Source organism: Fusobacterium sp. JB019, from assembly GCA_030673965.1.
Taxonomy (GTDB): domain Bacteria; phylum Fusobacteriota; class Fusobacteriia; order Fusobacteriales; family Fusobacteriaceae; genus Fusobacterium_B.
On sequence record JAUTCN010000008.1, the window covers coordinates 57,672 to 115,342 of the forward strand.

At 26.8% G+C, this 57,671-nt stretch carries 55 protein-coding genes and 1 rRNA gene (2 of these 56 cut by a window edge); 43 read left to right on the forward strand and 13 right to left on the reverse strand.

From position 1 onward, the window contains the following. The 13 genes from Q7K47_06540 to Q7K47_06600 all read left to right on the forward strand — a co-directional run. Positions 1–77, forward strand: the end of a protein-coding gene (locus Q7K47_06540) for a histidinol-phosphatase HisJ family protein (GenBank protein ID MDP0506880.1). It extends 733 nt beyond the left edge of the window; the window shows 77 of its 810 coding nt (coding positions 734–810); its start codon lies beyond the left edge, outside the window; it ends in the stop codon at positions 75–77. A gap of 138 nt (positions 78–215) precedes the next feature. Beyond that, a complete protein-coding gene (locus Q7K47_06545; GenBank protein ID MDP0506881.1) occupies positions 216–2,621 on the forward strand; it encodes an ATP-binding protein in 2,406 nt (801 codons plus the stop codon). 21 nt (positions 2,622–2,642) lie between these two features. Then, on the forward strand, positions 2,643–3,467 hold the full coding sequence (gene dapF, locus Q7K47_06550; protein MDP0506882.1) for a diaminopimelate epimerase: 825 nt from the start codon (positions 2,643–2,645) through the stop codon (positions 3,465–3,467). Beyond that, positions 3,467–4,339 (forward strand): DUF1749 domain-containing protein, encoded by an 873-nt coding sequence (locus Q7K47_06555; GenBank protein ID MDP0506883.1) that lies wholly within the window; start codon positions 3,467–3,469, stop codon positions 4,337–4,339. Before dapF ends, Q7K47_06555 begins: the two co-directional genes overlap by 1 nt. Positions 4,340–4,347: 8 nt before the next feature. Further along, positions 4,348–5,001 (forward strand): N-glycosylase/DNA lyase, encoded by a 654-nt coding sequence (locus tag Q7K47_06560; GenBank protein MDP0506884.1) that lies wholly within the window; start codon positions 4,348–4,350, stop codon positions 4,999–5,001. A gap of 73 nt (positions 5,002–5,074) precedes the next feature. Further along, positions 5,075–6,424: a tRNA (N6-isopentenyl adenosine(37)-C2)-methylthiotransferase MiaB gene (gene miaB / locus Q7K47_06565; GenBank protein ID MDP0506885.1), complete on the forward strand. Its 1,350-nt coding sequence runs from the start codon at positions 5,075–5,077 to the stop codon at positions 6,422–6,424. 25 nt (positions 6,425–6,449) lie between these two features. Next, the gene (gene rho, locus Q7K47_06570) at positions 6,450–7,691 is read left to right on the forward strand and encodes a transcription termination factor Rho (GenBank protein MDP0506886.1); all 1,242 of its coding nucleotides are present in this window, start codon (positions 6,450–6,452) and stop codon (positions 7,689–7,691) included. Then, complete coding sequence (locus tag Q7K47_06575) at positions 7,688–8,698, forward strand: M23 family metallopeptidase (protein ID MDP0506887.1); 1,011 nt, start codon at positions 7,688–7,690, stop codon at positions 8,696–8,698. Before rho ends, Q7K47_06575 begins: the two co-directional genes overlap by 4 nt. A gap of 81 nt (positions 8,699–8,779) precedes the next feature. Then, the gene (locus tag Q7K47_06580) at positions 8,780–9,799 is read left to right on the forward strand and encodes a PTS sugar transporter subunit IIC (GenBank protein MDP0506888.1); all 1,020 of its coding nucleotides are present in this window, start codon (positions 8,780–8,782) and stop codon (positions 9,797–9,799) included. A 16-nt stretch (positions 9,800–9,815) separates the two neighbouring features. Further along, positions 9,816–10,856, forward strand: coding sequence for a flavodoxin-dependent (E)-4-hydroxy-3-methylbut-2-enyl-diphosphate synthase (gene ispG / locus Q7K47_06585; GenBank protein MDP0506889.1), 1,041 nt, complete (start codon positions 9,816–9,818; stop codon positions 10,854–10,856). Between the two features lie 71 nt (positions 10,857–10,927). Further along, positions 10,928–11,377, forward strand: a complete 450-nt coding sequence (locus Q7K47_06590) for an RNA polymerase sigma factor (protein ID MDP0506890.1) — start codon at positions 10,928–10,930, stop codon at positions 11,375–11,377. A 1-nt stretch (position 11,378) separates the two neighbouring features. Beyond that, the gene (locus Q7K47_06595; GenBank protein MDP0506891.1) at positions 11,379–11,687 is read left to right on the forward strand and encodes a hypothetical protein; all 309 of its coding nucleotides are present in this window, start codon (positions 11,379–11,381) and stop codon (positions 11,685–11,687) included. 15 nt (positions 11,688–11,702) lie between these two features. Then, complete coding sequence (locus tag Q7K47_06600; protein ID MDP0506892.1) at positions 11,703–12,155, forward strand: hypothetical protein; 453 nt, start codon at positions 11,703–11,705, stop codon at positions 12,153–12,155. A 77-nt stretch (positions 12,156–12,232) separates the two neighbouring features. Here Q7K47_06600 and htpX read toward each other — a convergent pair whose 3' ends face one another. After that, the gene (gene htpX / locus Q7K47_06605) at positions 12,233–13,069 is read right to left on the reverse strand and encodes a zinc metalloprotease HtpX (protein ID MDP0506893.1); all 837 of its coding nucleotides are present in this window, start codon (positions 13,067–13,069) and stop codon (positions 12,233–12,235) included. Between the two features lie 132 nt (positions 13,070–13,201). On the opposite strand from htpX, the gene Q7K47_06610 reads away from it, so the two are divergent. The 11 genes from Q7K47_06610 to Q7K47_06660 all read left to right on the forward strand — a co-directional run bounded on the left by Q7K47_06610 (position 13,202) and on the right by Q7K47_06660 (position 25,672). Further along, on the forward strand, positions 13,202–14,125 hold the full coding sequence (locus Q7K47_06610) for a Ppx/GppA family phosphatase (GenBank protein MDP0506894.1): 924 nt from the start codon (positions 13,202–13,204) through the stop codon (positions 14,123–14,125). Positions 14,126–14,136: 11 nt separating this feature from the next. Then, entirely contained in the window at positions 14,137–16,425 is a 2,289-nt protein-coding gene (locus Q7K47_06615; GenBank protein ID MDP0506895.1) for an ABC transporter substrate binding protein, read from the forward strand. 36 nt (positions 16,426–16,461) lie between these two features. Continuing rightward, a complete protein-coding gene (selD, locus tag Q7K47_06620; protein MDP0506896.1) occupies positions 16,462–17,487 on the forward strand; it encodes a selenide, water dikinase SelD in 1,026 nt (341 codons plus the stop codon). Positions 17,488–17,491: 4 nt separating this feature from the next. Then, positions 17,492–18,880: an L-seryl-tRNA(Sec) selenium transferase gene (gene selA, locus Q7K47_06625; GenBank protein ID MDP0506897.1), complete on the forward strand. Its 1,389-nt coding sequence runs from the start codon at positions 17,492–17,494 to the stop codon at positions 18,878–18,880. Beyond that, the gene (selB, locus tag Q7K47_06630) at positions 18,877–20,625 is read left to right on the forward strand and encodes a selenocysteine-specific translation elongation factor (protein MDP0506898.1); all 1,749 of its coding nucleotides are present in this window, start codon (positions 18,877–18,879) and stop codon (positions 20,623–20,625) included. The genes selA and selB overlap by 4 nt, the downstream gene beginning before the upstream one ends. Positions 20,626–20,635: 10 nt before the next feature. After that, positions 20,636–21,214: a sulfurtransferase-like selenium metabolism protein YedF gene (gene yedF / locus Q7K47_06635; GenBank protein ID MDP0506899.1), complete on the forward strand. Its 579-nt coding sequence runs from the start codon at positions 20,636–20,638 to the stop codon at positions 21,212–21,214. A gap of 16 nt (positions 21,215–21,230) precedes the next feature. Continuing rightward, positions 21,231–21,491 (forward strand): DUF3343 domain-containing protein, encoded by a 261-nt coding sequence (locus Q7K47_06640; GenBank protein MDP0506900.1) that lies wholly within the window; start codon positions 21,231–21,233, stop codon positions 21,489–21,491. Positions 21,492–21,500: 9 nt separating this feature from the next. Further along, positions 21,501–22,667 carry a L,D-transpeptidase gene (locus Q7K47_06645; GenBank protein MDP0506901.1) on the forward strand — a complete coding sequence of 389 codons (1,167 nt, stop codon included), beginning with the start codon at positions 21,501–21,503 and terminating at the stop codon, positions 22,665–22,667. Between the two features lie 14 nt (positions 22,668–22,681). Further along, entirely contained in the window at positions 22,682–23,344 is a 663-nt protein-coding gene (locus Q7K47_06650; protein ID MDP0506902.1) for an SDR family NAD(P)-dependent oxidoreductase, read from the forward strand. 107 nt (positions 23,345–23,451) lie between these two features. Further along, positions 23,452–24,006, forward strand: a complete 555-nt coding sequence (locus tag Q7K47_06655) for a LemA family protein (GenBank protein ID MDP0506903.1) — start codon at positions 23,452–23,454, stop codon at positions 24,004–24,006. Further along, positions 23,987–25,672, forward strand: a complete 1,686-nt coding sequence (locus tag Q7K47_06660) for a DUF2207 domain-containing protein (protein MDP0506904.1) — start codon at positions 23,987–23,989, stop codon at positions 25,670–25,672. Before Q7K47_06655 ends, Q7K47_06660 begins: the two co-directional genes overlap by 20 nt. Positions 25,673–25,717: 45 nt before the next feature. On the opposite strand, the gene Q7K47_06665 is transcribed toward Q7K47_06660, so the two are convergent. Beyond that, on the reverse strand, positions 25,718–26,440 hold the full coding sequence (locus tag Q7K47_06665; protein ID MDP0506905.1) for a helix-turn-helix transcriptional regulator: 723 nt from the start codon (positions 26,438–26,440) through the stop codon (positions 25,718–25,720). A 404-nt stretch (positions 26,441–26,844) separates the two neighbouring features. On the opposite strand from Q7K47_06665, the gene Q7K47_06670 reads away from it, so the two are divergent. Continuing rightward, complete coding sequence (locus Q7K47_06670; GenBank protein MDP0506906.1) at positions 26,845–28,266, forward strand: hypothetical protein; 1,422 nt, start codon at positions 26,845–26,847, stop codon at positions 28,264–28,266. Positions 28,267–28,302: 36 nt separating this feature from the next. Then, entirely contained in the window at positions 28,303–29,301 is a 999-nt protein-coding gene (locus Q7K47_06675; GenBank protein ID MDP0506907.1) for an aminopeptidase, read from the forward strand. Positions 29,302–29,331: 30 nt separating this feature from the next. Here Q7K47_06675 and Q7K47_06680 read toward each other — a convergent pair whose 3' ends face one another. Beyond that, complete coding sequence (locus Q7K47_06680; GenBank protein MDP0506908.1) at positions 29,332–29,889, reverse strand: helix-turn-helix domain-containing protein; 558 nt, start codon at positions 29,887–29,889, stop codon at positions 29,332–29,334. Positions 29,890–30,267: 378 nt separating this feature from the next. Here Q7K47_06680 and Q7K47_06685 point away from each other — a divergent pair, with 378 nt between their 5' ends. Together Q7K47_06685 and dsdA are read left to right on the forward strand one after the other, a co-directional pair. Continuing rightward, complete coding sequence (locus Q7K47_06685; GenBank protein MDP0506909.1) at positions 30,268–31,623, forward strand: GntP family permease; 1,356 nt, start codon at positions 30,268–30,270, stop codon at positions 31,621–31,623. A gap of 34 nt (positions 31,624–31,657) precedes the next feature. After that, on the forward strand, positions 31,658–32,980 hold the full coding sequence (gene dsdA, locus Q7K47_06690; protein MDP0506910.1) for a D-serine ammonia-lyase: 1,323 nt from the start codon (positions 31,658–31,660) through the stop codon (positions 32,978–32,980). 61 nt (positions 32,981–33,041) lie between these two features. On the opposite strand, the gene Q7K47_06695 is transcribed toward dsdA, so the two are convergent. The 9 genes from Q7K47_06695 to Q7K47_06735 form a co-directional block, all read right to left on the reverse strand. Beyond that, positions 33,042–33,260, reverse strand: a complete 219-nt coding sequence (locus Q7K47_06695; GenBank protein MDP0506911.1) for a hypothetical protein — start codon at positions 33,258–33,260, stop codon at positions 33,042–33,044. A 93-nt stretch (positions 33,261–33,353) separates the two neighbouring features. Next, on the reverse strand, positions 33,354–34,790 hold the full coding sequence (gene gatB / locus Q7K47_06700; protein ID MDP0506912.1) for an Asp-tRNA(Asn)/Glu-tRNA(Gln) amidotransferase subunit GatB: 1,437 nt from the start codon (positions 34,788–34,790) through the stop codon (positions 33,354–33,356). After that, complete coding sequence (gatA, locus tag Q7K47_06705; GenBank protein ID MDP0506913.1) at positions 34,790–36,253, reverse strand: Asp-tRNA(Asn)/Glu-tRNA(Gln) amidotransferase subunit GatA; 1,464 nt, start codon at positions 36,251–36,253, stop codon at positions 34,790–34,792. The genes gatB and gatA overlap by 1 nt, the downstream gene beginning before the upstream one ends. A gap of 28 nt (positions 36,254–36,281) precedes the next feature. Beyond that, complete coding sequence (gene gatC / locus Q7K47_06710; protein ID MDP0506914.1) at positions 36,282–36,569, reverse strand: Asp-tRNA(Asn)/Glu-tRNA(Gln) amidotransferase subunit GatC; 288 nt, start codon at positions 36,567–36,569, stop codon at positions 36,282–36,284. Positions 36,570–36,591: 22 nt separating this feature from the next. Beyond that, a complete protein-coding gene (locus Q7K47_06715) occupies positions 36,592–37,305 on the reverse strand; it encodes a pseudouridine synthase (GenBank protein MDP0506915.1) in 714 nt (237 codons plus the stop codon). An 18-nt stretch (positions 37,306–37,323) separates the two neighbouring features. Further along, positions 37,324–37,872: an SMC-Scp complex subunit ScpB gene (gene scpB / locus Q7K47_06720; protein MDP0506916.1), complete on the reverse strand. Its 549-nt coding sequence runs from the start codon at positions 37,870–37,872 to the stop codon at positions 37,324–37,326. A gap of 62 nt (positions 37,873–37,934) precedes the next feature. Continuing rightward, on the reverse strand, positions 37,935–38,981 hold the full coding sequence (locus tag Q7K47_06725; GenBank protein MDP0506917.1) for a rod shape-determining protein: 1,047 nt from the start codon (positions 38,979–38,981) through the stop codon (positions 37,935–37,937). Positions 38,982–38,996: 15 nt separating this feature from the next. Next, positions 38,997–39,575 carry a Maf family protein gene (locus tag Q7K47_06730; protein ID MDP0506918.1) on the reverse strand — a complete coding sequence of 193 codons (579 nt, stop codon included), beginning with the start codon at positions 39,573–39,575 and terminating at the stop codon, positions 38,997–38,999. 2 nt (positions 39,576–39,577) lie between these two features. Then, positions 39,578–40,297: a hypothetical protein gene (locus Q7K47_06735; GenBank protein ID MDP0506919.1), complete on the reverse strand. Its 720-nt coding sequence runs from the start codon at positions 40,295–40,297 to the stop codon at positions 39,578–39,580. A gap of 245 nt (positions 40,298–40,542) precedes the next feature. Here Q7K47_06735 and Q7K47_06740 point away from each other — a divergent pair, with 245 nt between their 5' ends. The 8 genes from Q7K47_06740 (at position 40,543) to Q7K47_06775 (ending at position 50,664) form a co-directional block, all read left to right on the forward strand. Beyond that, on the forward strand, positions 40,543–40,983 hold the full coding sequence (locus tag Q7K47_06740; GenBank protein ID MDP0506920.1) for a SoxR reducing system RseC family protein: 441 nt from the start codon (positions 40,543–40,545) through the stop codon (positions 40,981–40,983). Positions 40,984–40,996: 13 nt separating this feature from the next. Further along, entirely contained in the window at positions 40,997–41,485 is a 489-nt protein-coding gene (locus tag Q7K47_06745; protein MDP0506921.1) for a toxin-antitoxin system YwqK family antitoxin, read from the forward strand. After that, complete coding sequence (locus tag Q7K47_06750) at positions 41,469–41,741, forward strand: cysteine-rich small domain-containing protein (protein MDP0506922.1); 273 nt, start codon at positions 41,469–41,471, stop codon at positions 41,739–41,741. Before Q7K47_06745 ends, Q7K47_06750 begins: the two co-directional genes overlap by 17 nt. A gap of 37 nt (positions 41,742–41,778) precedes the next feature. After that, a 5S ribosomal RNA gene (gene rrf / locus Q7K47_06755) occupies positions 41,779–41,895 on the forward strand. Between the two features lie 129 nt (positions 41,896–42,024). Further along, a complete protein-coding gene (locus Q7K47_06760) occupies positions 42,025–44,682 on the forward strand; it encodes a PD-(D/E)XK nuclease family protein (protein MDP0506923.1) in 2,658 nt (885 codons plus the stop codon). Further along, positions 44,660–47,728: a UvrD-helicase domain-containing protein gene (locus Q7K47_06765; protein MDP0506924.1), complete on the forward strand. Its 3,069-nt coding sequence runs from the start codon at positions 44,660–44,662 to the stop codon at positions 47,726–47,728. Before Q7K47_06760 ends, Q7K47_06765 begins: the two co-directional genes overlap by 23 nt. 9 nt (positions 47,729–47,737) lie before the next feature. After that, positions 47,738–49,168 (forward strand): sigma 54-interacting transcriptional regulator, encoded by a 1,431-nt coding sequence (locus tag Q7K47_06770; protein MDP0506925.1) that lies wholly within the window; start codon positions 47,738–47,740, stop codon positions 49,166–49,168. A 209-nt stretch (positions 49,169–49,377) separates the two neighbouring features. Continuing rightward, entirely contained in the window at positions 49,378–50,664 is a 1,287-nt protein-coding gene (locus Q7K47_06775; protein MDP0506926.1) for an L-serine ammonia-lyase, iron-sulfur-dependent, subunit alpha, read from the forward strand. Between the two features lie 83 nt (positions 50,665–50,747). Here the strand turns inward: Q7K47_06775 and Q7K47_06780 are convergent, their stop codons facing one another. Continuing rightward, on the reverse strand, positions 50,748–51,320 hold the full coding sequence (locus Q7K47_06780) for a nitroreductase family protein (protein ID MDP0506927.1): 573 nt from the start codon (positions 51,318–51,320) through the stop codon (positions 50,748–50,750). 142 nt (positions 51,321–51,462) lie between these two features. Between Q7K47_06780 and Q7K47_06785 the strand changes: the two genes are divergently transcribed. From Q7K47_06785 to proB, 7 genes are all read left to right on the forward strand, one after another. Then, positions 51,463–52,083, forward strand: a complete 621-nt coding sequence (locus Q7K47_06785; GenBank protein ID MDP0506928.1) for a hemolysin III family protein — start codon at positions 51,463–51,465, stop codon at positions 52,081–52,083. A gap of 8 nt (positions 52,084–52,091) precedes the next feature. Continuing rightward, entirely contained in the window at positions 52,092–52,238 is a 147-nt protein-coding gene (locus Q7K47_06790) for a hypothetical protein (GenBank protein ID MDP0506929.1), read from the forward strand. Between the two features lie 23 nt (positions 52,239–52,261). Further along, positions 52,262–54,790 (forward strand): AMP-binding protein, encoded by a 2,529-nt coding sequence (locus Q7K47_06795; protein ID MDP0506930.1) that lies wholly within the window; start codon positions 52,262–52,264, stop codon positions 54,788–54,790. A gap of 148 nt (positions 54,791–54,938) precedes the next feature. Beyond that, positions 54,939–55,139, forward strand: coding sequence for a cold-shock protein (locus Q7K47_06800; GenBank protein ID MDP0506931.1), 201 nt, complete (start codon positions 54,939–54,941; stop codon positions 55,137–55,139). 253 nt (positions 55,140–55,392) lie between these two features. After that, the gene (locus Q7K47_06805) at positions 55,393–55,593 is read left to right on the forward strand and encodes a cold-shock protein (GenBank protein MDP0506932.1); all 201 of its coding nucleotides are present in this window, start codon (positions 55,393–55,395) and stop codon (positions 55,591–55,593) included. Positions 55,594–55,833: 240 nt separating this feature from the next. Then, positions 55,834–57,072, forward strand: a complete 1,239-nt coding sequence (locus Q7K47_06810; GenBank protein MDP0506933.1) for a dicarboxylate/amino acid:cation symporter — start codon at positions 55,834–55,836, stop codon at positions 57,070–57,072. A 127-nt stretch (positions 57,073–57,199) separates the two neighbouring features. After that, positions 57,200–57,671 carry the 5' portion of a glutamate 5-kinase gene (gene proB, locus Q7K47_06815; GenBank protein MDP0506934.1) on the forward strand. The gene runs 650 nt beyond the window's last position, so only the first 472 of its 1,122 coding nucleotides appear in the window; the start codon lies at positions 57,200–57,202; its stop codon lies beyond the right edge, outside the window.

Here is a 57,671-nt window from a genome sequence, read left to right on the forward strand (position 1 = left end):
AAATACTTGAAAAGTTAGGAGTAGATTATATAACAACTTTTGATAAAATGAAGCCTGTATTAAAAAAAATAAATTAAAAGAGAAATTAGTGTTGACAAATCAGCACTAATTTTTATTTTAGGAATATAATCTTTGTTTTTTTTTTAAGAATAGAATATAATATATTATATTCTATTTTTATATGAAAGGCTTATTTAATTTTATTAGGAGGTCCTATGTTTTATAAATTGTTAGATGCAAAAAAAACAGTTAAAGAATTTTTAAGGGATTATTTTGAAAAAAGAAATGCTGAAGAGGCCTTAACTTGGTTTTTTGAAGATTTAAAATATATAGGGAGTAATCCTGATGAAATCTGTGATAACAAGGAATCTTTAATTGAAATTTTTAAAATTGATATTGAATATTTTCCTTTTAATATGGGACTTTATATAAAAGAATTAACTGAAACTAAATTAACTGATAACATAAGCTCATTAGAAATTATTATTATTTTATATAGAAATAATGAAAAATTTAAGGTTAATGTTAGATATTCTATGGTTTGTAAAAATGATGGAAATGGTTATAGAATTTTATCAGCTCATTGTTCTTTTCCTGATGAATCACAAAAATATATGGAAAAAAAATTAGATAAAATATCTAAAGAATTAAGATTAAATGAGATTGTTTTAAAAAGCTCATTAGAACAAAGCAATATTTATTTTTGGGAATATGATATAGAAAAAGATATTTATATACCAGGATATAAATTACGTGAAAGATTTAATTTTCCTGAAAAAATAGAAAATGGATTTGAAAGTTTAATGAAGTTAAATATAGTTCATCCTGATAGTATTGAAAAATTTAAAGAAATGCATGGCAGATTAAGAGCTGGGAAAAAAAGCGTTTCTGAAATTATAAAATTAGTTTATGATGAGGATATTCAATGGAGAGAAATAAGATATCAATTGATAGAAGATAATATAGATAAAAGAATAAAAGCTATAGGAATATCAAAAGATGTAACTAGAGAGAAATCTTTAGAAAATATAATGGAAGGTATTTTATATTCAGAATTTGATTTTATAATTAAAATAAATTCTAAAAATAAAAATTATGAATTTTACACAGATAAAGATTATATAAAAAAATTAGAAATTAAAGATGGTAAAGATATTGAAAAAATATTTCAATATTTTTTAACAAAATATGTTAAAGAAGAGGAAAAAAATAGGTTTAAAGAATATTTCAATTTTGAATATATAGTAAAGAATATAAAAAATAATAGGGATATAATATTTTATTATGAAGGTTATGATAATGATGGAAATATAAGAATAAAAAAAATAAAGGCCTTTTATTTAAATAAATATAGTAATATTTTTTATGTTGTAAGAACAGATGTAACAGATTTTTATGAAAAGCAAAAAAATAATATAGAAGCTTTAGAACTAGCATTAAAATCAGCGGAAGCTTCTAAATTAGCAAAGTCTGAATTTTTGTCAAGAATGAGTCATGAAATTAGAACACCTATGAATGTAATAATAGGAATGTCAGAAATAGCTTTAGATGATATAGAAAATGAAAATAAAAAAGAAATAAAATCATATTTAACAAAGATAAAATCCTCTTCTGATTACTTACTTTCTTTAATTAATAATATACTTAAAATGTCAAAAATAGAAAGTGGTAAATTAATTTTAGATAAGAAAGTAATGAATATGGATGATTTATTTGAAGAAATAAGTTTAATGTCTTTAACTCAAGCTAAAAATAAAAATATTAGATATAGCTTTTATAAAAGTGAAAATTTAAATAGATATTATATTGGAGATGAAATAAGACTAAAGCAAGTTTTAATTAATATAATTTCAAATGGAATAAAATTTACAGATCATTTTGGAAAAGTAACTTTAAGTTGTGAAGAATTATACGAAAAAAATGGCTTAGCAAAATTATTATTTACCATTGAAGATACAGGATGCGGTATAAGCGAAGATTTTATAGAGCATATATTTGAACCATTTTCTCAGGAAGGTTTAGGAACAACTTCTAAATATGGGGGAAGTGGCTTAGGATTAGCAATTTCTAAAAATATAGTTGATTTGATGGATGGTAATATTGAAATAGAAAGTGAAAAGAATAAGGGAACAAAATTTAAGATTAAAGTAACATTAGAAACAAAGGATATAAATAAAGAAATAGAGAAAACTAAGAATAAATCTTTTATAAAAATTAAAAAAAGAGAAGAGGAGATATCTTTTAAAGGAGAAAAAATATTAATAGTTGAAGACCATGAATTAAATATAGAAGTAATGAAAAAATTACTTTCTTATAAAGGGCTAACATTTGAAGTTGCTAGAAATGGTTTAGAAGCTGTTCAAAGATTTCAATTGTTTTCAAGGGAATATGCTGCAATATTAATGGATGTAAGAATGCCTGTTATGGATGGATTAAAGGCTAGTGAACTAATAAGGAAATTAGGTAGATATGAAAGCAAAATAATACCTATTATAGCTGTAACAGCAGGAGCCTTTGAGAGTGAAAAAGAAGAAATTTTAAAATCAGGTATGAACGATGTTTTGACAAAACCAATAAATAAAGATGAATTATATGAAGTACTTTATAAGTACATATATTAAAAATAAAATTGAGGTGATTAGGTGAAATTTACAAAAATGCAAGGGGCAGGAAATGATTTTCTTTTATTTGATGGATTTAAATATAAATTAGAAGAAATAGTGCCTAAAATCAAAAAAATGTGTGACAGAAGATTTGGTGTTGGAGGAGACGGGATAATGGTTGCTCTTCCAAGTGAAATTTCAGATATAAAAATGTATTATTATAATAGCGATGGTTCCCAAGGTGAAATGTGTGGGAATGGTATTAGATGTTTTTCTAAGTTTGTTTATGAAAAGGGCATAATACCTAAGAAAGATAAATTTACAGTTGAGACTTTAGCAGGAGTTCAAAATGTAAGTTTAGAAACAGAAGATGGAAAAGTAAAAAAAATAGAAGTAGAAATAGTTAATCCTAAGTTTAATCCAGAAGAAATTCCTGTTTTAGTTGAAGGAGATAATGCTTTTAATAAAGAAATAGAAATAGATGGAAAGAAAATAGAATTTTCAACAATATATTTAGGAGTTCCTCATACTGTAATTGTTATGAAAAAAGAAGATGAATTTGACATCAATGATATAGGATCAAAAATAGAAGTACATCCAATGTTTCCTAAAAAAACCAATGTAAACTTTATTTATATTGAAAATAATAAGAGATTAAAAATTTATACATGGGAAAGAGGAGCAGGAAGAACTCTTGCATGTGGAACAGGATCTTGTTCTGCTGGTTTAGTTGCAAATAAACTAGGATTAGTTGATAAAGAGGTTGCAGTTATAACAGAGGGAGGAGATTTAAAAGTAACTATATTAGAAAAAAGTGTACTATTACAAGGAGGAGCTGAAATAACTTTTGAGGGGGAATTTTAATGAAGTTAGTACACAAATATACCAAGGACGGATTAAATTTATTAGGAGGTCACTGGGAGCCTTCTAACAAGGAAACTTGTATAGTTTTAATTCATGGTATATATGACAATATAATTGAAAATTGCTTTGCTCAACAAGTAGGAAGAGATTTAGCTGCTGCTGGTTATGGATTTATATTTTGTCACACAAGAGGGTACGGAGTTATAAATAGTATAATTGTAAAAAATCCAGTTACTGGAAAAAGAGAAAATAAAATAATTGGATCAACTTATGAAAAGTTTGCAGAAAGTATTTATGATGTGGAAGCTTGGATAGAAAAAGCAAAAGAATTAGGATATAAGAAAGTTATACTTGCAAGTCACAGTATGGGAGGATGTAAAAATTTACATTATATCTCTACCAAAGGAGATGCAGGAATAGAAAAATTCTTATTTATTTCCATACCAGATGCTGTGGGATATTTTAATAATTATGAAGTAAATAGATTGAAAGAAGCAAAAGATCTTGTGGAAAAAGGAAGAGGGAAAGAACTACTTTCTGAAAAAATAGTAGGTGGAATATTTCCAATCAGTGCAAGAACTATGTGTGGATTTAGAAGAGGAAGCTCAATAGATAGATTTCCTATAATGGATAATCCAGATGATTTTGGAATTCTTTCAAAAATTGAAAAACCAGTTTGTATGATATTAGCAGAACATGATAGTGTTATTGTTAAATCAGCAAAGGAAGATTTAGCTTTAGTAAAAAGTAAAATGAAAAATTGTTCTAATTTTTATACAGATATTGTAGAGGGAGCAACTCATAGATTTATAAATAAAGAAAAACAATTATCTGTAAAGATATTAGCTTGGCTTAAAAGTTTTGAAGGGTAGGAAAATAAATGAAAAATGAATATTTTTATGAAGTATATGATAAATATAAGAAAATAAGACCTAGTATAGAAAAAAGACTTGGAGAATATAGAGAGATTTGGGAAAAAGGAAGCAATGAAGATATTCATGCAGAATTATGTTTTTGTATATTAACTCCTCAATCAAAGGCTAAGAATGCTTGGAAAGCAATAACTAATATGAGGGAAGAAGGAGTATTATTTACAGCTCCTGCAGAAAAGTTAAGTGAATATTTAAATATAGTTAGATTTAAAAATAATAAAGCAAGATATTTAGTTGAACTAAGAGAGAAAATGACTGATGAAAATGGAAATATAATAACTAGAGATTTTTTTGATAGTATTCATACAGTTGAAGAAAAAAGAGAATGGATAGTTAAAAATATAAAAGGAATGGCATATAAGGAAGCAGGACATTTTTTAAGAAACATAGGTTTTGGTGAAAATTTAGCAATATTAGATAGACATATTCTTAAAAATATAGTTAAACTTGGAATCATTGAAGAAGTGCCAAGGACTTTAACAAAGAGATTGTATTTAGAAATAGAAGATAAAATGAGAGATTTTTGTAAAGAAGTAGAAATACCAATGGATCATATAGATCTTTTTTTATGGTATTTAGAAGCTGGGGAGATATTTAAATAAGCTTTTATTTGAAAAATACTAGCTACCGTGATATAATTTTTAAGATAAATTACGTATAAATAATGGAGGAAAAATGTCAAGAAATGCAACTGTAATTACTTATGGATGCCAAATGAATGTAAATGAAAGCGCAAAAATAAGAAAAATAATGGAAGATATAGGTTATAATATAACTGAAAATATAAATGAAAGTGATGTAGTTTTTCTAAACACATGTACAGTTAGAGAAGGAGCTGCAACACAAATATATGGAAAATTAGGAGAGTTAAAACAAGCTAGAGATGCAAGAGGAACTAAAATAATAATAACTGGATGTTTTGCTCAAGAACAAGGAAGAAAATTATTACAAAAATTCCCTTATATTGATATTATAATGGGAAATCAAAATATTACAAAAATACCTGAAGCTATAGAAAAAATAGAAAAAGCTCAAAAACTTAAAGAAGCAGGTAAATTAAGAGATAAGAAGTTAAAACATGTTGTTTTAACTGGATATGATGATGAATTACCTCCTAGAATAGATGCTGATTTTGATAATGATATAACTGCTTCAATGACAATTGGTTATGGATGTAATAATTTCTGTACATATTGTATTGTTCCATATGTTAGAGGAAGAGAAAAATATATTCCAATGGAACAACTAATTAATCAAGCAAAGGAATATGTAAAAAAAGGTTATAAAGAAATAATGTTACTTGCTCAAAATGTAAATTCATATGGGAAAGGTCTTTCAGAAAATGAAACTTTTGCTAATTTACTTCAAGGCTTAGCAGATATAGAAGGAGATTTTCTTATTAGATTTATTTCTCCTCACCCAAGAGACTTTACTGATGATGTAATTGATGTAATTGCAAAAAATCCTAAGATTGCAAGAAGTGTTCACGCACCATTACAATCAGGGTCAACTAAGGTTTTAAAGGATATGAATAGAGGTTACACTAAGGAACAATATCTTGCTTTAGTAAAAAAATTAAAAGATAGAATACCTGATGTTGCAATAACGACAGATATAATTGTTGGATTCCCTGGAGAAACAGATGAAGAATTTGAAGATACTTTAGATGTAGTTAGACAAGCTAAATATGATACAGCATTTATGTTTATGTATTCCATCAGAACAGGAACAAAGGCAGCAGAGATGGAAGGACAAATAGAAGATAAAGTGAAAAAAGAAAGATTACAAAAATTAATTGCTTTACAAACAGAAATTTCAGGAGAAACAAGTCAAGGATATCAAGGGAAAATTGAAAGAGTTTTAGTTGAGGGACCAAGTAGAAAAAATAAAGAAATGCTTTCTAGTAGAACTTCATCAAATAAAGTAGTTTTATTTAAAGGAGATTCTTCTTTAAGAGGAAAATTTGTAAATGTTAAGATTAACGAATGCAGAACATGGACTCTTTACGGAGAAATAATAGATTAATTATAAAATTAGAAAGGAGAATAGATTGGACCTAGAAAAGTTTTTGTTGAAGGAATTAATAGAAATATGTAAACAGTTAGGCATATATGATTCTTCCATAAAGAAAAAAAATGAATTAACAAAAGTATTAAAAGAACATATGGAAAAAAATTCTAATTATGTTATTGCTGAAGGAAAATTAGATGTAATGACAGATGGATATGGATTTTTAAGAGAAACTTCTGTTGGAAAAGATATATATGTTTCAAGTTCTCAAATAAGAAAATTTAAAATGAGAACAGGGGATCAAATAACTGGAGAAGTAAGAAAACCTATTGGGGATGAGAAAAACTATGCTCTAAGAAAGGTTTTATTTGTAGATGGAAGATTTACAAAAGAAGCAGAGTCTAGAGTTCCTTTTGAAGAATTAACTCCTTCTTATCCTACTGAAAAATTAAAATTAGAAACAAGTAGAAAAAATATTTCAGGAAGGATAATAGATATAATAGCTCCCATAGGAAAGGGACAAAGAGGTCTTATCGTAGCTCCTCCAAAGGCAGGGAAAACTGTATTAATAAGTAATATTGCAAACTCATTAATAGAAAATCATAAGGGTATTGAAGTAATAATATTACTTATTGATGAAAGACCAGAAGAAGTTACAGATATAAAAGAAAATGTTTTAGGAGCAAAGGTTTATGCTTCAACCTTCGATGAAGATCCTAAAAACCATATAAAAGTAACAGAGGAAATATTAGAACAAGCTAAAAGAAAAGTTGAAAATGGAAAAGATGTAGTAATTCTTATGGATTCTTTAACAAGACTAGCTAGAGCTTATAATATAGTAATTCCTTCTAGTGGAAAATTAATATCTGGGGGAATAGATCCAAGTGCTCTTTATTATCCTAAAAATTTCTTTGGAGCAGCTAGAAATATAAGAAAAGGCGGTAGTTTAACAATTATAGCTACAGCTCTTATAGATACAGGAAGTAAAATGGACGACATAATTTACGAGGAATTTAAGGGAACTGGAAATATGGAAATCCATTTGGATAGAAGCTTATCTCAATTAAGAATTTATCCTGCCATTGACATTCAAAAATCAGGAACTAGAAAAGAAGAATTATTAATAGATGCAAATAAGTTGCCAGTTATATGGAAATTTAGAAGATATTTATCTAGTTTAGATAAGAATTCAGCAGCTAAATATTTAATTAATCAAATAAAATTAAGTGAAACAAATGAAGAATTAATAAAAAGATATAAAAATATGGAGGAAAGGTCTTGAGTGTATATTTAAACGAATACGAAAATAAAAGCGGCAAACTAAAAAATAAAGACGTTAAGATCCTTGTTTTATTAACTGTAGTAATTAGTTTAGTTATAGGGTTAGTAATGCTTAGACCTTTTAGTAAAGAAGTTGTAAATTTGGATAAATTTGCAGATTATTATACTACTGATGAAGCTTTAGAAGATGGATATTTATTATTGAAAAGCAATTATTATTCAAATAAAATTGTTTATAATATTAAAGATCGTAAAATAGAAATTCCAGAAGTTAGTGATAAAGACAAGTTCCAAATGCCTGTAAAGAAAATATATAAGGTTGTTTCAGGGGATACATTAAGTGGCATTGCTGTAAATCAAGGTATTGCTTTGTCAGTACTTAGAAATAATAATCCTGGAGTAACAAGTAATTTAAGAGTAGGTCAAGAAATAATTATTCCTTCTATAAATGGAATTTATTATAAAGTTAAAAAGGGAGATTCTCTATATAAGATAGCTTATAAGTTTAGAGTTGAACTAGCTGACATCAAACTATATAACGAATTAGATAAAGAAGAATTATCAATAGGGCAAGAATTATTTTTAAAAGATCCTGATACAGATGTGTTAAATAATATTAATTCATTATTTAAAATGCCAGTTAGATATACAGGAATATCAAGTCCTTTTGGAAATAGATTTCATCCTGTTTTAAAAAGATATATTTTACATGCTGGAGTAGATTTAAGAGCAAGATATGTTCCTGTAAGAGCAGCAAGAAGTGGAACAGTTATCTATGCTGGTTATTCTAGAGGTTATGGAAAATTAATAAAAATAAGACATGCAGACGGATATGAAACAAGATATGCTCATTTAAATAAGATTTACGTTAAAAGAGGAACTAGGGTGAGAATTGGGCAGAATATTGCTCAAAGTGGTATGACAGGAAGAGTTACAGGGCCACATCTACATTTTGAAATTAGAAAAAATGGAAAACCTTTAAATCCTATGAGATATTTAGAAAGATAAAATATTATTATAAAATTTTAGAGGGAAGAGATTCCCTCTAAATTTATATATTTTTATAAATTATTAATTATATTGGAGGAAATTGTGGAAATCAGAGCTTTCTTAGAAAAAAAAGATGTAAAAATTAGTGTGGAAAGATACCTTATAAAAGCTATGAGTAATATGGCTATGGGACTTTTTGCATCACTTCTTGTAGGGACGATACTAAAAACTGTAGGACTTAAATTTGGAATAGAATATTTAGTTAAAGATGTTGCACCAATGGCTATGCAGATGACAGGAGCTGCAATTGGTGTTGCAGTAGCTTATGGACTTAACGCTCCACCTCTTGTTTTATTTGCTTCAACTATAACAGGAGCTAGTGGAAATGCTCTAGGTGGTCCAGCTTGTGCTTTTATTGCAACAATTGTTGGAGTAGAAATTGGTAAATTAATCTCTAAGGAAACAAAAATAGATGTAATATTAACTCCTGCTTTTACAATAATTTCAGGAATGCTAATTGGAACTGCAATAGGACCAATAATTTCAAAAGTTATGTGGACATTTGGAGAGGTTATTATGCGAGCTACTGAATTACAACCATTTTATATGGGTATTTTTGTTTCAGTTTTAGTTGGAATAGCTTTGACTTTACCAATCAGTAGTGCAGCAATTTGTATGATGCTTAGTTTAGGAGGGATAGCTGCAGGAGCAGCAACTGTTGGATGTTGTTCTCAAATGATAGGATTTGCAGTAATAAGTTTTAGAGAAAATGGTTGGGGAGGATTTTTTGCTCAAGGGCTAGGAACTTCCATGCTTCAAATGAGTAATATTATAAAAAACTGGAAGATATGGATTCCATCAATTTTAACTTCAGCTATACTTGGACCAGTAGCTACAATTGTTTTTAAAATGGAAAACAGTCCTTTGGGAGCTGGGATGGGGACAAGTGGTCTAGTAGGTCAGGTTACAACAGTTTCAGTTATGGATAAGGGACCGTCAATATATGTAATAATTTTATTTTTACATTTTATATTGCCAGGTGTAATATCATTAATTATAGCTGAATTTATGAGAAAGAAAAATTGGATAAAAGAGGGAGATTTAAGATTACATCTATAAATTTAAGGAGATAAAAATGAAAAAGACAAAGGAAATTAAGATAGGAAATATTTTAGTTGGGGGAGACAATCCTGTTATTATACAGTCAATGACAAATATCAAAACAAGTGATGCTGAAGGGACTATAAAACAAATTTTAGAATTAGAACAAGAAGGTTGCGAATTAGTGAGGGTTACAGTGAATAATGAAGAGGCAGCAAGAGCAATAAAAGAAATAAAAAAAAGAATAAATATTCCTTTAGTTGCAGATATTCATTTTGATTATAGATTAGCTATTATGGCAATAGAAAATGGTATAGATAAATTAAGAATCAATCCTGGAAATATAGGTAGCGATGAAAAAATTAAATTAGTTGTAGAAAAGGCTAAAGAAAATAATATTCCTATTAGAATAGGAGTTAATAGTGGTTCTGTTGAAAAGAAAATTTTAGAAAAATACGGGGAAGTAACAGCAGATGGTATGGTTGAAAGTGCAATGTATCATGTAGGACTTTTAGAAAAATTTGGTTTTAAGGATATAATTATTTCAATAAAAGCAAGTAATGTAAAAATGATGGTAGATGCATATAGAAAAATTAGTGATTTAGTTGACTATCCATTACATTTAGGAGTTACAGAAGCAGGAACAGCTTTCCAAGGAACAATAAAATCTGCAATAGGAATTGGAAGCCTATTAGTTGCTGGAATAGGAGATACTATTAGAGTTTCTTTAACAGAAAATCCAGTGGAAGAAATAAAGGTTGCTAAAGAAATATTAAAAGTTTTAGGTTTAAGAAAGGGTGTTGAAATAGTTTCATGCCCAACTTGTGGAAGAACAGAAATAGATTTAATATCTTTAGCAAAAAAAGTAGAAAAAGAATTTAAAGATTTAAATGAAAATATAAAAATAGCAGTTATGGGTTGTGTAGTTAATGGACCTGGTGAAGCAAAAGAAGCTGATTTTGGAGTGGCTGGTGGAAAAGGTGAAGGAATTATTTTTAAAAAAGGAGTCATTATCAAAAAGGTTAAAGAAGAAGACATTATAACAGAATTGAAAAGAATAATTGAAAAAAAATAATAAAAAATTAACTTTTTTGCAATATTCTATGTCAAATAAGTATGAAAAAATAAAATCAGGGGAGAAAAGAAATGGATTTTGATCAAATATATGATGAGTATTTCGATCGTGTTTATTACAAAATCCTCAGTTCAGTTAAAAATCCAGAAGATGCGGAAGATTTAGCCCAAGAAGTCTTTATAAGCGTATACAAAAATTTACATAAGTTCCGGGCAGATAGTAAAGTTTATACCTGGATATATAGAATTGCAATAAATAAAACTTATGATTTCTTTAGGAAAAAGAAAATAAATTTGGAGTTGAATGAGGAGATACTAAACATTGAAGAATCTGTAGATCTTAATGGATCTATGATTGTGGAAGAAAATCTAAAAAAATTAGATAAAAGAGAACAAGAAGTTGTTATTCTTAAAGATGTTTATGGATACAAGCTTAGGGAAATAGCACAATTAAAAGGTAGAAATATATCAACAATAAAATCAATATATTATAAAGCGTTAAAAAATTTAGAGGAGGATTAAAATGTCGCCAAAGGAAAGAGTTAGGGTTAATATATATAAACAATTACTAAAAGAAGAAAAACAAAAAAATAAAAGAAAATCTTATTTGTCAATTTCGGTTTTTGTAATAGGTATTTTTGCAGGTTCTATATATAATTTTGTTCCAAGTAACAAAATGCCAGGACTTGAGATCAAAACAACTTCTAATAGCGATGGCCATATTTTTCAACAAAATAATTCAATAGATGAATATTTTAATGGAAAATCAATATCAATGGAAAAAGAAGAGATAAAGGCTGACGAATACTTCTTAATGAACATGCAGGCATAATGGAGGCAGAAAGATATGAAAAAAGTTTATTTAATAATATGTAGTTTAATGATAGGAGCCCTATCTTACGGGTCAGATGCTCCTGTAAAAAATGGAAAAGCTCTAGGATTAATTACAGTGGAAGATTTTGCTAAAGTGGGAGTTCCTAAGGAAAAAGTAGTTAAGGCAAATGAAATTATAAAAAAATCGAAAAATAGATATGAATATTTATTGCTAGATAAAAAAAGTAAAGAATTAGAGATAAATAAATGCATATTAGAAGGTGTAGAAAATAATTGGGATAAAATTGATAAATTAATTGATGAAATTGGGGTCATAGAGGCTAAAATATTAAAGGATAGAATAAGAGCTCAGTATGAAGCCCAAGAATGTATAAGTCAAGAACAATATTTAAAAGCAAGAAACATAGCTATAGAAAGAGTAAGACAAGCAAAAATCACAGAAAATAACAAAACTCAAGCCAAATAACATGTAACACGTAATATATAACACACAAAAAAAGAAAGTTGATTTCAACTTTCTTTTTTTATTTATTTCACTTTATATTATTTTCTGGCCATTTCTTCTAATCTAGCAATTCTATCTGAAGTAGCAGGGTGAGTAGAAAATAAGTTAGCCATTTTTTCTCTAGAAGAAAGAGGACTTATAATAAACATATTTTCTGTTGCAGGATTAGCTTTCATTGGGTTTGACTGAACACCAATTTCTAATTTTCTAAGAGCTCTAGCAAGAAATAAAGGATTTCCACTGATTTTAGCACCATATTGATCTGCTTTGTATTCTCTAGTACGAGAGATAGCCATTTGGACTACCATAGCAGCAATAGGAGCAAAGATAGCAACACCAATTAAAGCAATTGGATTTCCACCATCATCATCATCTCTTCCTCCAAAGATTGCAGCCCATTTTGCCATATTAGCAAGAAAGGCAATTGCTCCAGCAAAGGTAGCAGCAACAGTTCCAATTAGTATATCTCTATTGTTAACATGTCCAAGTTCATGACCTATAACTCCTGAAAGTTCATCATCATCAAGGATATTAAGAATACCAGTAGTAACAGCTACAGCTGCATGTTTAGGATTTCTTCCTGTAGCAAAAGCATTTGGTTGAGAAGAATTAATTCTATAAACTTTTGGCATAGGAAGATTTGCTTTTTTAGTAAGTCCTTGTACCAATTTATAAACATCTGAATTTTCAGAAACAGGTGTAGCTCTATACATTTTTAAAACAATTTTATCACTGTACCAATAGGAAATAAAGTTTCCAACTCCAGCGAATAGTAAGGCTATAATAGTTCCTTGTCTACCTCCTAGGGCATTACCAATAGCCATTAAAATAAAAGTCATGACAGCCATTAATAAAAAAGTTTTGATATTTTTCATATTTCCTCCTTGTATTATATAAATAACTTTTTTTAATTTGAATAACCTTTGAAATTTCTGTATAATAGTCTAGTGATATTATAACATAGTATCCAAAAAATAGAAGGTAATATTTGACGAAAAGGTGGAAAAATGGATAATAAAAATTATATAAAAGCAGTTATAGATATAGGGACAAATTCATGTAGATTATTTTTAGCTAAGGTAGAAGAAAAAAATAAAAAGATATCTATTTTAGAAAAATTATATAAAGAAACTAGGATTACAAAATTAGGAAATTTTATAGAAGAAGATTCTTCGATAAACGAAAATGGTATTTTAAAACTAATTGAAATTATAAATTATTATAATGAAAAAATAAAAAATTATAATTGTGAAAAAATAATTGCCTTTGCAACATCTGCAATAAGAGAAGCGAAAAATAAAAATGAAATACAGAAAAAAATATGCAAAGAAACAGGAATTAAAATAAATGTAATAACAGGAGCAAAGGAAGGAGAAATGACTTTTCTTGGAACCAGTAAAGAATTTAAAGAAAAAATTATGCTTATGGATATAGGTGGAGGAAGCACTGAATTTATTTTTGGAGATTCAAATGAAATAGAATATGTAAAAAGTTTTAAATTAGGAGCTGTAAGAGAAACAAGAAAGTATTTTGAAAATGATAATTATGAAAAAATACAAGAATGTAAAGATGATGTTAGAAGAAGAATAGATGAAATAGAAAAATTTAAAGATAGAGATTTTTTATTCGTTGGAGTAGCAGGGACTATTACTACAAATGTTAGCGTTTATGAAAAAATGGAAAATTATGATACAAAGAAAGTGCATAAATATAAGCTAACTAGAAAAAATTTAGAAGATAATTTAAAATTATTTTTAAGTAAACCTTTAGAAGAAAGAAAAAAAATAATAGGACTTCAACCTGAGCGAGGAGAGAATGTTGTAAGTGGAACACTTATTATATTAGAAGTTATGTCAATTTTAAATAAAGAAGAAATTATAGCATCTGAGTGTGATGGATTAGAAGGAGCTATGATAAGCTTACATAAATAGTGGAGGCTAGGATGCTAAAAAAAAGCTTGAAGATATTTAATATAATGATGTTTTTATTTTTATTCACATTATCTTATTCAAATGATTTACCTAAAGAAAAAGTATCGGATAAAATTTTGTTTATAAGTTCTTATTCATATGATTGGATTTCTGTTCCTAGACAACTAAAGGGATTTTCAGAAAACATAGATAATTGTGCAGATATTCATTATATATTTATGGATACAAAAAAATTTAATTATTCAGATATAAAAAAAGATGTAGATTTTCAGGTAGAAAAGCAATTTAAAAAATTTAATGATTATAAAATTATTATAGCAGGGGATGATAATGCTCTAGATTATATTTTGGATAGAAAAAATAAATATTTTAAAGATAAGGGGATAATTTTTTTAGGAATAAATAATATTAACAAAGGAATAAAAGCAAGCAAAGATCCTATGGTAACAGGGATTCTTGAAAAGCTTTATTATGAAGAAACAATAGCTTTAGCAAAAAAAACATATCCCAAAGCAACAAGGGTTGTTGCAGTAATAGATGATACTAAGTCGTCAAATGGATCTAAAAATCAACTTATTAAATCTTTAGAAAATTTTAAAGACTTAAAGATAAACTACATAGAAACATCAAAACTTTCTAGAAAAGAAATAGGGGAAAGATTATCAAGTTTAAATCTAGGGGAAGATATTCTTATTTTTTTAAATTTCTTAGAAGATTTAAATGGAAATAGTTATTGTGTTGAAAAAGCATCTAAGTTTATTTCTGAAAACTCTTCTGTACCTGTATTTAGAACAGATACAGGTATTAAATTTGGGTTATTAGGTGGGCAAATCATAAATTACGAACAAATGGGAGAAAAAGCCTCAAAAATGGCAAATAAAATCTTACAAGGAGAAAATATAAAAAATATACAGGTAGAAATTTGTGATCCTAAATTAGTAATAAATTATGAAGTATATAAAAAATATAATTTGAAATTGCCTCATCATATAAGAAAAGAAGTTAATTTTATAAATAAACCAGAATCATTTTTTAAAAAATACTCAAATTCAATAATATATACTCTTTTATTAATTATAGCTATTTATAGTATTTCTCTAGCTTTAATTTATTATAATAACTTTAAAAAGCAAAGGAAATTAACTAAAAAAGCTAAATTAAAGGCTGAAGCAAAGGGAAATTTTTTAGCAAGTACTAGTCATGAAATAAGGACACCAATGAATTCTATAATAGGAGCAACAGAATTAATAAAATTAGAGTTAAAAGAGAGTAAAAATAAAAAAATTAAAGAGTATTTAAATATAATTGAAAATTCTTCAGAACTTTTATTAAAATTAATAAATAATGTTTTAGATATTGCGGCAATTGAAAAAAATAAATTTAAATTATCACAAGATGAATTTAAAGGAGAAGAAATATCAACTTATATAGAAAACATGTATCTATATCAATGTGAAAAAAAAGGTATAAAACTAAATATTAATTATATAAATGTAATTGATGAAAAGTTAAAAGGGGATATATTTAGGATTAATCAAATTCTTTTAAATTTAGTGGGAAATGCTTATAAATTTACAGAAAAAGGTGGAAGAATAGACTTAATTATAAGTGAAGAAAAACTAGATAATAATAAGGTAAAACTTAAACTAATAGTTAAAGATACAGGATGTGGAATGAGTGAAGAATTAAAAAATAGATTATTTAATAAATTTGAACAAGAAACATCTAGTACAGTTAGAAAATATGGTGGAAGTGGTTTAGGACTTTCTATAACTAAGAGTATAGTTGAACTTATGAATGGAGAAATTAAAGTTGAAAGTAAAAAAAATATAGGTACAAGTTTTACAGTTGAGCTTTTCTTAGATATTTCTGAAAACAAACAAGAAAAATTAGACACAAGTTTTGAGAAGGAGTATAATTTTTCAGGTAAAAAAATACTTCTTGTGGAAGATAATGAAATAAATAAAATGATAATGAAAAAAATATTAGAAAATGTAGGTGTAGAAGTAAAAACAGCTGAAAATGGTAAAGTTGCTTATGAAGAATTTATAGGTGCAGGGGATAATTATTTTGATTTAATCTTAATGGACTTAAAAATGCCAGAAACAGATGGTTATGCCGGAACTAAATTAATTAGAAATTCAAACATAGGTTACTCAAAGAAAATAAAGATTTATGCAATGACAGCAGATGCTTTTTCAGAGACAATAAAAAAATGTTTTGAAACAGGAATGGATGGGCATATTGCAAAGCCAATAAGTCCTAAAGATTTATATGAATTGTTACAAAATATGTTATAATGATATATATATACTTAAAATACAAGGGGGATATACATGAAGTTTTTATTAAATAGATGCTCAATAGGAGGCTGATCAAGTAAGATAGGGCCAGAGGTTCTTTCTAAAGCATTAAAAAATATCCCAGTTAAAGAAGATAAAAATTTAATTGTAGGATATGAAAAGTCTGATGATGCATCAGTTTACAAAATAAATGAAGAAACAGCGATTATTCAAACTTTAGATTTTTTTACTCCAATGGTAGAAGATCCTTATGTTTTTGGACAAATTGCAGCAGCTAATTCTTTAAGTGATGTTTATGCTATGGGTGGTAAACCAGTAACAGCAATGAATATTGTTTGCTATCCTGAAAAAGAGGATATAAAAGGATTGGAAGAAATAATGAAAGGTGGAGCAGAAAAGGTTTTTGAAGCAGGAGCAGTCCTAAGTGGTGGGCACTCTATTCATGATCAAGAAGCAAAGTATGGTCTTTCTGTTACAGGAATTTGTAATCCTGATAAAATTTTAAAAAATTATGGTTCTCAAACTGGTGATGTACTTATATTGACAAAGCCACTTGGAACAGGAATAATAACAACAGCTTCTAAGATAGGGGAAGCAACTGATAAGCAGATGAAAGAAGTCATAAAGAATATGACAACTTTGAATAAATATGCATCAGAAATAATAACTAAATATCCAGTAACAGCTTGTACAGATATAACAGGTTTTGGTTTTTTAGGACATCTCTATGAAATGGCTGAAGCTTCTGAAAAAACATTTATAATAGAAAGTGAATTAATTCCATATTTAGATGGAGCAAAGGAATTTGCTAGTGAATTTTTTATCACAAGTAGTGGTCAAAAAAATAGAAAACATTTAGAAGGGAAAGCCAAGCTTGATAATATTCCATTTTGGTTAGAAGAAGTATTATTTGATCCTCAGACTTCAGGAGGATTGTTATTTTCTGTATCACCTTCTTACTTAAAAGAAATTATGGAAGAATTATCAGCTTTAGAAATAAAATCATCTGTTGTGGGAACTGTTGAAGATGCTGGAGTAAATAATATAATAGTGAGGTAAATGTATGAATAAAGATTTACTAAAAAAATTACCAAAGGTAGATTACTTACAAAATATTAATTTATTAGACTCTTCAAAAAAAAGCATATCTGAATATGTTTTTTTGCAGTGTATAAAAGAAACAATAGAAAAATTTAGACAAGATATTTTAAGTGAAAAAATATCAAGTTTTGAAGAATATGAAGTGATAGAGGAAATAAAATTTAGAATAGAAAAACATAAAGCTAAAGGAATAAGAAAAGTTATAAATGGAACAGGAACAATAATCCACACAAACTTAGGAAGAAGCATATATTCAAAAGAAATTGGTAAAAAAATATATGATGTCTTAACATCTTATAATAATTTAGAATATGATATAGAAACTGGAAGCAGAGGAAGTAGATATTCTAATTTAGAAAAATTAATAATAAAAGTAACAGGGGCCCAAGGGGCCCTTGTTGTGAATAATAATGCTGCAGCTGTTCTTCTTTGTTTAAATGAATTTGCCAGTAATAAAGAAGTTATAGTTTCAAGGGGAGAACTAGTTGAAATAGGTGGATCCTTTAGAATTCCTAAGATAATGGAATTTTCAGGGGCAAAATTAGTTGAAGTTGGTTCAACTAATAAAACTTATATAGAAGATTATTTAGAAAAAATAAATGAGAAAACAAGGGTTTTAATGAAGGTTCATACTTCTAACTATAAGATACAAGGATTTACTCATGAAATAACAAAAGAAGAGATTGCAAATTTAGCAAAGGAAAAGAATATAATTTCTATGGAAGATTTAGGAAGCGGTAATTTTATAAACTTTTCTAAATATGATGTGACAAAGGAACCGACAGTTTATGAAAGTATTAGCTCTGGAATGGATCTAATTACATTTAGCGGAGATAAACTTTTTGGTGGTTGCCAAGCAGGGATAATATTAGGGAAAAAAGAATATATAGATAGACTTAAAAAAAATCAATATCTTAGAACTATAAGAGTTGATAAACTTACAATAGGAATATTAGAATCTGTATTTGAAATCTATTTAAATGAAAAGGAAAGTGTTAAAAGTATTCCAACATTAAAAATGATCACAGAAAAAAAAGAAGAGGTTTTAAATAGAGGAAAGCTAATGAGTGAGAATTTATCTAAATATGGAATTTCTCATAAAATTATAGAAACTAAGGGGAATATTGGGGGAGGTTCAATGCCTCAAGAGGAAATAGATAGTTTTGGAATAGAATTTTATGGAGCTAAGGCTAATTTCTTAGAAAAAATATTTAGAAAAAATAAACTTTCAATTATTGGAATTATTAGAAATGATAAGTTTATATTGGATTTAAAAACAATAGGTGAAGAGGATATAGAATATATTTGTAAAAATATTTTTGAGATTTATAAAAGGGAAGGACTAATATGAAAAATATAATAATAGGAACTTCAGGACATATAGATCACGGGAAAACTACCTTGATAAAAAATATCACAGGGATAGATACAGATAGACTTCCAGAGGAAAAAAAAAGAGGAATGACAATAGATATAGGTTTTTCTTTTTTAGAAGAAGAGGGAAGAAAAATTGGAATTATTGATGTGCCAGGTCATGAAAAATTTATAAAAAATATGGTGGCAGGAGCATCAGGAATTAATTACTTAATATTAGTTATAGCTTTAGATGATGGGATTATGCCTCAAACTAGAGAACATTTTAATATTTCTAAATTGCTAGGAGTAAAAAAAGGAATAATAGTTTTAACAAAAAGAGATTTGGTTTCAAAGGATAGGGTTGAAGAAGTAAAAAAAGAAATACATGAAGAATTTAAAAATTCTTTTTTAGAAAATGCTAAAATATTTGAAACTTCTTTAAATGATAAAAAATCCTATGAAGATGTAAGAAAGTATTTAATAAAAGATACTTTAGATTTATCAATAAACTATGAAGATGAAGAAAAATTTAAAATGTATATAGATAGAAGCTTTTCTGTAAAAGGGTTTGGAACTGTTGTAACAGGAAGTATATATTCAGGTGAAGTAAAGATAGATGATGTATTAAATTTATATCCTGAAAAATTACAAGTGAAGGTAAAGGGGATAGAAACTCATGCTTATAAAGTTAAAAAATTAGAATCAGGGAATAGATGTGCTTTAAATATTAGCAATATAAATGCTAAAGATATTAAGCGAGGAAATTTATTAACAACTTTTTCTAATTTAAAACCTTCTAATAGAATAGATGTGTTTTTTATTTTACTTAAGAATAAGAAAATAAAGAACAATCAAAGAATTAAACTTTATGTTGGAACAAATGAAGTTATAGGAAGGATTAGTTTTTTTAAGGATAAGGATTTTGCTCAAATAAAACTAGAAAAAGAAGTCTATTTTTTAGAAAAAGATATTGGAATAATTAGAAATTTTTCCCCTGAGGATACCTTAGGAGGAATTAAGATAATTAATTTATTTGGTGAAAAAACAAAGAAAGACAATATAGAATATATTGATAAATTAAAGCATAAACTTTTAATGAAAAAAGAAGAGAAAATAATATTAAATGAAAATAAGAATATATATATATTGGAAAAAGATTTAGATTTAAGACTAGAAAAATTAATTGAATTTTTTAAAGAATCTTATGAAAAAAACAATTTACTTAGAGGAATTTCTAAAATCGAAATTAAAAATAAATTTTTCTTTGAATTTGGGATTCTAGAATTTAATAAAATTTTATCAAATGAAAAATTCACAGCAAAGTTTCAAGTTAATTTAAATGAAATAAAATTAAATAATCATAAAGTGAAACTTAATAAATTACAAAAACAAATTAAAGAAAAAATATTTAAAATATATAAAGAAGCTAAATTTTCTCCAGAAAAATATGATATAATGATGAGAAAATTTATAGAAAAAGAAGAATTTAAAAGAGTTCATAAATATATGTTTGAAGAAAATATGCTTGTTATTTTAGATTCAACTACATTCATATTAAAAGGATTTTTTAAAGAAGCTGAAAAATTAATAAAGAATTATATAGAAAAAAATGGTAAAATAGAGCTTAAAGAATGTAGAGAATTATTAGAGACAGATAGGGAAAATGCAATATTAATTTTAGAAAAATTAGATAAGCTAAAAATAACAATTAGAGAAAATAATTTAAGATACATAAAATAGGAGAGATAACATGAAAAAAAAAGTAAATGCAATAGGTCAAGTTTGTCCAATGCCAGTAATAATGACTAAAAAAGCTTTAAAAGAAATGTTAACAGGAGAATTAGAAGTATTAGTAGATAATGAAATTGCAAAGGATAATGTTGAAAAAATGGCAAAGGAAATGGGCCATACTTATGTGGATTTCAAAGAAGAAGAAAATTTTAAAATTGTAATAACAAAATTAGAAGAAGAAAAGAAAGAAGAAAAGAAAGAAGAAAAAATTGTTGTTGTTCTAGCTTCTGATATAATGGGAGAAGGGGATAAAGAGTTAGGAGATGTTTTAATTAAAGGATTTATTTATTCTTTAACTGAAATGGAAATTCTTCCAAAAACAATATTAATGTATAATAAAGGTGTAATGTTATCAACAATTAATGATAATACAGTTGAAGATTTAAAAAAATTAGAAGCTATGGGAGTTGAAATTTTATCTTGTGGAACATGTGTTAATTATTATGGGGTTCAAGATAAACTAAAAGTTGGAAGTTTAACAAACATGTATACTATAGTAGAAAGACAAATGAAGGCAACTAAAATACTTAGAGTATAGGAAAGGAAAGCAAAAAATGGAAGAAAAGTTTATAATAGCTTCAGCAGATTCTACTCATTTAGTTATGAAGCTAGAAAAATTATTTTTGGATAATGATTTAAAATGTAGAATAATACCCTTACCAACAGAAATATCAGCTAACTGTGGTTTAGCTATAAAATTATCTTTAGAAGATAAAAATAAAGTTTTAGAAATATTAAAGGGAAGAGACGAGGAAATAACGGTTTCTTATGTTGAGAAAAAGGGATTTGAAAAATATATAGAGAAAATTTTATAAATTAAGGAGATGAAAGTGAGAATAAAAAAAAGATTATTAACAGGGCTATTTTTACTGATGACTACAGTATCTTTTTCAAACACTATAAAAGCAGTATATGATAACAAGATACCAGCTGCTATAAAAACTAATATTAAATATAAGGGAAGTGACTTACCAAAACTTTTAGATTATGTTTTTATAAAAACAGTTAGAGGAAATATTAGAAAAAAGCCTCACACAGGTTCTCATGTTATATTAAGAGCCCCATTCAATACTAAGTTTAGAGCTTTAGAAAAAATTCAAGTGAGAAAAAGCATTTGGTATAAAGTACAGGTTGGAAATGAAATAGGATATGTTTCAAGTAAAATAGTTCATTTTAAACAATTTAGATTTGAAAAAATGCTTTCAAAAATAGAAGATTTAGAAACTTTTATAAATGTAAACAAGAAAAAAGGTTTAAAGTTAGTATCAACTCATTCTTATAAACCTAATCCATATAATAAAGATATGAATAGGGAGAAAGATAAGTATGGAGTATCCTTAGATCAAAATATAATCGGGAAATATGAACCTGAAAACTTAACATTACATGTCCCAGATAGATCTATAATGGCAGTTTTAAGTGAAGGTAAAAAATATGCAATGGTTGATATAGAAGGAATAAAAGAGTCTCCAATAAAAATAGAAAAAAGTTATATAACAACTCGTCCAAATATAGGGAAAGGATTTAAAAAAGCAATTGCAGTTGATTTAAAAAATCAAAATCTAGGTATTTTTGAAAAAATTAATGGTGAATGGACTTTAATTTCATATATTTACGGGAAAACAGGATTAGAAAGCACATTAGGGTTTGAAACTCCTAGAGGTTCTTTTGTTGTTCCAAATGTAAAATATGAAATGGAATATAGGGATAATTTTGGTAGAGATTCAGGAATGGCAAGATATGCAATAAGATTTAGTGGTGGAGGATATCTTCATGGAACTCCTTTAGAGCATGTTGAAGATAAGAATAAAGACTTTTTCTTAGATGAAAAAGAAAGAGGACTTGGGACATATAGAGGAACAAGAAAATGTATAAGAAATACAGAAGAGCATGCAAGATTTTTATTTGACTGGGTATTAGAAGGAACAAAAAGAAATATAAGCTCAAATTATCAAAGACCAAAGGATAATGTAATGTTTGTTATATTTTAAACATAGGAGGTCTTATGAATGTAATTATAACAGGAGTTACTAGAGGAATAGGATATAATATAGCTTTAGAATTTATTAAAAGAGGTGATAAAGTTATAGGTATTTCTAGGACTGGGAAAGAACTAGAAAAGATAAGGGAAAATTTTCCTTTGAATTTTATTCCTATTAAGTCAGATATAACAAATGAAGAAGAGATAGATAATATTTATAAAAAATTAAAGGATATGAAAATTTCCCCTGATATTTTAGTTAATAATGCAGGAGTTGGATATATTTCAAATTTTTGTGACTTATCTTGGGAAAAGAATAAAAGAATGATTTCTTTAAATATAATAGCTTTAACATATATGACTCATAAATTTTTAGAAGAAATAGAGAATAATGATGGAGCTAAAGGGATAATAAATGTTTCATCAACAGGAGCTTGTCAAAGCGGGGGCCCTTTATTTGCTACTTATTATGCAAGTAAATCTTATGTTAAGTCATTTTCAAATGGAATTTCAGAAGAATTAAGAGATAAAAATATAAGAGTAATGTGTCTTTTACCAGGTCCAACAAAAACTACTTTTAATGGAATGGAAAAAGCAGAAGGTTTTTATATAATGAATGCTTCTAAAGTTGCAAAAATAGCGGTTAAAGATTTTTTTAAGGGAAAAGAAATTTCTATTCCAGGATGAACAAATAAATTCTTAGTTGCTATTGGAAATATTATTCCTAGAAGTTTAGAATTAAAAATTTTAAAAAATATTCAAAATAAAAAATAAATATTTAAAGGAGGAGAAAGATGGTAGTAGGAATTGTAATAATTTTATTAATAGCTTTCATGGCAATGTTTATGGTAGGGATTTACAATAAACTAGTAAAGGGAAGAAATTTTGTAGAAGAAGCATTTTCCACAATAGATGCATATTTGAAAAAAAGATATGATCTTATTCCAAATCTTGTTTCAACAGTTAAAGGATATAAAGAATATGAAGGTGAAACTTTAGAAAAGGTTATTGCAGCAAGAAATAGATATATGTCTGCTACAACTCCTGAAGAAAAAATAGCAAATGAAAATATGATAGCAGGAACTTTAGGGAAATTATTTGCTTTAAAAGAAGCTTATCCTGATTTAAAAGCAAATCAAAATTTTATGAAATTACAAGATGAACTTTCAAATATAGAAACAGATATTTTACAATCTAGAAAATATTATAATGGGACAGTTAGAAATTATAATACTAGTTGTGAAACTTTTCCAAGTGTAATCATAGCTAATATGTTTGGTTTTAAAAAATCTCCATTCTTTAAAATAGAAAATGAAGAGGAAAAGAAAAATGTTAAAGTGGAGTTTTAGTTTATTTTTTCTTATGGTTAGTTTAGCCTTTGGAGATGGTGGCTATGTGATTAATAACTATAAGGTGAACTTAAAAGTTAATGAAAAAAATGTATATTCCATTCAAGAGGATATAAAGGTTAACTTTTTAGAAAGTAGAAGAGGGATATATAGAGTTATTCCTACAAAATTTAATGGAAGAGAAATTAAATTAACAAATTTAAAGGCAAATGAAAAGGCAACTTTTAGAGATAAAGGATCTTATGTTTATTTAAGGTTAGGAGATCCTAATATATATTTAACTGGAATAAAAGATTATAAAATTTTATATGATTATGATTTAGGATGGGATAGAAATTCAAAATATGATGAAGTTTATTATAACTTGATTGGAAATGACTGGGATACAATTATAAAAAGTATGTCATTTAATATTGAATTACCAAAACCATTTGATCCAGAAAAGATTAATTTTACTTTAGGAAAATTTGGTAGTGTAAATACTTCAGGAGTTGTGTGGACTGTAGATGGTCTTAATATTAAAGGTTATACAACAAGAGTATTGAATCCTGGTGAAAGTGTTACAATGGCCCTTCCTTTAGAAGAGGGATATTTCAATGTAGGAAATGCTAAAACTAAATATTATATGTTGATTTTATTAATGGCATTAGTTTATATAAGTGCTCCTATAATATCTTATATATTCTATAAAAAATATAGTGATAAGGATGAGATTATTGAAACAGTTGAATTTTATCCACCAGAAAAAATGAATCCAACAGAAATAGGTTATTATATTGATAATAGAGTTGATTTAAAGGATATTACAAGTTTAATTATCTACTGGGCAAGTAAGGGATATTTAATAATAGAGGAAATAGAAAAGAAAAATATGTTTTCAAAATCTTCTTTAAAATTTATTAAATTAAAAGAGATAGAAACAAAAAATGAATATGAAAAATATTTATTTAACTCTTTATTTACTTATTCAAATGATAATAATGAAGTTAATATTAATGATTTAAGAGATTCTTTTTATACTCATATAAATAAAGCGGCTAAAATATTTAAAATTGATTTAGTTATGGATAAAAAAACTGTATATATTCCTAAGATATTAAAATTAGGAGAAAAAGTAAGAGTAATATCAATAATTGCAATAGCAGCTGTAACATTATTTTTCTTTAATCAATACGGACAACCAGAAATAGAAAAATCATTTGTTCAAATAATAGCAGTGCTATTATCAGCATTAACAACTCTTTATTTTACAGGTAAAATTAGAAAAAGAACGGAGTTTGCAAATGGTATTTTAGGAAGAATTTTAGGATTTAAGAGATTTTTAACAGTTACAGAAAAAGCTAAATTAGAAGCTTTGATAAAAGAAAATCCAAGTTATTTTTATGATATATTACCATATACAATAGTTTTAGGAGTGAGTGATGCTTGGGCTAATAAATTCAATGACCTAGTAACTACTCCACCTAATTGGTATAGATCTAATACAATGGGGGATACTTTTGTATTGTATATGTTTATGTCTAGTTTGAATCATTCAATGGCAAGAGTAAATCAAGATATGATGTCTTCACCTAAGGCTCCATCGAACTTTGGTGGTGGAATGTCTTCTATGGGAGGAGGTTCTGCTGGTGGAGGAGCTGGCGGAGGCGGAGGCGGAAGCTGGTAAAATAAAAACCCTTCAGTTTTAAAACTGAAGGGTTTTTTTATTTGTTTATAATTTTTTTAGGCGATAAACATTTGTTTTTTTTAGGTCTTTAATTGCTTCTTTTGATATTTTAAGTTTTTCTATTAACTCATTATTTTTCTTTAATGGATAATTAGAAAGAATACATTTTGTTGAATAAGATTCAAATTGTCCTAATGAAAAACTAGTAATACTTCCTGAAATATTTCCAAAATCAGTGGTTAAATTTCTAAAAAAATTTATTATAATTAAATCCATATTATTGATTCTGTTAAAACAAATTATTCTATTTAAATTTCCTTGAGCTATAATTTCTCCAGAAAAGATATAATTTGCTTCTTTGTAATTTTTAGGATTTTCAACTAACCAAAAAACAGTACATTTTCTTGATTCTTTTTCTATCTCTATTACACATTCAACAAGTCTTGGCTTTTTTTTTCTGGCATCATAAAAATAATAATATAATAATTCTGTAGTTTCAGAAATTTTTTCAGAATTTTTTTTTTCTAGTGAATTTTCAAATATTTTTTTTTGATTATCGTATAAAAAATAAGAAACAGGTATTTTTAAAGCTTCTGAAATATCATATAATGTTCTAATATCTATTGTTATTTCTGAATTTTCATATTTTGAAAGAGTAGATTTACTTTTAAATATTTTTTTTGAAAAACTTTCAAGAGTATAATTTTTTTTCTTTCTATAAAATTTAATTTTATTACCAATATATTTAGGTATATCTATATCGTTCATAAGTTATATATCACCCCTTACTTTTCTTACTTTAAAATTATTATACCATAAATAATATTAAAATGGAAAGTCTCATAAAAAGGTAATTATTTTTAATAACAATGATAATAATAATTTTTTTTATATGAATTATTTAATTTTACAGATAAAAGTTTCTTTAAAAGAAAATTTTATTTTATTTTTTTCTTAGAAATATATTTTCTGGAATTTGGAATATTATTACAATTTTAGTATAATAAAAACATATTTAAAACATAAATATTTTCTAGAAAAGGTTTTTATGGGTTGACTAATCTCAGAATAGTGTTAAATTTTTAATGTTTATTAAAAATATAGTATTTATAGTTGAAAATTTTTATTAAATATTATATTAATAACTATTCTTTTATTTCAAGGAGGAAATTATGATAAATTTGTTTAAAAGAAATAAGAACAAAGAAGGAGAAAAAATAGAAACGGTACATCCTTTTTATTACTTACTTATAATTCTTATTATAGTTTTAATAGTATCAAATATTATACCAAGTGGACAATACGAACGTTTTATTAAAGATGGACGTACTATTGTTGATCCAACTACTTTTAAATTTATTGGGAAAACACATGTTGGATTTGTAGATTTTATGCAATCATTTTATTTTGGATTTAAAGCAATAGCTGGTCTTGTAGCATTAATACTTTTTTGTGGTGGAGCTTTTGGAATTGCAAATGAAATTAATTTATTAGAAAATTTATTAAAAGCAATATATAAAAGAGTTAAACATTTTAATTTTACATTGTTTGTTTATTTATTGATGCTAATTTTTGGTTTATTTACTTCATTTACAGGTTTTTATGATTTAATTTGTATAGTATTTATTCCTATTGTAGTTCCATTAACTTTAGCCTTAGGATATGATGTTTTAACTGGAGTTGCAATATTAATGGTCAGTTCATGTATAGGTCATGGAACAGCAATGGCAAGTCCATTTTTTACAGCAATAGCTCATACTATAGCAGAACTTCCTATTTTTTCAGCCCTTTGGTATAGAGGACTTTCTTTTGTGGTATTATTAATACCAGCAACATTATATATAGTGAAATATGCAAATGGAGTAAAAAATAATCCAAGTAAATCTTTACTATATGGAATGGATCTTGGATATGAAGCACTAGATGAGGATGTTGAAGTTAAAATGTCTCCAGCACTTAAAAGAGCAGCAGTTCCATTTGTAGGTTCTTTTATTTTTCTAATCTACGGTTCAGTAAAATTAAATTTTGGATATGCAGATATGACAGGTACATTTGTTGCAATGGGATTTTTAACCGCTCTTGCATATGGAATGAGTTTAAATGATTATTGTAAATATTTAGCAAAGGGAATGACAGTGATGTTTATTCCAACAATGGTAATGATATATGCAAGAGCAATATTATATCTGCTAGAACAATCAAATACTATTGATACAATTATTATGTTCTTTGGGAACTTTATTTCTGGAGGATCAGGTTATTTATCAGCTACAATGATGTTTGTTGTACAGTCTTTAATTAATTTAATAATTCCTTCAGGAAGTGGACAAGCATTAGTAACTATGCCTATGATAATACCTTTAGCAGATATGGCTAATATACCAAGACAAGTAGCATGTCTTGCATCACAATTTGGAGATGGATTCTCAAACTTTATCTGGCCTACATGTGGTTCTCTTTTAGCAATATTAGCAATAGCAAAAGTACCATATACTAAATGGGTAAAGTTCTTTGCGCCATTATTCTTAATAATTACTTTATCAAGTTTTGCTTTAATCTGGATTGCAATAGCAATAGGACTAGGTCCTTTCTAAAAAAATAAGTTTATAATATAAAAAATGGAGGAGAGAATGGATAGTAAGTTAATAGATTTACAGTCAGTATGCAATAAAATAATTAGCTTTAATCTTGGTGTTAAAAAAGAAGAGGAAGTTTTAATCGTGGCTGATACAGGAACAGATATGAGAATTTCAAATGCACTTGCAGCATCAGTACAGTCAATAGGAGCTGAATTTACTATAGCTATAATGCCAACTAGAAAAGCTAATAGTAAAAAAGCGTTACGAACAACAAATGCAATAGCAAAAGCTGCTGAAGCTGTTGACGTTTTAATTACAATTTCGAAGGGGAGTGCTCCAGCGTTTGATAGTAGGCTTGTGGATTTATTATTTAAAGAAAAAAGTCTTAGAACATGTTATATAAACGGAAGAGAAATTGACACATATTTAAAAGGTGGAGCTTTAGCAGATTATGAAGCGATATATAAAGATGGTCTGAAATTAAAAGAAGAATGGGATAAAAGAAAAACTTTTGAACTTAAATCAGCTTCAGGTTCATTTATTAAAGGGGAGCTAGGAGAATATCCAACTTTACTTGGATGTGGAGTAGCTAGAGAAAAAGGAACAGATATGGCATTTTCAGATGGTGAAGTATCATTAACTCCTAATGATAATAGTGTAAATGGTGTTCTTGTTATTGATGGACCTATTCAAACTTTAGGTATGCCATCAAAACCAATAAAACTTACAATAAAAAATAGCAGAGTTATATCAGTGGATTCAGGAGATTCTTCAATAGTGGCAAAATTAAAAAATGTATTTGAGACAGTTGAGAATTCAAATTATATTGCTGAACTTGCAATTGGTTTAAATCCTTGTTGTTTAAAAGAGGGAGATTTTATTGAAGAAAAAAAAGCATATGGTAATTCACATATGGCTCTTGGTGATAATACTTATTTTGGTGGTGATATTAAAAGTGGAATACACTGGGATGTGATTATTAGAAATCCTACTATAACAATGGATGAAATTGAATTTGTTCAAGAGGGAATTGTAACAATTTTAAAATAAAAAAGGCACTTATGTGCCTTTTTTTTAATTTTAAAATTCAGGAGGAGTTACAGCAAATATAACAATAGATTTGTCATCGCTTAAATTTATCCATTTATGAGCTTTTGAAGCTGGAATATGGACAGAGTCTCCTTCTTCCATTATAGCTGAATTATTTTCTATAATTATTTTAACCATTCCTTTTAAAACTAAAGCTATTTCTTCACCCTTATGTTCTTTTGGTTCTAAAGAAGATTCAGAAAATTTATCGTTAAAAATCATTTTCATTACTTCTAATTCTGTAGGAATTCCAGGAGATATAAGTTCATAATTAACATTTTTAGTAGAAATAATTTTTCTATCTTCTTTTTTTAATATCTGAATTTTATTTTCCTCTTCAGTATTTTCTAAAAATAATTTAAAAAGTGGCACTTCTAAAACATCAGCAATAGCTTTAATAGTATTCAAAGAAGGGTTAGCATTACCTTTCTCTATTTGACTAAGCATAGAAGAAGATATTCCAGATTTTTCTGCAACATCTTTTAAAAATATTTTCTTTTGTTTTCTAATATTTTTAATTGCTAGTCCAACATTAATTTCTTTATTCATAACTAACTTCCTTTCCTTACTGTTTATATAATAATTATACACTATTTTAAATTAAATTTAAATAAATATATAAATGAATTAAAAAATAAAAATCTGTAAAAATTTAATCATATTAAAGTTTAAAGAAATGTTATTTTTTAACTACAGTTAAATAATTTAAAAAAATTTAATTTTATTGTTGATTTTTGTGTTCGGATAGGGTATAATCAGTTTATAATTAAATTATATTTAATTTTTATGGAATAATTAACTTCTGATAAATCCCGGGTCATTGGAAGCTAATTAAATTATATTAAAATGAAAATTGAAAAAAGTTTAATGTAATTAAATTAAATCAGAATAAATTAATAATTTATAAACTAATACGGAGGTAGTAAAATGAGTTCAACTTTTATAGTTTTAGCAATAGCGTTATCCATATCATTATTAATACTTTTAACGGTAAAGGTAAAGTTACATCCATTTTTCGCATTATCAGTAAGTGCTTTTTTCTTTGGAATAGTAACAAAGCATTCTATTCCAGATATAATTAATGCTTATTCAAATGGACTAGGTGGTACAATTGCAGGAATAGGTGTGGTAATCGCCATAGGAACAGTTATGGGTGGTTTACTAGAACATAGTGGAGCAGCGGAAACAATGGCAGCAACTATTTTGAAAATAACAGGGAAAAAGAATGCAGATATAGGATTAGCAGTAACAGGTTATTTTGTATCTATTCCAGTTTTCTGTGATTCAGCTTTTGTTTTATTGTCACCTTTAGCAAAAAGAATGAGTAAAGATACTAGACAAAGTATGACAACAATGGCAGTTGCCCTTGCTATGGGATTACATGCAACACATATGTTAGTTCCTCCAACTCCAGGACCTCTAGCAGTTGCAGGAATATTAGGAGCTAATTTAGGTTTAGTAATATTATTAGGAATGTTAGTATCTATACCAGTAACAGCTATATCTATAATAGCTGGAAGAATTTTAGGAAAAAAATATTATTTCTTACCTGAATTAGAAGATGAAATTTCTGAAGAAGAAAATAAAGATGTTAAACGTCCATCAGCTTTAATGAGTTTTTTACCAATATTATTACCAATATTCTTAATGTTATTAAGAACTGTTGCAACATTCAAAGGAGCTCCTTTAGGAAATGGAATGTTATTTAATATTGTAGATGCTTTAGGACAAACAATAGTAGCTTTATTTATTGGGTTAATAATTTCATACTTTACATATAGATCTGTTTATCCAAATGATAAAGAAGTTTGGACTTTTGAAGGAATATTTGGAGAATCTTTAAAAACAGCAGGGCAAATAGTTTTAATAGTAGGTGCAGGTGGAGCATTTGCAACTGTTTTAAAATTAGCTAATCTTCAAGAAATAGTTATGCAAGTTTTCTCAGGATTAAGTATAGGAATTATTGTACCATTTATTATTGGAGCTATATTTAGAACAGCAATTGGTTCAGGAACAGTAGGAATGATCACTGCAGCATCTATGCTATTACCTTTAGTTGATGTATTAGGATTTAATTCTCCAATAGGTCTTGTTATAGCAATGCTTGCTTGTGCTGCTGGTGGATTTATGATATTCCATGGAAATGATGATTTCTTCTGGGTAGTTACTTCTACTTCAGGAATGAAACCAGAGATTGCTTATAAGGTATTTCCATTAATAAGTATATTACAATCATTTACAGCATTGATATGTGTTTATATATTAAAAGTGATATTTTTATAAATAAAATAAGTATAAGGTAAAAGGAGAGGACAAAATGAACTTACAAGAATTAATGAAAGATGAAGTAGTTAAAAATATTTCAAATATGGAAGAAGTAACTTGGATAAATCCTAAAAAAATAGATTATTCAAAATATGAAGAGGCAGGAATTCCTGTTTCAGATGATCAAATAGAGGATGCTAAAAATCGTTTAGAAAGATTTGCAGCATTTATAAAAAAAGCATTTCCTGAAACAAGTGAAGCTAATGGAATTATAGAATCTCCATTAGAACCAATATTTTCAATGCAAAAAGAATTAGAAGAAAAATATGAAGTTGAAATTCCAGGAAAATTATATTTAAAAATGGATAGTCATTTACCTGTGGCAGGATCAATTAAAGCTAGAGGTGGAGTTTATGAAGTATTGAAACATGCAGAAGATTTAGCTATTGAAGCAGGAATGTTGTCATATGAGGATGATTATTCTATATTAACAGAAGAAAGATTTAAAAAATTCTTCTCAGGTTATAAGGTTCAAGTAGGTTCTACGGGAAATTTAGGATTAAGTATAGGAATAACAAGTGCAGCAGTAGGTTTTGAAGTAATAGTACATATGTCTGCTGATGCAAAGCAATGGAAAAAAGATATGCTAAGATCAAAGGGTGTTACAGTTGTAGAATATGAAGATGATTACGGGAAAGCTGTTGAAGAGGGAAGAAAAAATTCAGATGCAGATCCATTAAGTTATTTTGTAGATGATGAGAAATCTATAAATTTATTCTTAGGTTATACAGTGGCAGCTTCTAGATTAAAAGGGCAATTAGATGAAAAGGGAATAGAAATTAATGAGAAAAATCCTTTAATTGTTTATATTCCTTGTGGTGTAGGAGGAGCTCCTGGAGGAGTTGCTTATGGATTAAAAAGAATATTTAAAGAAAACATTCATTGCTTCTTTGTTGAACCAACATTATCTCCATGTATGATACTTGGAATGGTAACAGGATTACATGAAAAAATAAGTGTTTATGATGTTGGAATAAAAGGAATTACTCATGCTGATGGATTAGCAGTTGCAAGACCTTCAGGACTTGTAAGTGAATATATGGATCCTGTATTAAGTGGAGTATTTACAACTGTAGATGCAAATCTTTATGATTATTTAAGAATTTTAGATAAAACTGAAAATAAAAGAATTGAGCCATCTTCTTGTGCAGCTTTTAAGGGGCCAATAAATTTATTAAAAGAAGAAACTTCAAGAAAATATATAGAAGAAAATATAGGAACAAATATAGAAAATGCTTATCATATAGCATGGGCAACAGGTGGAAGAATGGTACCAAAGGAAGATATGGAAAAATTCTTAAAAACTTATTTATAAGGTATAAAAAAAGGTGTTAGTACTTTTGTACTAACACCTTTTTCTATATTAAGTAAAAATATTATAATCTAATATTTTTAACTATAGTTCCATATGCAAAATCCTTTGCAGGAGTTATAGTTGAAATAGAGTCTACATTTACTAACATTCTATTATCTTGTTTAGTTTCAACAACTAAAAAGTTAAGTTTGCATTCAATAATCTTAACACTATAATATTTTCTTCCAGCACATACAATATCAAATTTTTCTGAATTTAATTCTTTTAATAATTCTAACATTGGCATACCTCCCTCGTTTATTTACAAATAAGATTAATTACCTATTAATGTATTATAATTTTAGCTAAATTTTACTAAATTTACAAGTAAAATTTAAAGTTTTTTAAGTAAAAGATCAGTAACCATTTTAGGATTAGCTTTACCCTTAGAAAGTTTCATGCATTGTCCCATAAGACCTTTTAATACTCTAGGTTTTCTACCTTCATCAGCATTATGATAATCTTCAATTAATTTAGGGTTGTTATTAAGAACTTCCTCTACTAAAGTTTCAATAGCACCTTCATCAGCAACTTGTGCCATTTTTTCTTCTTTAACTATAGTTTCAGGATCTCTTTCATCCTTAAGTTTAATTTCAAATAATTTTTTAGCTATTTTAGAAGATATTATATTTTTATCAATTAATTCAATAATTTTTCCTAAATCTTTAGCTGAAATAGGGAAATCATTAATTTCAATATGATTATCTTTTAGATATTTTAAAACTTCAGTTAATATCCAGTTAGCACTGGTTTTAGCATTATTGCTTTCTTTTACAACTTCTTCAAAATAATTTGCTAATTCAATATCTAAACAAAGAATATCAGCATCATATTGAGGAAGTTTGTAATCATTTACAAATCTATTTATTTTAGCAACTATATCTTCTGGCATAGTTTCTCTAATTTTTTCAATCTCTTCATCAGTAACAACTACTTTTAATAAATCAGGTTCAGGGAAATATCTATAGTCCATAGCCTCTTCTTTACTTCTCATAACCTTAGTTATTTGAGTTTCATCATCCCAAGTTCTAGTTTCTTGATCAATAGATCCTCCATCTTCAATAGTATTTATTTGTCTATTTATTTCATAATCTATTGCTCTAGCAACAGCTTTAAAAGAGTTTAAATTCTTAACTTCTACTCTAGTTCCAAAAGGTTCTCCCTCATGGTGAACTGAAATATTAGCATCGCATCTTAAAGAACCAAGTTCCATAGAAACATCACTTATTCCAGTATATTTTAGAGTATTTCTAAGAAGAGTTAAATATTCATAAGCTTCTTCAGAAGATCTCATATCAGGTTCAGAAATTATTTCAACAAGAGGCATAGAAGCTCTGTTGAAGTTTATATAAGATTCCTTAACTCCATGTATAGATTTTCCTGCATCTTCTTCTATTTGGATTTTAGTTATTCCAATTTGTTTTTCTTTTCCATTTACGTTGATATCAAGATAACCTCTTCCTGCATAAGAATTATCAAATTGAGTTATTTGATAGTTTTTAGGAGTATCAGGATAGAAATAGTTCTTTCTATCAAAAGTACTTTCATTATTTATTTTACAGTTTAAAGCAAGTCCTGCTTTAATAGCATATTCTAAAACTTTTTTATTAAGTTTTGGTAAAGCTCCTGGATGTCCTAAACATATAGGACAAGTATGTGTATTAGGTTTGTCAGAATCATAGTCAGTACTACAATTACACCAAACTTTTGTACCAGTTTTAAGTTGAAGGTGGACTTCAAGTCCAATTACTGATTCCCATTTTTTATTCATTATTTATCAGCTCCTTCAGGAAGATTAAATTCCCCTCTTATTTTTTCAAAAGCATGTCCTGCTGCAATTAAAGTTTCTTCTTCAAAATGTTTTCCTAATAATTGAATACCTACAGGTAAATCATTAGCAATTCCAGCTGGAATTGATATACCAGGAACTCCTGCAAGGTTAGCAGAAAGAGTGAATATATCTTCTAGATATAATTCTAATGGTGTTTTCACTGCATCAAGAGAAAAAGCAGTTGAAGGAGCAACAGGTGTGAAGATGATATCAACATTTTCAAATGCTTTATCAAAATCATTTTTAATAAGTGCTCTAACTTTTTGAGCTTTTTTGAAGTATGCATCGTAGAAACCAGCACTTAAAACATAAGTACCAATCATTATTCTTCTTTTTACTTCTGCTCCAAATCCTTCACTTCTAGATTTAACGTATAAATCAATATAATCTTTAGCGTTAGGACTTCTATAACCATATCTTATTCCATCAAATCTAGCAAGATTTGAACTAGCTTCAGCTGGAGCTAGAACATAGTAAGTAGGTAATGCATATTTAGTATGTGGTAAAGATATATTAACGATTTTAGCTCCTAACGATTTAAATTTTTCTAAAGCTTCATCCATAATTTCTTTTATTTTAGAATCCATTCCTTCTACAAAATATTCCTTTGGAACCCCAATTGTCATTCCAGAAATATCTTTATTTAAAGATTTTGTATAATCAGGAACTTCTTTTGGACTAACTGTAGCATCATAGTCATCATATCCAGCAATAACGTTCATAGTTAAAGCAATATCAGATACATTTTTAGCAAGAGGTCCAATTTGATCTAAAGAAGAACCAAAAGCCATTAATCCATATCTAGATACTCTACCATAAGTTGGTTTCATTCCTACAACTCCGCAGAAAGAAGCAGGTTGTCTAATACTTCCTCCAGTATCAGAACCAAGGGAAATAAAACATTGTTTAGCTGCAATAGAAGCAGCAGCTCCTCCACTACTTCCACCAGGAACTTTTGAAGTATCCCAAGGATTTTTAGTTAATTTATGATAAGAAGTTTTAGTACTTCCTCCCATTGCAAATTCATCCATATTAGTTTTACCGATGATGATTGCTCCAGCTTCTTTTAATTTTTTAACTACAGTAGCATCATATATTCCTTTATAATTATAAAGAATTTTAGAACAAGATGTAGTTAAATCATTTAAAGAGACCATATTATCTTTAACTGAAACTGGTACTCCAGCAAGAATTCCAACTTCCTCTCCATTTGCTATTTTTTCGTCGATTATTTTAGCTTCTTTTAAAGCTGTTTCTTTTCTCAAAGAAATAAAACTTCCGATTAAATCATCAGTTTTTTCTATTTTTTCATATACAGCAGTTAAAGCTTCCACAGCAGATAATTCTTTATTTGCTATTTTATCTCTAAGCTCTAAAGCTGTAAAGTTACAAATATTATTCATGAAAAAGTCCTCCTAGATTAAATTTTAATTATCCCATAACTTTAGGTACGATTAACGATCCATCAATAGATTCTGGAGCGTTAGATAAAGCTTCTTCAACAGAAAGAGATGGTTTTACCTCATCTTCTTTTAAGTTGTTAACATCATCATTTACTTGAGATAATGCTTGTGTTTCACTAACATCAACTTCATTTAACATATCAATATAGTTTAATATATCATTAAGTTCTTCTTGATATTTTTCAATTTCTTCAGGACTAAATTCAAGCCTTGCAAGTTTTGCAACATTTAGTACTTCTTCTTTTGTTAAAGCCATTTGTTTCCTCCTAATTTTGATTTTAAATAGAATTTAAATAATTTACTTCTTTCTTTTTAAGTGGTCTAGATTCCCCTGGTTTTAAACGAGGATCTAACTCTAGATTTCCAATAGCTATTCTTTTCAAGAATATAACTTTATGTCCAATATGATCGAACATTTTTCTAATTTGTCTGTTTCTTCCTTCTTTTATAGCTACGTTAAGTGTAGTACGAGTAGTTGTTGAAGAGATAACCTTTGCCTTTGCAGGTAAAGTTAACTGATCATCAATTAAAATTCCTTTTTTAATTTTATTTAAATCAGACATACGAACACTTCCTAAAACTTCAACATAATAAGTTTTATAAACTTCAGTTCTAGGATGGATAACTTTATTATAAATTTCTCCATCATTTGTTAAAATGATTAATCCTTCAGTTTCATAGTCAAGTCTTCCTATTGGGAAAATTCTTTCATTTGTCTTTACTAAGTTAGTGACAAGTTTTCTCCCTCTAGAATCCTTAACAGCAGATAAAACTTTCTGGGGTTTATTTACCATAAAATATAGTTTTTCACTTTTCTTTTTTCTTATTGAAACTCCGTCAATAAAGATTTTATCTTTATCATCAACTTTTAATCCTGACTGAGCTAATTGTCCGTTTACAGTAATTCTATCTTCATCAATCATTCTATCGATTGCTCTTCTAGAATCAATTCCTAAACTAGCTAAATATTTGTTTATTCTCATTTTTTCCATTTTTTATCCTTTTAAAATTTAATTGTTTAATTCATTTAATTGTTGCTTTATTTCAAAATAATTAGGTAATTCTTCAACAGTATCAATTCCTAAATATTTTAGAAATTTTTCAGTAACCTCGTAAAGGTTGGGTCTTCCAATACTATCTTTTTTACCGCAAACTCTAACAAACTTTTTAGATTCCATAGTTCCTATGATGCTATCAACTTTAACTCCCCTAATACTTTCTATTTCAGATTTAGTAATAGGTTGATTGTAAGCTATTATGGATAAAGTTTCAAGGGATGGAGCAGATAATTTTCTTGGTTTTTTTTCTTGTTCAAAGAAATTATTTACAATTTCTCCATATTTAGCATTTGAAACAAGATAAATATAATCTCCATTAACTTCTATATTTATTCCAGAATATTTTCTTTCACCTTTTAATTCATATATGATAGGAATTATTTTATCAATAGAAAGGGAAAAGAATTTACATAAGTCTTTTATTTTTATATCTTCACCACCTATTAATAAAATGGCTTCAATTTGATTTTTGATTTCATCCAATTGATTTTGATTTTTCAAAAATTTTCCTCCTATTAAAATATAAATGTAGAGTTATATAACTCTACATTTATGAACTAAAATTAATAATTATTTTCAGTAGACATTAGAACTGGTACATATTTATTGAAATTTTCTAAGAAAATAGATATACCATCAATTACAGAATTTAAAGGATTTTCAACAACAGTGACGTTCAATTTTAAAGAATGAGAAAGTTTTTTATCTAGTCCTCTAAGTAAAGCTCCACCACCAGTTAAATAAATTCCAGTTTTTCTTATATCAGCTGATAATTCAGGTGGAGTTTTTTCAAGTATAAGTTTAATTTCCTCTACTATTAAGTCAGTTGTTTCTTCTAAACAAGAAGAAATTTCACTAGAAGTAACTTCAATATTTACAGGAAGTCCTGAGATAAGGTTTCTTCCACTGATTTCATAAGTTAATTCTTCTTCTAATTTAATAGCAGCTCCAATTTCTTTTTTCAAAGTTTCAGCAGTTTTATAACCTATAAGGATATTATGAGCTTTTCTAATATAATCAATTATAAGAGAATCAAATTTATCCCCTGCAACTTTTAAAGATTTAGTAATAACTATTCCTCCTAGGGAAACAACTCCAATCTCAGAAGTTCCTCCTCCTATATCAACTATTAAGTTTCCTTCTGGTCTAAATACATCTATTCCAGCTCCAATAGCAGCTGCCATAGGCTCTTCTATAAGAAATGCTTCTCTAGCTCCAGCTTCTCTACTGATATCTATTACTGCTCTTTTTTCAACTTGAGTAACTCCTGCAGGAACACAAATTAAAACTCTAGGTGCAGATAATTTTTTTCCATTAGTTACTATTTTGTAAAAAGTTCTTAACATTTTTTCAGTAACTTCGTAATCAGCTATAACTCCATTTTTAAGAGGTCTGATAGCTTCTATGTTGGCAGGCGTTCTACCAATCATACTTTTAGCTTCTTCTCCCACAGCAAAAACATCTTTTGATTTGCTATTAAAAGCTACTACGGAAGGAGTATTTAATAGTATGCCTTTTTTTCTAACACAGATAAGTGTATTAGAGGTACCTAAGTCTATTCCTAAATCTTCAGAAAATAGGCTTAAAAATTTGTTAAATATGTTTTTCATTAAATTCACCTCAAGTTATAATTTTTCTAAACAATCTAAATCTATATTTAATTTTTTTAAAGACCTTAAAAATTTACCTAAAGGAAATCCCATTACAGAGAAGAAATCTCCTTCAATTTTTTTTACAAACAAAGCTCCCTTTCCTTGTATCCCGTAACTTCCAGCTTTATCAAAGGGTTCATTTGTATCAATATACCATTTGATTTCAGCATCGCTAATTTCATTGAAGAAAACTTTTGTGATTTCAGCATCTGAATAATGTATATTTTTATTAATATTTATTATTGAAAAAGCAGTAATAACTTCATGGGCTTTTCCAGAAAGTTCTCTTAACATGGCATAAACATCTTCTTCATTCTTAGGTTTTCCAAGAATTTTATTGTTTATACAAACTATTGTATCAGCACTTACAACAAACTCATCTTTATTTTCATTTGCAATTTCATAAGCTTTTTTATTAGAAATATCTTTGATTTGATCAATGATACTTTCTTTAGAACTAACTTCTTCTATTTCTTTAGTTTTAATTTTTAAATTGAAACCAAAATTTTCAAGAATTTCTTTTCTTCTTGGAGATTTTGATGCAAGAATCATAATTATTCTCCTTCGTCTTTCTTTTCTTTATTTTCTATATCTATATTTTCTAAACTAATTTCTTCTTCAACAATTTCTTCTTCAATAATTTCTTCAATATTTATATTGTCACCATCAATATTATCAATTTCATCTTCTTGAAAAAGAGGTAAAGTTTTATGTTCAATAGCTTCATCTATTTTTTCTTGAATAGTTAAATCCATAACATGTTGTTTCTTTTCATATTCTTGTAGTTGTTTTTTCTCTAAGGCTTCCTTTGCTGCGATTTGCTGATCAATTAAAGCTTTTTGTAATTTTAAGGCTTTAATTTTTTTATTCTTAAGATGGAGAAACTTAAAAAATCTAATTATTTCTTTTCCAACTAGGAAAAAAGAACAGACAAATATTATAACTCCAAGTAAGGTCCATATTAAATGCAATTTAATATTTTCAAATAAATATGTTGCAAAGTAAATAACAATAAAACCAAGATTTAAATCTATAAGTCCATATTGTATTATATTAAATTCATTTAAATATCCAGAAAAATATAATTTTAAAAATAAAACTAATATTGTTAATGCTATAACAAAAATAGTTCCAAAAAATAATCTAGTTCTATAAAATGTTTTTTTGTTTTTATCCTTTATAAAAATTATAAAAAAATCAGAAATAAGAACAATTAAAAAAGGTATATAGAATAGACCGAAATATTTAGTTAAATGTTTAACAAAATAACTCATATTTACTCCTAAAATTTAAACGATATAAAAATCTATCACACACTACATTTTATCATAACAAAACTAAGTTTTCAAGAAATAAAGAAGGTGTTAAGAGAGTAATTGTTGACAATTTTGATAAATAAATGGTATAAAATATATATAGACTATAAAATAGAACTAGAATAATTTTATTTACAAAAATTAAGGTATGTTAGAATAATTTTATGTTAATAAATTATAGGGTAAGGAAAAAGGAGGTTAATATGGAAAGTAGTGGAAAAGTGGTTGCTATAAACGGAAAGAAAGTTACACTTAGAATGTACAGAGAAAGTACTTGTTCACATTGTTCAGGATGTGGTGAAGATACAAAGGTAGCTAAAGAATTGGTGCTTGAAGTAGACCAAGATGTTGAAATAGGGGATATTGTAACGTTTCAAATGAAAGATTCTAAGTTTTTAAAAATAGGATTCTTAGTATATATAGTTCCAATTATAATGATGATTGTAGGATTTAATGTTGGAACAAAATTAGGATATACAGAAAAAGGATCAGCTGCTTTATCATTTTTATTTTTAGCTATTACATTTGGAGTAATACATTTGATAGATAGATTTTTAGTAAAAGAAAAAGTTCAAATGGAAGTTTTAAAAGTTGAAAAAGATGATGGGCAAATAGATCAAGATACTTGTGATGTTAAACATTAAAAATGGAGGGGCTATGAAAAAAATAGTTGTGCTTATGTTTATAATTAGTATATTTTCTTATTCTTCAACATTGAATTATAACCAAGTAAAAGATGTAAATGGAATTACAATTAATAGAATTACAAAACGCCCCTTTACAGGAATGGTAAAAAATAAAAGAGACAGAGAATTTTATAAAAATGGAAAACCTAATGGGAAATGGCTGACATTTTATACTAATGGAAATTTAAAATCTATAGAAAACTGGAAAGATGGAAAGCTTCATGGAAAATATATATTATATAGTTCAAATGGAGAAAAATATCTAGAAACAGAATATAAAAAAGGTATGGATAATGGAGATTATAAAATATTTTATTCTGATGGGAAACTTAGGATAGCGGGAAAACTAAAAAAAGGGAAACCTATTGGTAGCTGGAGAAGTTATAGTATGGAATATTATGATATTTTAGAAAGAAATGCCTTATATGCAAGTGGGAAAGAAAATGCAAAGAAAAACTAAAAATTATAAATTTTTTCAAAATAAAAAGTGTGAATATTTTCCTTGCCACAAAATGAAAAATCCTGAAGGAAATTTTAATTGTCTTTTTTGTTATTGTCCTTTATATTCTTTAGGGGATCAATGCGGAGGAAATTTCAAGTATAATTCTAAAGGAATAAAGGACTGTTCTAATTGTATCTTGCCTCATGTGAAAGATATAGGTTATGATCATGTTCAGATTAAAATAAAAGAAGTTATAAATAAAGTTAAAAAATAGTTGACATTAACTATCAGGTATGGTACTATAATATTCGCTTAGAGACAACAGCTACAAGGGTACACCCAGCCACATACCGAACCTGGAAGTTAAGCTTGTAAACGCCGAAAGTACTTAGGGGGCAGCCCTTTGGGAGGATAGGAAGTTTCTAAGCTTTTATATTTTTAGACTAATTAAATAACTATATATAACAAATACCACAAATTTCTTTGTGGTATTTTTTTTTATAAAAATTTAGTATAATGAGATTGTATATAAAATAATTTAAGAGGACGTGGATAATATGGAAATAAAATATTTTCAATATCAGGATAACTTTTTAAAAAAATTAAAGTCAGATGAAAGAACAATTATGGTTTTTAGTGATTATTCATTAAAAAATACATATATGAAAAATAGAGAAAAGAATATATTGAAGCCAGAGGGAAGATTATTAACTTTGGATGAATTTAATAAATTTATTTTTAAAACAAATAAAATGCTTTTAACAGATGCTAAAAGACCTCTTACTTTTTATAAAGTTTTAGATAAAGAAATAAAAAAAGAATTAAATATAAATAATTATTATGACATTATAGATTTAGCAGATTTATTTTTTAAATATTATAAAGAAAAAAATCTTAGTTTAACTGAGGATATAGTAAATCTTCAAAAATGGCAAGGGGATTATATTAATAGATTTGATAGAATAAAATATAAATATGATGAATTTTTAGAAGAAAATAATTATTTACCAAGTGACTGGTTAGAAAATTATGATAATTTTAATGATGATTTTTTAAAGTTCTATAATAATATTATATTTGTAGATATATTTGATTTTTCAAATTTGCATAAAAGAATAATAAGAGAAATAGAAGAAAAAATAAATATAGAATTATATTTACAATGTAATAAAGAAGATTATAATGAAGAGCTATTGAAATTAGAAAAAGTTTCATTAAAGGGGATAAAAAATATTCAAGTTCAAGTTTATGAAACTAATGAAGATTTAGAAGAGATGTTGAACTTAATATATTTACACAAGGAAGGTGAAAATCCCTTTGATATTTTTTCTCCAAATCCTGAAATGAATAATTTTCATAAAATATTACCTAAATATTTCAAATCACAAAAGTTAAAGGTTCTAGATGATACTAAACTTTATAGATTTATGGATAAGCAATGTGATTTATTAAACTCAGTTGAATATAAAAAAGAAAAGGGGATAAATGTAGAATTTTTAGTCCAGTGTCTAAATGATGAAACATTTTGTGAAATTTATAATATTGATAAAAATATTTTAAAATATTATAAATTGTTAATTGAAAATGAATATAGATACTTAAATCCAAATACTATAGAAGAAGATAATATAGGATGGATAATAAAAAAATATAATTTTGAAAGAGAAGAGGTGGAAGCTTTTAGAGAAGGTTTTAATAAAATTTATAATGATCTAAGAAATCTTTCAAATTATACAAGTATAGATGAATTTTATAATTATCTAAAGGAAATTGGCCTAGATAAATTTGAAGAAATGAATTATAAGGATTTCATAGATAAATTTTATGAAGTTTTAGGAAATATAAAATCAAGTGAAAGACTTTGTGGCCCACTTGGTTTTAAAAGCTTATTTAAAGAAAATATTGGAGCTTCAATTTATAAATTATTAATAAAATATTTAGAAGGAATAGAAATAAGAGAAGTTGATAGGGAAAAATCAGAAAAAACAGTTGGCTTAATAAAAAATATAGAAGATGCAAGATTAAATTATGGTAGAGATAGTTATTTTATAGATATAACAAATGATAAATTACCAGGAAATATAAAGGATTCTTTTATTTTTACCCAAAGCCAAAGAGAAGAAAATAATTTTGTAACCCTAGATGAAAAAATAAATATTATAAAGCAAAGATTTGTTCAAGGGGTATTTAATTCAAGGGAAAGTATTATTTTTACTAAGAAAAATGAAGAAACTGGTTTGGAAAAATCTATGTTTTTAGAAGAATTAATTTTAGAAAATAATTTAGAGATAGAAAAAAAGAATTTATCAGAAGAAAATATAAATAAAATAATAGAAAAAAGTCTATATGAAAAAAGAAATTTTAATGTTTTAAGAAGAGAAAATGAAATAGAAAAGGATTTTAAAAATTTAAAGGATAATCAAATATCCCTTGGAGCTTATGATGTAATTATGCTTTCTTCTTGTGAATATAAGTATTTTTTAAATAAAATTATGAAGCTTGAAAAGGAAGATGAAATTTCTTATGGGACATCTCTTAGGTTACTAGGAACTACAGTTCATAAAATTTTTGAGCAAGTTGGAATAATAATGAGAGATCAGATAGAAAAGAGAGCTGATTTTAAAGTTCAAGAAAAAATCCTAGATAAATATATTAAAATGGCAAAGGAATCAGATAAGATGAAGGTTCCAGTTTATGTGGATATTTATTTAAATAAGATAATTTATCCTGCAATAAAAAATAGTATATTTGAATTCTATCGTTCTTTGGAAAAAAGATTTAAAAATAAAGAGATTAAAAGTTTTTATAGTGAGAAGGAAAAGATTTATAAAAGTGATTATTCAAACTTAAAGGAATATCCTGAAATTTTAATAAAGGGAAGAATAGATTTAGCCATAGAGACGAATAAAGGAAATACATTAGTTGATTATAAAACTGGTGGAAGACAAGATGGACAGCTTGATATTTATTCTATAATAATGTATGGGGCCCTAAAAGAAACAGAAAAAATAATGTACAATGTTTTTAAAATGGAAGAGATAGTTGAAAGAAAAAATATATTCACTAAGGAGAGTTTAAATGAACTATTCTTAGAATTTGTAAAAACTAAAAATTATAAGAGAACTCATAAGAAGTCCCTATGTAATAATTGTGATTATGCAAAAATTTGTAGAAGGGAGGAGAGTTATAAGAATGAAGAAGATATTAAAGGCTAGTGCAGGAACAGGAAAAACTTATAGATTGGCACTTGAATATGTTATTTCTTTAATAAAGGGAGAATCTCAAAATGATATTATAGTTATGACTTTTACAAGAAAGGCAACTTCAGAAATAAAAAAGAGAATAATTGAATTCTTAAAAGATCTATATCTAATGAAAGAAGAGGGGATAAACTTAAAAGAATCTATAGAAAATCTATATCCTAATATAAATTTAAAAAAAGAGGAGATAGGAAAAATATATAAAGAGGTTATTTTAAATAAAGATAATCTAAAAGTTTATACTATTGATGGATTTAAAAATATTATATTTAAAAATTCCATATCAAAAATGTTAAATATAAATTCCTTTGAAATTATAGAGGATTTTGAAAATTATGAAATTTTAAAAAAATGTTTTGAGAAGATAACTTCTAGTGAAAAGAATTTTGGACTTTTCCAGAAATTTTTTGAAACAAATTTAGAAAGAAATATAGAAAATCATATAGAAACTCTAGGAAGCATAATAAATCATAGATGGAAATATATTTTAATTGAAAAGAAAGAAAGATTGCCCTATGAGGTTGAAAATAAAATTACAAAAATAGAAGAAATGCTAGATGTTTTGGAAAAAATTAGAGAATATAAGAAGAAAGAAAATGTTCCGATAGTAGAGCATGTTAAAAAGCCATATAAGGATTATTTAGATTTAGAAGATGATTTTGATAAGGAAAAGTTTATTTTAAATAATTGGAAAAATATATTAGATGACAAATATATTTTTGATGGAAGAAAGATAAGAGCTGGGAAAGATGAGTATGTTTTAGAATTATTTGAAGAAGAAATGGAAATAATGGATAGCTTGAAAACTGAAGTTTCTAAAAGAATATATAATTCTAAGGTAATATCATATGAAAGGGAAATGTTATCGTTTTTAGATTATATCTATATGATATATGATGAGATAAAATTTAAGGAACATAAGTTTACTCATAGTGATATAACAAACTATACTCTTAAATATATTGGAGATAGCAAGCTTAATTTACTTGAAGGAAATAAAATAACAGATTATATGAGGGAGATTCTTGAAAGTAACGCAAGTACAGTATTCATAGATGAGTTTCAAGATACTAGTGTAGTTCAATGGAAGATTTTAAATCCATTTATTGAAAGTGCTAAAAATATAATCTGTGTTGGGGATGAAAAGCAAAGTATATATGGATGGAGAGATGGAGATAAGGATCTTTTCATGAGTTTACCAGATATTTTAAATTCCCAGGTTGAAAACTTAGATACTTGCTATAGAAGTGAAGAGAGAATAATAGATTTTACAAATAATTTCTTTAAAAATTATTCTGAAAATTTAACTGAAATAAACTGGGATTTTTTAGAAGTTAAAGGAAACAAAAAAGAAAATGAAGGTTTTGTAGGAGTTTATACTAGGGGAGATAATAAGGATGAAGAGTTTTCCTATGAACAAATTATAAAGCTCCTTAAAGAAAATTATAATGAAAATTATAGGGGAGTAGGAATTTTAGCTAGAAATAATAAAATTTTAAATAAAATGGCATTTCTTCTTTCAGAAAATAAGATTCCATATTTTTTAGAGACTAGACTTAGTATATTTGAATCAAGGGTTGTTTCTCCTATTTTAACTTTATTTAAATATTTTGTAACAGAGAATATTTTTTATTTAGTTGAATTTTTAAGGGATGATCTTATATTTATAGGTGATGATTCTTTAAAAGAATTACTTTTAAATATTGAAGATTTAGAAGATTTTAATTTTAAAAATGAAGAAGAGAAAAAAGTATATGAAAAAATAATTAAATATAAAAAATTATATGATGAAAATGAATTTATATTATCTGAAGTTATAGAAAAAATAATAAAGGAATTTGCAATTGTTGATAAATATAATAGCGAAAGTGATATTAAAAATCTTTATAAATTTACAGAAAAATGTAAAAGTTTTGCTTTTATAGAGGAATTATTAGAAGAAGTTAGAGAAAATAATGATTCTAGTGAATATAGGCAGGAATCTACTAAAGAATATAATGGTGTAGCTCTCATGACTATTCATAAATCTAAGGGTCTTGAATTTGATACAGTTTTTTATATTCATAAGGAAACAAATAGTTTTCCAAATAGAGGTTTTCAATTTAATATAAAAATAAGCAAAGATTATAAAAAAGTTGAAGATTATTTAATAACAGAAAGTACTTATGAAAAGATTTTTAATTATTTAGAAGATCAGTTTGATTATTTAAGTGATAAAAAAAGAAAAGAAAATGAAGAAGAGGTTAATAATGTCTATGTTGCTTTAACAAGACCTAAGAAAAATTTATTTATAGTTGTAGATAGGACTAGTAAAACAAGTGTTTTTCAAAAGGTTCTAAATGAAAGTTATTTAAAAAATCAACTAATTTATAATATGGGAGAAGTTTTATTAACTAAAGAAGAATCAAAGGAAGAGGGAAGTAATAAAATTTTAGAAATGGATATTGATTTTAGTCAGTTATCATATGATCAAGAGAAGATGGATGAGAATATAGAAAAAATAAAAAATGATAGGGAAAATTTTAGTATTGATAGGGAAGAAAAGAAAATTTTAGGAACAGTTGTCCATTATTTTTTTGAAAATATTAAATATGCTTCTGATAATGAAATAATAAGAGCTAGAGAAAAGACTATTTCAAAATATGGAGCTTTATATGAAGAGAATTTTTTAGAAAAGTTATTTTCTAGAAAGTTTGTAGAAAAAAATATAAGGGAAAATAGTGAAATCTTTTCAAAATCTTGGGATTTAGTTTATAATGAATATCCTATTTACTCAGAAGAAGAAAAAAGTCTGTATAGAATTGATAGACTAATGATAAAAAAAGCAACTTCTAATGAAATGGGAAAGGTATCCATAGTAGATTATAAAACAGGGGGACATGAGGAAGAACAGATTGAAAATTATGAAAAATTAATTTCAGAATCTTTGGAAAAATTAGGAGTTTTGCAAGATTATAATATAGAAAAGATATATTTAGAAATTAAGATTGAAAATATTTAGGAGGAAGGTATGGAAAAAATATTAGAACTAGAATTTATTCAAAATTATGCCATGGCTATTTCTTCCATATTGGAAGCTGATGTAACTATTATAGATAAGAATTTAAAAAGAGTAGCAGGAACAGGGGAATATAAAGAAAAGTTAGGGGAAAAGATACCTGATGATTCTCTTTTTGGAGAGATTATCTTAAAGGGATATGAAAATAATATAGGGAATTGTTTAGAAGAAGAGTCTTGCTTAAAATGCGAGAAGAGGAATTATTGTAAAGAACTTGCTAATATAGCAGAACCTATTTATTTAAATGATGAAATAATAGGAGTTATAGGAATAATAGCCTTTGATAAGGATCAAAAAAAATGTCTCTTAGAAAAAAGAGCTTCATTAGAAGAATTTTTAAAGTATATGAGTTTACTTCTTGAAAGTAAAATCCAACTTGCTATGGAAAAAAATAAATTAGAAGATCAGATAAAAGAGGTAATAAATTCTCAAAGTAATAAATTTAAAAGAAATAAATATATAGGGAGAAATAAAAAAATTATTGAGATTTTAAACTTATGTGATAAGATTGCAAACTCAACTTCCACAATAGTTATAACAGGAGAGAGTGGAACAGGAAAGGATTTGTTAGCAAAATATATTCATTCAGTAAGTGATAGAAAGGATGAATTAATGATATCTATAAATTGCGGGGCTATACCTGAAAATCTTGTAGAAAGTGAACTTTTTGGATATGAAGAGGGAGCTTTTACAGGGGCTAAAAAGAAAGGGCATATTGGTAAATTTGAATTAGCTAATAAAAGTACTTTGTTTTTAGATGAAATAGGAGATATGCCGCTGCATGTTCAAAAGAAATTATTGAGAGTTTTGCAAGAACAAAAAATAGAAAGAATTGGAGGTAAAGATTCGATTCCCATAGATGTTAGAGTTATTTGTGCAACTAATAAGAACTTAGAAGAAATGGTAAAGGAAAAAACTTTTAGAGAAGATCTTTATTATAGAATTAATGTTATTCCAATAGAGATTCCTGCTTTAAGAAATAGAAAAGATGATATTATGAATTTTATAAACTATTTTATAAAAATTTATAATAAAAAATTAAAGAAAAATATTTTAGGAGTCACAAGGGAAGCTGAAAAAATGTTGGTAGCTTATGATTGGCCTGGAAATGTGAGAGAACTTAAAAATATAATAGAATATATAGGGAATATATTAGAAGGAAGTTATATTGATGTTAAGGATTTACCTAGACAAATAAGCAAAAATAATGGAATAAATATATTAAACAAAAATTTATCCCAAATAATTGGGGAATATGAAAAAAATGTTCTAGAAGAATTAATGAAGGATATAAAAACAGTTGAAGAAAAGGACGTTCTAGCTAAAAAGCTAGGGATAAGTAGAGCTACCTTGTACAGAAAATTATTATCTTATGGATTATAAAATGAATTATCAAAAATGAGAAAGGTTTATCAAAAATGATAAACCTTTCTTTTTAATTGTTTAGGAGATGATTGCAGAATGAATTATCAAAAATGAGAAATTTAAGAGAAGGGAAAATAAATAGAAAGCAGAAAAAATAAGGAGTTATGAGTTGGCATAAAAATTGCTTATTATATATTTGTTAAATAAATTAAAAAAGAGGTGAAGTTATGAATAAATATACAGATCTTATAAAATTAGTTAAATCTGAAATGAAACCTAGTATGGGATGTACAGAACCAGTTGCTATAGGATTAGCAGTTTCCAACACATGCAGATATTTAGAAAAACCAGCTACTAAGTTAAAATTAAAGATAAGTTCAAATATTTTTAAGAATGCTTTTTGCGTAAAATTACCTAATACAGAAGAAGCAGGAATAAAATTAGCTTCAGCCTTAGGTTATTTATTAACTAAAGAAGACAATGATATGGAAATTTTTAAAAACATAACTAATGATTTAGTTTTAGAAGCTAAAGAATTATTGAAAAAGGGATTTGTTGAGACTGAAGCTGTTCAAGATAGCAGATTTTATATAGAAGTTTTAGCAATTAATGATAATGAAGAAATTAGAACAATAACTTTAGATAAACACGATAATTTAGTTAAAGTTGAAAAAAATGGAGAAACTATTTTAAATAAATTAGAAGAAAAAAAAGAAAATGAAAATAAAATAAAAGAAGAAAAATTAGATATTTCTAAATTTACAGTTAAAGAATTAGTTGAGATAGCTGAAAATATAGATATTAAAGAATTAGAATTCTTAAAAGAATGTATTGATATGAACTTAGCAGCTTCTGAGGAAGGGCTTAGAAAAGATTACGGAATGCATATAGGAAGAACAATGAAAAGATTAATAGAAGAAAAAACATTATCTAATGACTTAGTAAACTATGTTAAAATGACAGTCTCTTCAGCAAGTGATATGAGAATGGGAGGAGGACCATTATCTGCAATGACAGTTGCAGGAAGTGGAAATCAAGGTTTTCAAACAACGTTACCTATAATAGCAGCATCTAAATATTTAAAATTATCTCACGATAAAAGCTTAAGAGCTTTATTTATGAGTATATTAATTATGCTTAGAATGAAATGTAAATTAGGTAGATTATCTCCAATATGTGGAGCAATGCTAGGGGGAACAGCAGCTTCAGCAGGAATTGCTTGGATTTTAGGAGGTAAAATAGAAGAAATATCAGGGGCTATGCAAAATATGTTTGCCAATGTTTCAGGAATGATGTGTGATGGTGCAAAAGATGGTTGTGCAGTAAAATTATGCACTTGTTCTGGAGAATCAGTATTGTCAGCAAAATATTCTATGGCAGGGGTAAGAGCTTGCAAAACAGATGGTATAGTTAGTGAAAAATTAGAAGATACAATAGATAATATAGCAAGACTTTCAAATGAAGGAATGAAAGAAATAGATATGAATGTAATAGACATCTTATCTAAAAAATAAATAAGAAATAATCTTAATTTTTAAATAATATACAACTCACAAAAAAGCAGGAATATAAATTCCTGCTTTTTAAATAATTTAAATTATTTATTAAATATAAGATCTTTTACACAAAGCTTTGGTACGTACATATGATGATTTTCTTCATCACGATAGTATTTAGTTTCTTTGTGTATAGCGTTGAAGATAGATGATTTCTCAGCAGGCTCCCCTAGAGCAATCATAATCTCACAGCTATAATTTTCAGGAATATTTAAAAGTTGTTGTATTTTATCCTTGTTAAATGATGCTAGAATACATCCACCTAAATTCATTTCAGTTGCAGTTAACAAAATATTTTGAGAAGCAATACCCATATCAAAATAATTATAGTTATAATTTAAGTTTTTTTTGTTTGGTAGACATAATACAATATAAGCTCGAGGACATTCCTTTTCAGAAGGATTCCATTTTATTCCTCCAGCCCATGCAATATTTGGAAATATTTCATCACATAGATTTTTTTCCCAAACAAGAGCATATCTTATGTTTTGACCGTTTCTAGCACTAGCTGCAAGTCTAGCGTTTTCAATCATTTTTAATAATTCTTCCTTATAGACACTTCTACTTGTAAAAGATCTATATGAACGATTTTTTAAAAATATATTTTTATCCATAATTTAAACCTCCCAGTGATAATAAACCCGTATTAAACCCTAATTAGATAATAGATGAAAAATAAATAAAAGTCAATTTTAAATTTTAAGTTATAGACAAAAATAGAATAATAAGATATGATTATATTAAGAGGTGAGAAGTATGAAACAAACTTTAGAAGAATATTTAAATGCAATAAGTCATTATGTGGGAGCTGGTTTATCAGTTATTGCTTTAGTTTTAATGATTATCAAATCTTCTAAAACTTTAGAAGCAGGTTATATCTTAGGTTGTGTAATTTTTGGATTGGCATTAATATTTTTATATTCAATGTCAGGAACATATCATATTTTAAAAAAAGGAAAGGCTAAAAATATATTTAGAGTCTTAGACCATGTGGCAATTTATGTGTTGATTTCAGCATCTTATACGCCTTATATTTTTACTGTTTTACATGGTAAAACTAGATGGATTGTTTTTTGTGCTCAGTGGGGTCTTACTTTATTTGGGATTATTTTTAAAATGTTTTTCACAGGAAGATTTAAAGCCGTTTCTACTTTAATTTATTTATTTATGGGATGGATGGTAATGTTTGTATTTAAGGATATAAAATTATCTTTAAGTACTATGTCTTTAGACTTTTTAATTACCGGTGGTATAATTTATTCAGTAGGTGCATTGTTTTATATGATGAAAAATTTAAAATTTAGTCATTGTATATGGCATATGTTTGTAATAGGTGGAAGTTTATTTAATTTTTTATCTATTTATTATATAGTTTAGGAGAAAAGATGAATTTTTATATAAAAATGATAATTAAAATGTTAGAAAGAAGCATGACAGGTCAAGATTCAGAAGTTTTGGAAAAATTGAAAAAAGGGATAGATTTGTCAATAAAGGATAAGGAAGAACTAGAAGAAATAATAGATAGTTTATAACTATTAAAATTATGGAGGAAACTATGGAATTTGTAAAGGATTTTAACAAAGAAGCGATAATTTATAAGGAGAGGACCTATTCTTATAAAGAAGTGATAAGAGCAGCGAAATATTTTTCATCAATATTAAAGGTTAATAAAGGTGATAGAGTAGTAAATTTTATAGAAAATAGACCGGAATTTATATTTAATTTTTTTGGAGCTTGGGATGCAAAGGTAACTCCAGTAAATGTAGATGCTTCTTATGATGAAGAAGAATTAGAATATGTTTTATCAGATTGTGAGCCTAAATATATTTTAACGTCAACAAAAAATTATGAAACAGCTAAAGAAGCTGTTAAACTTTCAGGGAAAAAAATTGAAGTTATAAATACACAAGAGATAGAAATTCCTGAAGATTTTAAAGTAGATGAGTATTCAATAAAATCTCCTAATCCAGAAGATATAGGAGTTTTACTATATACATCAGGAACAACAGGGAAACCAAAGGGAGTAATGTTAACTTTTGATAATTTAATGTCAAATGTAGATGCAATAACAGAGATAAAAATGGCAACTCCACAAGATAGGATACTGGCATTATTACCTTACCATCATGTATTGCCTCTTTCGATAAATTTACTTATGGCAATTCATATAGGAACATTAATTGTTTTATTAGATGATCTTTCAGCAAGTTCAATAACAGGAGCGTTAAAAAAGCATAAAATTACTATAGTTGTAGGAGTTCCTAGACTTTGGGAAATGATACACAAAGGAGTAATGGGTAAAATAAAAAGCAATAATTTTGCTAGTAAATTATTTAAATTATGTGGGAAAATAAATAATGATAAATTTAGCAAGTTAGTTTTCAAAAAAGTTCATGAGGCCTTTGGAGGGCATATAAGATTTTTTGTTTCAGGAGGAGCAAAAATTAATCCTGAGATATTAAATGATTTCAATACTTTAGGAATAAAAGTTTTAGAAGGTTATGGATTAACAGAAACATCTCCTATTATAGCTTTTAATAGGGAAGATGATATTAAAAATGGTACTGTTGGAACTTTAATTCCAGGAGTTAGAGTAAAAATAGAAAAAGATGGTGAGCTTGTAGTAAAGGGTAGAAATGTAATGAAAGGTTACTATAATAAACCTGAAGCAACAGCTGCTGCAATAGATGAAGATGGATGGTTCCATACAGGAGATTTAGCTAAAATAGAAGATGGATATATTTCTATCATAGGAAGAAAAAAAGAAATGATAGTTCTATCTAATGGTAAGAATATAAATCCTATAGATATTGAAAATGAAATATTAAAAGGAACAGACATAGTTCAAGATATAGCAATTGTTGAGCATAATAATCATTTACTAGCTTTAGTTTATCCTGATTTTAAAATTGTAAACGAAAGAAAAATAACTAATATTACAGAAACTTTAAAATGGGAGATTGTGGATAGCTATAATGTTACAGCTCCTAAATATAGAAAAATATTAGAAATAAAAATTGTAAAAGAAGAATTACCTAAAACAAAGTTAGGAAAGCTTAGAAGATTTATGCTTAAAGATTTAATAGTAGATGATGAGACAAAAGAAACAAGAGAGGCTAAGGCTAAAAAGAAAGAAAAAGCTAGAAAAGAAGATAAAGAATATAGTACTGTTGAGTTTAAAGCTCTTTATGAATATATTAAAAAAGAACATGGAGAAGAAATAACTCCAGATTCTCATATAGAAATAGATTTAGGATTAGACTCTTTAGATATTGTTGAAATGAATGCTTTTATTGAAAAAACTTTTGGATTTGAAATTAATGAAGAAGAAGTTGGAACAGTTAAAGCTATTAGAGATATTTGTGAATATATTAGAAAAAACAGTAATTTTTATCACCAAGAAGATGTGGATTGGAAGGAAATTCTTTTAAAAGAAGATATAAAATATGATTTACCAAAAAGCTTTATGGTTACTATAACAAGAATAGTTCTTACTCCTGTATTTGCTTTTTATTTAAGACTTAAAAAGAAGGGATTAGACAAAATAAGTAAAGATAGAAGAATATATATATGTAATCACGAAAGTTTTATAGATGCCTTTGCAGTAGGGAGAATGTTCGAATCTTCTCAAGCTAAAAACACTTACTTTTTTGCCATAAAAAAACATTTTGAAAAACCAATAATGAAATACATGGCAGATCATGGAAATATTGTTTTAGTAGATATTAATAAAAATTTAAAAGAAAGTTTACAGATTGCAGCAAAAGTTTTAAAATCCAATAAAAGTTTAGTCATTTTTCCAGAAGGAGCAAGAACAAGAGACGGAGAACTACAGAACTTTAAAAAGTTCTTTGCTATTCTTTCAAAGGAGTTAAATATTCCTGTAACAGTATTAGGTATAACAGGAGCTTATGAGGCAATGCCATATGGATCTAAGTTCTTTAAATCAGGAGACCTAGAATTAGAGGTTTTGGGAGATATTTATCCTGAAAAATTATCTGTTGAAGATATAGTCAAAGAGTCCAAAAATATGATTTTTAATTGGAAAAATAGTCAGAAAACCCTTAAAACAAAAAAGAATTAAGTTGACAAAACAGGTATTATAAGTTATAATTATCTTGAATTAGATTAAAAGAAATTTAGCTTTGTGAAATGGGGTATCGAAATAAGTACTTAAGTTTCAAAACTAGTCTTTATCTATTCATTAAAAAGTATTTTATGGAGGTATCACAATGAACAAAGGAACAGTTAAATGGTTTAACGCAGAAAAAGGGTTTGGATTCATCACATCTGAAGAAGGAAATGACTTATTCGTACATTTCTCTGAAATCAAAAAAGAAGGATTCAAAACTTTAGAAGAAGGTCAATCAGTTACTTTTGATGTAAAAGAAGGACAAAAAGGACCTCAAGCAGCTAACGTAGAAATCGCGTAGTTCTTGTAAAAAAAAAAGTAATTTTCATCCCACTCGTAAGAGTGGGATTTTTTTTACTTTAAATTAGAATTAAAAGAAATTTATGATTAATAAAAAATATTTAAGTTGACAAAAGTATCAATATAGGTTATACTTGTCTAGAAGTAGATTAAAAGAAACTTAGCTTTGTGGAATGAGGTATCGAAATAAGTACTTAAGTTCAAAACTAGTCTTTATCTATTAAATTAAAAAAGTATTTTATGGAGGTATCACAATGAACAAAGGAACAGTTAAATGGTTTAACGCAGAAAAAGGGTTTGGATTCATCACATCTGAAGAAGGGAAAGATTTATTCGTACATTTCTCTGAAATCAAAAAAGAAGGATTCAAAACTTTAGAAGAAGGTCAAGAAGTAACTTTTGATGTAAAAGAAGGACAAAAAGGACCTCAAGCAGCTAACGTAGAAATCGCGTAGTTCTTGTAAAAAAAAGAATTTTAATCCCGCTCATAAGAGTGGGATTTTTTTATGTTTTTTTGTATATGTAGATGTTCTATAAAATGGAACAAAAAAAAATAGAAGCCCTTTTTTTTAAAGGGAAAGATTAGATTGGAAGGAACAAAAAAATAGAAAAACTGATTAGTGGAAAAAGAAAAAATAAATTGGTATAATTTATTTATAAGGAATCGATTATAAAAAATTATAGTGGAGGGATGTATGGATAAATTAAATAAAAAAGGAATATGGGAAGCTTATAGGTTTTCAATTATTTTAATAGGAGCAATACTGATAGGAAGTTTAGTTGGTTTAAAAATGGGAGAAGGGGCTAAAGTTTTTAAACCTTTAGGAGATTTATTTATAAATGGAATGTTTACTTTGGTTGTTCCATTAGTTTTAGTAACAATTAGTGGATCTATTTCAGCAATGAGTGATATGAAAAGACTTGGTAAAATATTAAAAAGTTTACTATTAATATTTGTTGGAACTGGAGCTATTGCAGCAGTTTTAGTTTTAATTGTTGTCCATGTTTTCCCACCAGCAAAGGGAGTAGTTTTAAATATGCCTCAAGCAACAACTTTAAAGCCTTTTTCAACAGGTAGTCAAATTGTATCAGCTTTAACTGTTACAGATTTTCCCCAGTTAATATCAAGAAAAAACATGTTACCTTTAATAATATTTGCAATAATATTTGGTATGTGTGTTAACGCAATTGGAGAAAAGGGGAAAATAGTTGCAAAGGGATTAGATGCATTATCAGAAGTATTTTTAAAAATGGTAAGTTTATTAATGTATTATGCCCCAATTGGTTTAGGAGCATATTTTGCAGCATTAATAGGACAATATGGAAAAGATTTGATAGGTTCTTACGCTAGAGCTCTGGCTATTTATTATCCTCTATGTTTTGTATATATGATTATATTTTTCCCTATTTACGCTTATATTTCAGGAGGAAAAGAGGGTGTTAAATCTCTTAAACATGTATTTTCTCCAGCTGTTACAGCTGTAGCAACTCAAAGCAGTATAGCAACTCTTCCAGTAAACTTAGAAGCTTGCGAAAATATAGGAGTACCAAAAGATATAAGAGATATAGTTCTTCCAATAGGAGCAACAGCTCATATGGATGGGACAGTATTTAGTACTATTTTAAAGATTTCATTCTTGTTTGGAATATTTGAAATACCATTTACAGGAATGGGAACTTATATAAGTGCAATTTTACTTGCAATAGCAGGTGGAGTAGTTATGTCAGGAGTTCCTGGAGGAGGATTAATAGGAGAAATGCTAATAGTTACCATGTATGGTTTTCCACCTGAGGCATTTCCTATAATAGCTACAATAGGTTATTTGGTAGATCCACCAGCAACAATGATTAATGCAAGTGGTGATACAATAGCTTCAATGTTAGTTACAAGAGCTGTAGAAGGAAAAGATTGGTTGAATAAAAAATTAGGTTAATATACAATAACTCTCAAATTATTTTGAGGGTTATTTTTTTTATTGTGTTAAAATATAACTGAAAATCTTAAAATAATGTGATATTATATAGCTAAGTAAAGAATTAAAATATAGAAAGGAGTTGGCTATGGATAGAGAAATATTATTGAAAAATGTAAAAAGAGTGGTAATTAAAATAGGAACATCAACATTAACTCATGAGAATGGATATCTAAACATAAATAAAATAGAAAAATTAGTTAGAAACATATCACATATTCAAAACTTAGGTTATGAAGTTATTGTTGTAAGTTCAGGAGCAGTTGGAGCAGGAATGGGAAGACTGAATTTGAAAGAAAGACCCAAAACAATTCCTGAAAAACAAGCAATAGCAGCAGTAGGTCAAGTTGCTTTAATTCATTTATATCAAAAATTATTTTTTGAATATAATAAAAATATAGCTCAACTACTATTAACAGGGGAAGATTTAGGAGATAGACAAAGATTTTTAAATGCAAGAAATGCATGTTTTGAATTAATTAGTAAAAATATAATACCAATAATAAATGAAAATGATTCTGTTTTAACAGAGGAAATAAAAATAGGAGATAACGATACAT

Coding starts and splice junctions, on each gene's coding strand:
- Q7K47_06545 (MDP0506881.1), top strand. CDS start 216: ATGTTTTATAAATTGTTAGATGCAAAAAAAACAGTTAAAGAATTTTTA.
- Q7K47_06555 (MDP0506883.1), top strand. CDS start 3,467: ATGAAGTTAGTACACAAATATACCAAGGACGGATTAAATTTATTAGGA.
- Q7K47_06560 (MDP0506884.1), top strand. CDS start 4,348: ATGAAAAATGAATATTTTTATGAAGTATATGATAAATATAAGAAAATA.
- miaB (MDP0506885.1), top strand. CDS start 5,075: ATGTCAAGAAATGCAACTGTAATTACTTATGGATGCCAAATGAATGTA.
- ispG (MDP0506889.1), top strand. CDS start 9,816: ATGAAAAAGACAAAGGAAATTAAGATAGGAAATATTTTAGTTGGGGGA.
- Q7K47_06590 (MDP0506890.1), top strand. CDS start 10,928: ATGGATTTTGATCAAATATATGATGAGTATTTCGATCGTGTTTATTAC.
- Q7K47_06595 (MDP0506891.1), top strand. CDS start 11,379: ATGTCGCCAAAGGAAAGAGTTAGGGTTAATATATATAAACAATTACTA.
- Q7K47_06600 (MDP0506892.1), top strand. CDS start 11,703: ATGAAAAAAGTTTATTTAATAATATGTAGTTTAATGATAGGAGCCCTA.
- htpX (MDP0506893.1), bottom strand. CDS start 13,069: ATGAAAAATATCAAAACTTTTTTATTAATGGCTGTCATGACTTTTATT.
- Q7K47_06610 (MDP0506894.1), top strand. CDS start 13,202: ATGGATAATAAAAATTATATAAAAGCAGTTATAGATATAGGGACAAAT.
- Q7K47_06615 (MDP0506895.1), top strand. CDS start 14,137: ATGCTAAAAAAAAGCTTGAAGATATTTAATATAATGATGTTTTTATTT.
- selA (MDP0506897.1), top strand. CDS start 17,492: ATGAATAAAGATTTACTAAAAAAATTACCAAAGGTAGATTACTTACAA.
- selB (MDP0506898.1), top strand. CDS start 18,877: ATGAAAAATATAATAATAGGAACTTCAGGACATATAGATCACGGGAAA.
- yedF (MDP0506899.1), top strand. CDS start 20,636: ATGAAAAAAAAAGTAAATGCAATAGGTCAAGTTTGTCCAATGCCAGTA.
- Q7K47_06640 (MDP0506900.1), top strand. CDS start 21,231: ATGGAAGAAAAGTTTATAATAGCTTCAGCAGATTCTACTCATTTAGTT.
- Q7K47_06645 (MDP0506901.1), top strand. CDS start 21,501: ATGAAAGTGAGAATAAAAAAAAGATTATTAACAGGGCTATTTTTACTG.
- Q7K47_06650 (MDP0506902.1), top strand. CDS start 22,682: ATGAATGTAATTATAACAGGAGTTACTAGAGGAATAGGATATAATATA.
- Q7K47_06655 (MDP0506903.1), top strand. CDS start 23,452: ATGGTAGTAGGAATTGTAATAATTTTATTAATAGCTTTCATGGCAATG.
- Q7K47_06660 (MDP0506904.1), top strand. CDS start 23,987: ATGTTAAAGTGGAGTTTTAGTTTATTTTTTCTTATGGTTAGTTTAGCC.
- Q7K47_06665 (MDP0506905.1), bottom strand. CDS start 26,440: ATGAACGATATAGATATACCTAAATATATTGGTAATAAAATTAAATTT.
- Q7K47_06670 (MDP0506906.1), top strand. CDS start 26,845: ATGATAAATTTGTTTAAAAGAAATAAGAACAAAGAAGGAGAAAAAATA.
- Q7K47_06675 (MDP0506907.1), top strand. CDS start 28,303: ATGGATAGTAAGTTAATAGATTTACAGTCAGTATGCAATAAAATAATT.
- Q7K47_06680 (MDP0506908.1), bottom strand. CDS start 29,889: ATGAATAAAGAAATTAATGTTGGACTAGCAATTAAAAATATTAGAAAA.
- Q7K47_06685 (MDP0506909.1), top strand. CDS start 30,268: ATGAGTTCAACTTTTATAGTTTTAGCAATAGCGTTATCCATATCATTA.
- dsdA (MDP0506910.1), top strand. CDS start 31,658: ATGAACTTACAAGAATTAATGAAAGATGAAGTAGTTAAAAATATTTCA.
- Q7K47_06695 (MDP0506911.1), bottom strand. CDS start 33,260: ATGTTAGAATTATTAAAAGAATTAAATTCAGAAAAATTTGATATTGTA.
- gatB (MDP0506912.1), bottom strand. CDS start 34,790: ATGAATAAAAAATGGGAATCAGTAATTGGACTTGAAGTCCACCTTCAA.
- gatA (MDP0506913.1), bottom strand. CDS start 36,253: ATGAATAATATTTGTAACTTTACAGCTTTAGAGCTTAGAGATAAAATA.
- gatC (MDP0506914.1), bottom strand. CDS start 36,569: ATGGCTTTAACAAAAGAAGAAGTACTAAATGTTGCAAAACTTGCAAGG.
- Q7K47_06715 (MDP0506915.1), bottom strand. CDS start 37,305: ATGGAAAAAATGAGAATAAACAAATATTTAGCTAGTTTAGGAATTGAT.
- Q7K47_06725 (MDP0506917.1), bottom strand. CDS start 38,981: ATGAAAAACATATTTAACAAATTTTTAAGCCTATTTTCTGAAGATTTA.
- Q7K47_06730 (MDP0506918.1), bottom strand. CDS start 39,575: ATGATTCTTGCATCAAAATCTCCAAGAAGAAAAGAAATTCTTGAAAAT.
- Q7K47_06735 (MDP0506919.1), bottom strand. CDS start 40,297: ATGAGTTATTTTGTTAAACATTTAACTAAATATTTCGGTCTATTCTAT.
- Q7K47_06740 (MDP0506920.1), top strand. CDS start 40,543: ATGGAAAGTAGTGGAAAAGTGGTTGCTATAAACGGAAAGAAAGTTACA.
- Q7K47_06745 (MDP0506921.1), top strand. CDS start 40,997: ATGAAAAAAATAGTTGTGCTTATGTTTATAATTAGTATATTTTCTTAT.
- Q7K47_06750 (MDP0506922.1), top strand. CDS start 41,469: ATGCAAAGAAAAACTAAAAATTATAAATTTTTTCAAAATAAAAAGTGT.
- Q7K47_06760 (MDP0506923.1), top strand. CDS start 42,025: ATGGAAATAAAATATTTTCAATATCAGGATAACTTTTTAAAAAAATTA.
- Q7K47_06765 (MDP0506924.1), top strand. CDS start 44,660: ATGAAGAAGATATTAAAGGCTAGTGCAGGAACAGGAAAAACTTATAGA.
- Q7K47_06770 (MDP0506925.1), top strand. CDS start 47,738: ATGGAAAAAATATTAGAACTAGAATTTATTCAAAATTATGCCATGGCT.
- Q7K47_06775 (MDP0506926.1), top strand. CDS start 49,378: ATGAATAAATATACAGATCTTATAAAATTAGTTAAATCTGAAATGAAA.
- Q7K47_06780 (MDP0506927.1), bottom strand. CDS start 51,320: ATGGATAAAAATATATTTTTAAAAAATCGTTCATATAGATCTTTTACA.
- Q7K47_06785 (MDP0506928.1), top strand. CDS start 51,463: ATGAAACAAACTTTAGAAGAATATTTAAATGCAATAAGTCATTATGTG.
- Q7K47_06790 (MDP0506929.1), top strand. CDS start 52,092: ATGAATTTTTATATAAAAATGATAATTAAAATGTTAGAAAGAAGCATG.
- Q7K47_06795 (MDP0506930.1), top strand. CDS start 52,262: ATGGAATTTGTAAAGGATTTTAACAAAGAAGCGATAATTTATAAGGAG.
- Q7K47_06800 (MDP0506931.1), top strand. CDS start 54,939: ATGAACAAAGGAACAGTTAAATGGTTTAACGCAGAAAAAGGGTTTGGA.
- Q7K47_06805 (MDP0506932.1), top strand. CDS start 55,393: ATGAACAAAGGAACAGTTAAATGGTTTAACGCAGAAAAAGGGTTTGGA.
- Q7K47_06810 (MDP0506933.1), top strand. CDS start 55,834: ATGGATAAATTAAATAAAAAAGGAATATGGGAAGCTTATAGGTTTTCA.